Below are 55717 nucleotides of genomic sequence, written 5' to 3'. Positions count from 1 at the left end.
CTTCGGCTCCGCCGGTCTGCTAGTGCACGACGCCGAAAAGGGCGTACTGCTTCAGCACCGGGCCACGTGGAGCGACCACGGCGGCACGTGGGGACTTCCCGGCGGTGCCCTGCATCAAGGTGAAGACGCCGTCAACGGCGCGCTCCGGGAGGCCAAAGAGGAAGCGGCCGTCCCGTCCGCAGCCGTCCGGGTGCTGTTCACCTCGGTCTTCGACGTCGGCTACTGGTCCTATACGACGGTCGCCGCCCAGGTCATCGAGCCCTTTGAACCGGCCATCAGCGACCCGGAGAGCCTTGAGTTGCAGTGGGTCAGCCTTGAGGGCGTGAGTAAGAAGGAGCTTCACCCTGGCTTCGCGGCAGCCTGGCCCGCGTTGCGGCTCAGGCTCCAGGACCTCGCCGACAAAATCGACGGGTAGCCGGTTTCGGCACCCGCACTCCCCCACGGAACAAGCCCGCTCAGAACCGGCCCGGAACCTCGAAAGCGGTAAGAATCCTGGCCAGGTCGTGCTGCAGGGTGGTCCAGCCCTCCAGATCCTCCGGGAGGGCATTGCACTCGATCTGGTGCGCGCTGGCCAACGCCTCGCGGCCGGACGACGTCAGGGACACGGAAAACTGCCGCCGGTCCCGCTGATCCCGGGTCCGCGTGACGTGGCCCGATTCTTCCAGCCGCGCCAGCACCTTGCCCAGCGATTGGCTCTGCACCGCGATCCGGCGCGCCAGCTGCTCCTGGTTAAGTGGCCCGGCAGCGAGCCCCTGCAGGGCGATGACAGCGGCATGCGTCAGGCCCAGTGCGGCAAGCGCCTGGTCCTTGCGCCGCTCGACCACCCTGGCTGCCATAGACAGCATCTGGTCGGTCCGCCACTTCTTGGTATCCGGGCTGTGGCTCATCGGCGGCACCCGGTCCGGCCGCCCGTGCCTGCTGTCTTCGGTTCCCATGTTGCTCGGGGAACGGCGTTCACAATGCTCATGATGCCTCCCTCGCTCCGGTGGACAAACGTGGGTGCGCCGCTATCCGCGCCCGCACCTAAGCACTACAATAAGCATGCTTACTATGCATTTGGCAAGTTTGCTTACTATCGGGTGCCGCGGGGCACGCCAAAGGAGGCCCGGTCCAGGGCCGACGGGTCGTGCGGGAAGGTTTTTCAGGAACGCCGGGGCGCGGGACGGCGGCGGTACAGCCAGATGAGGCCGAGGATCGGCAGCAACAGCGGGATGAAGCCGTAGCCGCGTCCAAACAGGGACCACACCGTCTCGTGCGGGAAGTTGACCGCATCGAAGAGGCTGAGCGCACCGACCACCAAAACACCGATCAGCTCGACCAGCACGGCGGCCACGGATACCTTGAACCAGGTCCGGCCGGCCTTCGCGAGGGAGACGGTTGCCACAATGTAGACGACGGCGGCAAAGGCCGACAACAGGTACGCAAGGGGCGCCTCGGAGAACTTGGTGAGGATCTGGTATCCCGCCCGGGCGGTGGCCGAGAGGGCGAAGACCGCATAGACAGATATCAGCAGCCGGCCGGGACCGGTATTGCGGGTGTCCCGCGGCTCCGGGACGGCAGTGGGAGTCGAGGTGGAATCGGCGGTCGCGGCGGCGTCGCCCGTGCCCTGCTGTGGAGCCGTCATGTCGTTCTTTGCCTCTTCCATGTCAGTACCAGATCTGGTTCATTCGGGCCGCCATCACCAGGGCGGTGACGCCGACGGCGGCCAGCACGAAATTGCTCCAGCGCGTGCGTTCCAGGATGGCCCAGTACACCGCCCCGACCGGAAGCATCAGCGCCGTGACCATGTAGCCCCAGAACTCCCAGGGCTCCCCCGCGATGTGTTCCCCGGACGCGACGCGGACGATCGAGCCGACCAGGTAGACCAGCAGGGACAGTTCGACAGCGGCCACCGACAGGATGGTTGCGTCGTTGGGGGCCTTCTTCAGAATGCCGGCCCCGGCGCACAGGAGGGTGGAGAGCAGCCCTACCGCAAGGATGATGTAGAAATAGGCGTCCACTGCTAGCCCGCCGGCTTCTCGTTGTCCGGCGCGAAGACCAGCACGGGTTTGGCATAGTTGCCGGCGTCGGCCAGCAACGCCACGAGCGAGCCGTCGGGCGCGAAGGCGGCGGCCGGCTTCTCTGGGGTCGCGGCGTCCGGCGTGCCGGCGGCGGCGCCGGCCGCGATCCTGCGGCCGAAGGACAGTTCGGTGGTCTCCTCCTCGCTCAACTCGCGGTTGGGCATCAGCGCCCGGGCGGCCTGCGCCATTTCCAGGATGTCCAGCTCTTCGGCCAGTTGCTCCAGGGTGCGGGCCTGGTCAAGGGTGTAGGGGCCCACCTGGGTCCGGCGGAGGGCGGTGAGGTGGCCTCCGACGCCCAAGGCGTCGCCGAGGTCCCGGGCGAGGGCACGGATGTAGGTGCCGGATGAGCACTCGACGGTCACGTCCAGGTCCAGGGCTTCGCCGTCCTGCGAGCGGCGGAGTTCGTGGATCTCGAAGCGGTGGATCGTCACCGGCCGCGCAGCGAGCTTGACGTCTTCGCCGGAGCGGACGCGGGCGTAGGCACGCTCACCGTTGACCTTGATCGCACTGACGCTGCTTGGCACCTGCTGGATGTCCCCGGTCAGGGCGGCCACACCGGCCCGGACGCTGTCCTCGGTGACCGCGGCGGCACTGCGGGTGGCCGTAACTTCGCCCTCGGCGTCGTCCGTGACGGTCGACTCGCCGAGGCGGATGGTGGCGGTGTAGGTCTTGGAGGTTCCCACGATGTAGGTCAGCAGACGGGTCGCCTTGTTGATGCCGAGCACCAGCACACCCGTCGCCATGGGGTCCAGGGTTCCGGCGTGGCCAACCTTTCGGGTACCGGCGATCCGCCGCATCCGTCCAACCACATCGTGGCTGGTCCAGCCTTGCGGCTTGTCCACTATCACCAGTCCAGAAAGCACGCCTCCCAGTATATCCGCGCCGGGACCTGCCCCCGGCGCGCCGGCTGCCGACTGCGGGCCGCCGGCTGCCGGCTGCGGCGCGCTGGCTGCCGACTGCGGGCCGCGGACTAGGATGGCAAACATGCCAGAGCTTGCCGCCCACGTCCGCGACGTCCCCATCAACCAGATCCGCGAGATCACCGAGGCCGCCTGGCACACCCCCGGCGCGATCGTCCTGAGCATTGGCGAACCCGGCTTCGCCCTGCCCCGCCACATCCTGGAGGCAGGCATGGCGTGCCTCGACCGGGATGAGACCAACTACACGCCCAATGCCGGGATTCCGGCGCTGCGCGAAGCTTTCGCGGCACGGTTCCGGGAGCACAACGCGACGGACGTCGGCGCAGACCGGGTGTACGTCGTCGACGGCGCACAGCAGGGCCTGCACTTCGCGATGAGCCTGCTGCTCTCCCCCGGCGACGAGATCCTGATCCCGAACCCCGGCTACCCGACGTTTGCGATGACCTCCAGCCTGCTGCACGCCGTCCCGGTGAGGTACCCGCTCTACCCGGAGCACGCCTTCCAGCCGCGGATCGAAGACATCGAGGCGCTCATTACGCCTCGCACCAAGGTGCTGATCCTCAACTCGCCGTCCAACCCGCTCGGGGCCGTGCTGGGCGAGGAGCTCACCCGAAGCCTTGTGGAACTCGCCGTCCGGCACGACCTGTGGATCATCTCGGACGAATGTTACGAGGCGTTCACCTACGATGTCCCGCACGTGAGCCCGGCGCGCTTCGACAGCGACGTTCCCGGCGAGGCGCGGGTGTTCACCTCGCTGACCCTCTCCAAAACCTACGGGCTCACCGGGCTCCGGATCGGGGCGCTGATCTGCCCGCCCGGACTCGAGCAGCAGATGAACAACGTGATGGAGGCGATTGTTTCCTGTGTCGCCTCGCCCTCGCAGTACGCGGCCCTGGCAGCCCTGACCGGTCCGCAGGACTACGTCAGCCACGCCCACGCGCACTACCGCGCCAACCGGGACGCAGCTTCGGCCGTCCTCGATGCCAGGGGCATCCCCTTTCTCACCGCGCAGGGGGCCTTCTACCTCTGGGCAGACGTCTCGCACGTCAGCGGCGGCGACGTCCGGGCCTGGGTCCGGCGTTTCCTCGCCGAGGCCGGGGTGTCCTTCGCCCCCGGGACCGCCTTCGGCTCCATCGGCGAGGGCTGGATCCGGATCGCATTGTGCGGCGCCCAGGCCGACCTCGTGGAGGGCCTGGGCAGGCTTCCCGCCCGCGACGCGGCCCCCGGGTCCCTACCGCCCAAACGCGCCAGGCAGTAGCCTGACCACACGCAGGTACGCGGATTCACGGCGCGGACGCGGGTGGCGGCGCAAGGAGGAAACCTCATGTGGTGGCAGGACTTGTTGTGGGGCATCTGGAACGGGCTCACGGCGTGGATCGTGCTGATTGTCCACGTCTTCGGGGCGTGGAGCGAGTTTCCCTTCTACAACACGGCGCGCGCCGGCAACTGGTATGACTTCGGCTTCCTGCTGGGGATGGGCTCCCCGCTGCTCGGGGGTCTGGGCGCCCGACGGCGGCGCTGACCCAGCGATCGGCCGGTCCACGGCAGCGGCGCGCACCTGACTCCGGCGCCGGCTCAGAGCCGGATTTCGTCTTCCGGCGTCGACGGCGGCACCGGCGGCGCGGTGAAGGACATCTTGACGATGAAGTGACCCTCGGCGCAGTTGCGCGCGATGATGGCCCCGGCCTCGCCGGCCAGCTTCACGCCGAATTGCAGCTCCAAGTGCTCGGGGGCCAGCTCCCGCATCACCTCGGCGGCTGCCCTTGCCGCGGGCCGCACCGCGGCAAGGGCATCTTCGAGCCGCCGGCCGGCGTCGAGGATGCCAAGTTCGTTGCGGGCGGGCCGCTCGACGCCGAAGCTGCCCTCGTCGACCTCGACCAGCACCGTTCCCGATCCGACTTCGTAGCGCAGGATTTCGGTCATGGCTTGCTCCCTTCGCGCCGGGCTGCCAGCGCGTCGTCCAGCCAACTGCGCAGGGCGGCAGCCGGCGGCGCTCCGGCCTGACGCGCCACCACTGTGCCGTCGGTGATAACGAGGAGGGTTGGAATGGCCTGTACGTCGAAGCGCCGCGAGAGCCCCGGCGACTTGTCCACGTCCACCTTGACGAGCTTGACCCGTCCCGCCCGCTCCTGCGCCAGTTTGTCCAGTACCGGACTGACCATCCGGCAGGGCCCGCACCAGGCGGCCCAGAAATCGACCAGGGCGGGAACCGGGGATTGCTCCGCGACGCCGGCAAAGTCCGCGTCGCCGGCCTCGACGATCCAGGGAAGATCCCGGCGGCATTTCCCGCAGCGCGGGTGCCCGGCCGCCGCCGCGGGGATGCGGTTGGTCGTGCCGCATTGCGGACACTTGGTCAGGGCGGAGGTCACGGCCGCTCGCCGCCGTTCTGTTCGCCCGCAGTCATGACTCCATGGGACGCCCCGGCCCGGGCTGGGCATAGGGCCCAAAGTCCCCACGGGCGCGAACGGCCCGCAGACAGCACTGGCCGGGCCCGTTTCCGGGCCCGGCCAGTGCCGCAGGTGCTGGGTGCTACTTGTTGCTGTCCTCGTCGACGTCGCGGTCGACACTGAGGTCGGTATCCTCTTCGTCGAAGTCGTCTTCGTCGAGTTCGACGTCCTCGGGGATGTCGCTCTTGTACGGATCGGCGTCGCCGGCGTGCTTGGCGCTGGCCGCGAGGGCTGCCACCTCGGCGTCGCGCTTCTTGGCTTCGCGGAGCAGTTCCTCAAGGTTCGAGGCCACCACGGGGATCTGGTCGGCGACGAATTCCAGCGTCGGCGTCAGCCGGACGGTGATGTTGCGGCCGACTTCCTGGCGCAGCACACCCTTCGCTTTCTCCAGGCCCTTGGCCGCGTCGGCCTGCGCCACCTCATCGCCGAACACCGTGTAGTAGACCGTGGCGTGCTGCAGGTCATTGGTCACACGCGCATCGGTCACGGTCAAGCCTTCCAACCGGGGATCCTTCACCCTCCGGCCCAAGGCTTCGGCGACGACAACCTTAATCCGCTGCGCCAACTTGGCAGCCCGTGCGGGATCAGCCATTTCCACTCCTAAAAAATTTGGATGTACGACGACGCGCTAGCGGTCCACATACACCTGGGGTTTGGTGCCACGCGCCTAAGTCAAGCCTACGACGGACTCCCGTTGGATTTTTTCCGGCGGCCTGGGAGTGGCATCGGGCCTGCCGGAGCTGGGCGGCCGACGTCGTCAGACGTTGGCCGCCCAGCGCAGGGGCGGGGCCGCCGGAAAAAATCCAACGGCCCCGCACCTGTGTAACGCTAGCTCAGACTAGACGCGCGGCTTCTCGCGCATCTCGAAGGTCTCGATGATGTCACCTTCGTTGATGTCGTTGTACGAGCCAAGACCGATACCACATTCGAAGTCCGTGCGGACCTCGGTGGCGTCGTCCTTGAAGCGCTTGAGCGTCTCAACGGTGAGGTTGTCGCCGATGATCTTGCCGTCGCGGCTGATGCGGGCCTTGGCGTTGCGCCGGATAACACCGGAGCGGACGATCGAGCCTGCAATGTTGCCGAACTTGGAGGAACGGAACACTTCGCGGACCTCGGCGGTGCCAAGCTGGACCTCTTCGTACTCCGGCTTGAGCATGCCCTTGAGGGCTGCCTCGATGTCATCGATTGCTGCGTAGATGACGGAGTAGAAGCGCATGTCCACGCCTTCGCGGTCTGCCAGTTCGGCAACACGCTCGGCGGGCTTGACGTTGAAGCCGATGATGACGGCGGAGTCGACCGTAGCCAGGTTGACGTCGTTCTGCGTGATGGCACCGACGCCGCGGTGGATAACGCGGAGCTGGACACCCTCGCCGACGTCGATCTTGAGCAGCGCGTCTTCGAGGGCTTCAACGGCACCGGACACGTCACCCTTGAGGATGAGGTTGAGGGTGTCGATCTTGCCATCGGCGACGGCCTGGTCGAAGTCTTCCAGGCTGATGCGCTTGCGGCGCTTGGCCAGGGCGGCGTTGCGGTCCGCAGCTTCACGCTTCTCGGCGATCTGGCGGGCGGTGCGCTCGTCAGCAGTCACGAAGAAGGTATCGCCGGCGCGCGGGACGTTGGACAGACCCAGGACCTGCACGGGGCGGGACGGGCCTGCCTCGGTCAGGGCGCTGCCGTCGTCGTCGAACATGGCGCGGACGCGGCCATGGGCCGTGCCTGCCACGATCGTGTCGCCGACGTGCAGGGTGCCGGACTGAACCAGGACGGTAGCAACCGCGCCGCGGCCCTTGTCCAGGTTGGCTTCAATCGCGATACCGCGGGCGTCCTTGTTCGGGTTGGCGCGCATGTCCAGGGCTGCGTCTGCGGTGAGCAGGACAGCCTCGAGCAGCTCGTCGATGTTCAGGTTCTGGCGGGCAGAGACCTCCACGAACATGGTGTCGCCACCGTACTCTTCCGGAACCAGCCCGTACTCGGTCAGCTGGCCGCGGACCTTGTCCGGGTTGGCGCCTTCCTTGTCGATCTTGTTCACGGCCACGACGATCGGCACGTTGGCCGCCTGTGCGTGGTTGAGGGCTTCGATGGTCTGCGGCATAACGCCGTCGTCCGCCGCCACCACGAGGATGGCGATGTCGGTGACCTTCGCACCACGGGCACGCATGGCGGTGAACGCCTCGTGGCCCGGGGTATCGATGAAGGTGATCTTGCGATCCGTTCCTTCGTGGTTGTGCGTGACCTGGTAGGCACCGATGTGCTGCGTGATGCCGCCGTGCTCGCCGGCCATAACGTCCGACTTGCGGATGGCATCGAGCAGGCGGGTCTTACCGTGGTCAACGTGACCCATGACGGTGACAACCGGAGGACGGGCCTCAAGTTCCTCGTCGCCTTCGGCTTCCAGCTCGGCGTCGAAGTCGATGTCGAAGCCGGAGAGCAGCTCGCGCTCCTCATCTTCCGGGGACACGACCTGGAGCTTGTAGCCAAGCTCCTCGCCCAGCAGGGCAAAGGTCTCCTCATCCAGCGACTGCGTGGCGGTAGCCATTTCGCCGAGGTGGAAGAGGACGGTCACCAGTGCTGCGGGGTTCGCCTCGATCTTGTCGGCGAAGTCCGTGATGGACGAGCCGCGGCGGAGCCGGACAACGGTGTTGCCGTCGCCGCGGGGTACGCTCACGCCACCCAGCGACGGGGCACTCATCTGCTCAAGTTCCTGGCGCTTGGCACGCTTGGACTTGCGCTGCTTGCCGCGGCCTGCGCCACCCTTACCGAAAGCACCCTGGGTGCCACCGCGACCGCGGCCACCCTTGCCGAAGCCACCGCCGGCCGGAGCGCCGCCGCCGGCGCCGGGAGCACCGGTGCCAGGAGCGCCACCCGGGCGGCCCGGGCCACGGCCGCCGCCGCCGGGACGGCCTGCACCAGCGGGTGCGGGACGTTCGGTGCGGTTGGGCATCATGCCGGGAGTCGGACGGTTTCCGCCGGCTCCGGGACGGGCGCCGGGTGCGCCGGCCGGACGCGGAGCGCCCGGACGTGCACCGGCAGCGCCGGCCGGACGCGGAGCGCCGGGACGGGGACCGCCGGCGCCTGCTGCGGGACGCGGCCCGCCGGGGCGTTCGCCCTCGGTGCGGCTTCCGCCCGGACGCGGCATGCCCTGGGAAGGAGCGAACGGGTTGTTGCCCGGACGCGAGGTGCGTTCGTTGTCGCCGCCGCGGCCGCGGGGCATGCCCTGCGACGTGGCGAACGGGTTGTTGCCGGGGCGGGGTCCGCCCGGACGTGGCGCCGAGCCGCCCTGGCGTGCCGGAGCAGCCGGGGTCTCAGCCTTCGGGGCCGGGCGGGCGCCGGGCTTGGCGCCGGCGGACGGAGCTGCCGTGGCCTCGGCGGCCGGTGCCGCGGCCGGAGCCGCTGCAGGGGCCTCGGCGGCCGGTGCGGGTGCCGGAGCTTCAGTCTTGGGTTCGGCGGCCTTCGGCGCAGCCGGGGCCGGCGCGGGCGCCGGTCGTGTCGCTGCGGGGCTGGCCTTGGGGGCGGACGCGGGCGCTTCGGACTTCGGAGCAGCGGGCGCGTCGGGGTAGGCGTTGCGGAGTTTCCGCACCACCGGGGCCTCAATGGTGGAAGAGGCGGAGCGAACGAATTCGCCCAGTTCCTGCAGTTTGGTTACTGCATCTTTGGAAGTAATACCGAGCTCTTTAGCAAGCTCATGTACGCGGACCTTGGCCACATTTCTCCTGTCTCGGTCCGCACCGAGCCAGGCACGAACCGTCTACTTCTTACTGCGGGCCTCCGCCGCGAGTGCAGCTGAAAGGCCCATTGCAGAGCGCAACAAAGTTGTCATCGTTGCGCACTCATCGCTGGGAACTCATCGGGTTTCCATCAGTTTTCTGACCCGCTTTCAGGTTGGACGGTTGTTGCTGCGGCCACCGGGGTGCCCACTGCTTGCGTGCCCGCCAGGATCCGGCGTTCGACGTCGGCGGTGACGGAGGCCCCGCTAAGGGCGCGTCCGAACGCTCGACGTTTGACCGCCAGTGCCAGGCACTTTTCGCTGGGGTGCAGCCATGCTCCCCTGCCAGCCATCCGGCGTCGTTCGTCCACCACGACAGCGGATGAACCGCTGGCGCCGGCGACGAGCCGGAGAAGCTCCGACCGCGAACCTTTTTGCCGGCATCCGATGCACGTACGTTGCGGTTGATTCTCGAGGGGTTGCACTTGTGCCACGTCCGAGTATCTTCCTGCCTGTACCTGACTGCCTGCCCGAGGGCACGCGGACACCGGCCCTTAGGCGCGGTCATGTCTATTCTAGCCCCTCCGGCGCCCGGACCCCGAACTTGCGAGGATCCGGGTACCGCCGGACGGGGCGCTGGCGTGGCCTATTTGTCGCGGTTCTCCGCGGCGTCGGAAATGATATCGATCCGCCAGCCGGTGAGCTTGGCGGCCAGGCGGGCGTTCTGGCCTTCCTTGCCGATGGCGAGGGACAGCTGGTAGTCCGGCACGACAACGCGGGCGGACCGGGCGGCCTCATCCGTGATGGTGACGGAATTCACGCGCGACGGCGAGAGGGCGCTGGCGATGAACGTCGCCGGATCGTCGCTGTAGTCCACGATGTCGATCTTTTCGTCGTTCAGCTCGGTCATCACGGCGCGGACCCGCGAGCCCATTTCGCCGATGCACGCGCCCTTGGCATTGACGCCGGGGGTGTTTGCCTTGACCGCGATCTTCGTGCGGTGGCCGGCTTCGCGGGCCAGGGCCACGATCTCGACCGAACGGTCCGCGATCTCCGGGACCTCCAGTTCGAAGAGCTTACGGACGAGTCCGGGGTGGGACCGGGAGAGCGTAATGGAGGGGCCCTTGGTGCCGCGGTGCACGTCGATGACGAACGCGCGGAGCCGGTTGCCGTGGAGGTACTTTTCGCCGGGGACCTGCTCGGGCGGGGGCAGCAGCGCCTCCACGGTTCCGAGGTTCACCTGGATCATGTGCGGATTGTTGCCCTGCTGGATGGTGCCGGCAACGAGTTCGCCCTCGCGGCCCTTGAACTGGCCCAGCACGTTGTCGTCCTCGGCGTCGCGCAGGCGCTGAAGGATGATCTGCCGCGCGGTGCTCGCCGCGATCCGCCCGAACCCGGCCGGGGTGTCCTCGAATTCGCCGATGGGGGCGCCGTCGTCGTCGATCTCGGTGGCCCAGATGGTCACGTGGCCGCTCTTGCGGTCCAGCTCGGCGCGGGCCTTCTCGAAGGCCCCCGGCGTCTTGTGGTACGCCACCAGGAGGGCCTGTTCGATGGTCGGAATCAGGAGATCCAGCGGGATTTCGCGCTCACGCTCCAGGAGTCTCAGTGCGCTCATGTCAATATCCATTAGGCCTCCTCGGAAGGTCCATTGTCGTTCTCCAGACCGGCCTCTTCGAGGTGGCTGAACTCTATCTCGACTTTTCCACTGCGGATCCTGTCGAAAGGAAGCTTGACGGGTTCGCCCTGCTTGGGCTTCATCCCCTTTTTGACGGTCAGTTCCGGGACCAAGGTCACGCCGCTGTCGTCCACGGACTGGATGCGGCCCGTGACGTTGTCGCCCTGGATCACGTTGACCGTGACAAGGCGGCCGCGGGCACGGTGCCAGTGCCGCTCTTCGGTGAGAGGACGGCCGACGCCGGGCGAGGACACCTCAAGGTCGTAGGGCCGCGAGTCGGTGCTCGGGTCGTTGTCCAGGATGTCGGAGAGGGTCTTTGAAATCTCGGCGATGACGTCCAGACTGACGCCGCCGGTCTCTTCCTGCGGCAGGTCCACCACCACGTGAACCACCCGGTTGGCACCGGCAACATGGATGGAAACGTCCTCCAGGTACAGCCGGTTGGCCAGGACTGCAGGCTCAAGGAGCGCGTACAGGCGCTCGGCCTCCAGATTGTGAGCGGGTGCGGCTTCAGCCTTCCCCGTCCCGGTCCGGTCTGTTGAAGTCGTGGCTTCTGCGTTGGTCATGATGCCGCCCGCCTCCCGCTAGATGATGTTGTGACTACTAGCCTAGCGATATTCCCGGCGACGTGGTGCATGGAGTTCCGGGCCGGCATCCCAACCATGACAAAATGGTCTGTTGTGAAAGATGACAGCAGGGACAAGCGACGGCGGGCCCGGCTGCCACGGCACCTCCCCCGACTCGCACTCCTCGCCTGCCTCGCCCTGGTGGTGGTCAGCCTGGGCATGGTGTTGATGCCCGGAAAGCCGCCGGAAACACAGGAACCACCGCTGTCCGAGCGCGCCCGCGCCGCCGCCCTGGCCGATGCGCTCCACCTCAAGGCCGCCGGCGAACAGCTTGGCGCTACCGCGGCCGACCCGGCCGTTCCCGCCACTTCGGCCACCGCCCTGCCGGCTGTGACGCGCACTGTGAGTTTGCTGACAACCCAAGCCCGGGCCCTGCTTCCGGGCTCCGCCACGGAGACCGTACCGGCAAACGGGGCACCGGCGACCGCCACGCCGTCGGCCTCTTCGGCGGCGGCCACGGCATCGGCCTCTTCGGCGCCGCCCACCCCGGCGCCGCCCACCGTGGACCGGCTGGCTTCGGACCTGGCACGGAGCGGCCGGCAGCGGCTTGCCGATGCGGCCGCCGTCGACGGCGGGATGGCCAGGCTTCTGGCCGCCGTCGGCACGGGGCAGTTGCTGCAGTCCTCCTCGCTCGCTGCCGCGGCAGGCGTCCCGGACCCGGCGCCCGGGCAGCAGGATCCCCCGGCCGGCGCGCCTACGGGTGCCGCATCGTGCCCTGCCGCGCCCGCGTCGCCGGCTGCCGCCGGCGGCGCGACCGGCACCGGGGCGGGTGCGGGGAAGGCCGATCTGCCCGGGGCCCTCGCAGCACTCATCCGCACCGAGCTGGAAACCGTCTACGAATACCAGGTGGCGTTGACCCGCCTGGACGGGACGGCGGCAAAGTCGGCCGCCGACGACCTCGCCCGGCATGAAGCCCTCGTCGCCGGTGCGGAAGCCCTGAGCCGGCGGCACTGCGCCCCGATCCCGCCACGGGAAGCCGGCTACGCCCTCGACCCGGCGTTCCTGGCCTCCCCGGGACCCGGACTGGCCGCGCTGGAAACCGCAGCGCTGCCCGCCTACGGCGATCTGGTGGCCTTCAGCGACGGTGACACCCGGCAGTGGGCCATCACCGGGCTCCTGGGGGCCGCACGCCGGGCCGCCTTCTGGGGTGCCACCACGGATGCAGTCCCCGGCCTGGCCGCCGATCCGGCGTCGTTCCCCACCCTGCCCGCGGGCTGACACCGCCCGCAGGCAAGGTCCGGCTTACCTTGCTTAGCCTTCCAATAGTGGCCTGCCGCGCCCGCTGGTGATTTGCTGTAGACATGGAAACCCCCGGCGCAGCAGCCCTTCATGACAACGAACCCCACCACAACGACATTGCGCATCGCCTCAACTGGCTCCGCGCGGGCGTTCTGGGCGCCAACGACGGCATCGTCTCGGTCGCCGCGGTCGTCGTCGGCGTCGCCGGTGTGACCACGGATTCGGGGCCGATCCTCATCGCCGGCGCCGCCGCGGTCGTGGGCGGTGCCATCTCGATGGCCCTGGGCGAGTACGTCTCGGTCAGCAGCCAGAAGGACAGCCAGCAGGCGCTGGTCGAGAAGGAACGCCGCGAGCTGGCCGAACAGCCCGAGGAGGAACTGGCAGAGCTGGCCGCCATCTACCAGGGCAAGGGGCTCAGTCCGGAAACCGCCCGCACGGTGGCCACCGAACTGACCGCGCACGATGCCTTGGCCGCGCACCTTTCGGCCGAGCTGCACATCGACGAGACGGACATCGTCAGCCCGTGGCACGCCGCCTTCGCCTCCGCCGTCGCCTTCCTGGTCGGCGCCATCCTGCCCATGCTGGCCATCCTGCTGCCGCCGGAAAACATCCGCGTCCCGCTGACCTTCGTTGCCGTACTCGTGGCCCTCGGGGCGACCGGGGCCATCGGCGCCTGGATCGGCGGAGGCTCGAAGATGAAGGCGGCCATCCGGGTGGTTATTGGTGGAGCGGCCGCGCTGGTGGCGACCTTCCTGATCGGCAGCTGGCTCGGCGCCAGCGGCATCGTCGCCTAAGTAACCGGCGACTACGCTGGAGTCGATGATTACGCCTCCAGCCGTTCCGCTTCCGCCCGGGCTGACGCGCCGCTACGGCGGAAGTGCCGAGGGGCGCGCCTGGCTCGCCGCACTCCCCCAACTGATCGCGCGCTGCCTCGCACAGTGGCAACTCGTCCCTGACCTCGCTCCCGGCAGCTTGCCGTGGCACGGCCACGGCGCTGTTGTGGTCCCGGTCCGCCGGGGTGCGGCGACGGCAGCCCTGAAGCTCGCCTTTCCGCATGAGGAAGCCTTGGCCGAACGGCACGCCCTCGCGTTATGGGGCGGCCGCGGCGCAGCCCTGGTCCTGGCCGACGACGCTGTCGCCGGCGCCCTGCTGCTCGAGCGGCTCGATGCCGAACGGCCGCTTCAGGACGTACCCCTGTCCGACGCCGTGGACGTCTGGGGCGGCCTGGTCCGCGAGTTGAGCCTGCTGCCGGACGGGCGGCCGGAGTGGCGCGAATTCGGCCAGATCGCGGCCCGCGCCGAGCAGTGGAGCGACGAACTGCCGGAGAGCTGGGAACGCCTGGGCCGGCCGTTCCCGCGCTGGCTGTTGGAGGCGGCCCTGGAGGTCTGCCAGACTCGGGGCGCCGTCGGCCGGCGGTCCGGCACGGACGTGCTGGTCCACACCGACCTGCATTTCCTGAACATCCTCGCCCGGCCCGGGACTGCGGCGCGTCCCGGAGGCTTCACGGCAGCGCAGTTCAAGGCGATCGATCCGCAGCCCCTCGTGGGGGAGGCGGAGTTCGCGGTGGCACCGCTGCTGTGGAACCGGCTGGCCGAACTGCCCCGCTCCGGCCCCGGCGAGGCCCTGCTGGAGCGCTGCTTCGACTTCAGCGCCGCAGCGGGTCTCGACGGCGAGACCGCCCGGCAGTGGGCCGTGGCCCGGGAGGTGGACAACGCCCTGTGGTACGCGTCCAGGCGGACCCACGGCGGCGACCTGGCCCGCTCGCTGTGGGTGGCCAGCACCCTCGCCGGCAACACCCTCGACGGCCTCCCGGCGCCGCAGGAGCTGCCCGTACCCGGGGCCTCGGCCAGCCCGCCGGGCTAACCGCGTCGCTGCCCCCGCACGGCCGCCAGCGCGTCCTGCACGGCGCCGACGGCGGCTGCCACGTCGGCGTCGTCCGTACTCCAGTTGCTCACCGAGATCCGCAGGATGTCCCGGCCCTGCCAGCGTGAACCGGACATCCAGACGCGTCCGTCGGCGATGATCCGCTCGGTGACTGCGCGGGTGGTGGCGTCCTCCCCGAAGGCTAGCGAGACCTGCGTGTAGTCGACGTCATTGAGCACCTCGACGCCGTCCAGCGCCGACAAGCGTTCCGCGAGCTGCCGGGCGCGCAGCACGAGCCCGCGCACCTGGCCGGCGACGCCGTCCCGGCCCAGCGATTTCAGCGCGGCCCAGACCGGCACCCCACGGGCCCGGCGGGACAGTTCCGGGACCGTCTCGAAGGGGTCCGCCGCGCCGTCCGCGGCCTGGATCAGGTAGCTGGTGTGCACGCCCATGGCCGACCGCAGCGCCTGCGCGTCCCTGACCACCGCGATGCCGCAGTCGTACGGCACATTGAGGGTCTTATGCGCGTCGGTGCCCCACGAGTCAGCGCCCTGCAGCCCGGCGGTCAGGGCGGCGAGCTCCGGGACCGCGGCGGCCCAGAGCCCGAAGGCACCGTCCACGTGCACCCAGGCGCCGTGGGCCTTGGCAACCGCTATTGCCTCCTCGAAGGGGTCAAAGGCGCCCGAGTGCAGGTTGCCCGCCTGCAGGCAGACCAGCAGCGGGGCACGGGCTGATCCGGCGCCGGCCGTGGCGTCGGCGAGGGCACGGTCCAGTTCCGCCGGGTCCAGGCGGCCCTGACGGTCCGCGGGGACAACCGCGGGCCGGCCCAGCCCCAGGTACCGCAGGCCCAGGTCGATTGTGTCGTGCCGTTCCTGGCCCACGAAGCACCGGATCCGGGGCGCGCCGGCGAGGCCGTCGGCGTCGAGGTCCCAACCGGCGTCGGCCATCAGGCGCCACCGCGCCGCGGCCAGCCCGGTGAAATTCGCCATGGTGGCACCGGTGGCGAAGCCGACGTCGGACTCCGCGGGGAGCCCCAGCAGTTCGAGCAGCCAGTTGCCGGCGGCCTCCTCGATGGCGGCTGTGGCGGGAGTGGCGAAGCGCAGTCCGGCGTTCTGGTCCCAGGCGCTGACCAGCCAGTCCGCGGCCAGCGCGGCCGGCAGGGTGCCCCCAATGACCCAGCCGAAGAACCTCCCGGAGGGCATGGCCATCAGGCCGGGTTCGGCTTTCGCGGCCAGGTAGTCCACCACCTCTGCAGCCGGCATGCCGTTCCGGGGCAGCGGGCCGCCAAAGTCGGCCGCAAGCTCAGCTGCCGACGCGCGCGGGCCGACCCGCCGCGTTTCCTGGCTCTCGAGCCAGTGGCGTGCATGCCGGGACGCGGCCGCCAGGGCCTCGCTGTAGCGTTCTTCGGGAGCTGACATAGCTGCATGCTACGCCGGCCACCGCGGCACGGGGAGTCCCCTGGCGGCCGCGGAGGGGATGCCTGAGACGGGGCGTGTTACCCGACGACGTCCTGCCAGACGTCGGAGCCGAGTTTGATGATCAGGGCGCCGACCACCACGAGGAACACGATCCGAATGAACTTGCTTCCCCTGCTGACGGCGGTGCGGGCGCCGAGGTAGCCGCCGGCCATGTTCGCGGCGCCGAGGACCAGGCCCAGGCCCCAGAGCAGCGAACCGTGGGGTAGGAAGAACATCAGGGCGCCGGCGTTGGTCGCCATGTTGACGATCTTGGCCTTGGCGCTGGCCTCCAGGAACGCGTAGCCCATCGCGGACACCAAGGCGATGATCAGGAAGGAGCCGGTGCCCGGGCCGATCATGCCGTCATAGAAGCCGATCACGGCTCCGATCAGGCAGGCCACGACATAGTGCCGGTGCCCGTCGTGCCGCAGTTTGGTCAGCTCGCCCACGTTCGGCCGGAACGCCGTGAACAGGGCGACGGCGACCAGCGCCGCCACGATGATGGGTTTGAAGACGCTTGCCGGCAGGGTCGCGGCGAGCACGGCCCCGCCGAAACTGCCGGCCAGCGCGATGACCGCCATCGGCACGGCGGTGCGCAGGTCCGGACGGACCCGCCGGTAGTAGGTGAAGGCGCTCGTGGTGGTGCCGAAGATGGAACCCATCTTGTTCGTCGCCAGCGCCTGCACCGGGCTGATTCCGGGGACCAGCAGCATGACCGGCAGCTGGATCAGTCCCCCGCCGCCCACCACCGCGTCCACCCAGCCGGCGGCGAAACCGGCCACCACCACCAGGATCAGCGTGGCGAGCTGTATTGATTCGAGACCGGAGACCATCCTCGGTAAAGCCGGCGGCGCGTCAGTTGTTGCGGACGGCGTTGACCACGTAGGCCACCGCCTTGTCGACGGCCACGTTCTCGGCTTCGCCGCTGCGGCGGTCCTTGATCTCCACGACGCCGTCCACCAGACCGCGCCCGACGGCGAGGATGGTGGGCACACCAACGAGCTCGGCGTCGCCGAACTTCACGCCCGGAGAAACCTTGGGGCGGTCGTCGTAGATGACCTCGAGGCCGGCGGCCTCCAGTTCCAGGGCCAGTTTCTCCGCGGCGGCGAAGATTTCCTCGCCACGGCCCACCGCGACGACGTGGACGTCGGCCGGTGCGACGGCGCGCGGCCAGATGAGGCCCTTCTCGTCGTGGTTCGACTCGGCCAGGGCCGCGACCGTCCGGGTGACACCGACGCCGTAGGAGCCCATGGTGACAACGACCTGCTTGCCGTTCTGGTCCAGGACCTTGAGATCCAGGGCCTCGGCGTATTTGCGGCCGAGCTGGAAGATGTGGCCCATCTCGATCCCGCGGGCGGTCTCCAGCGGGCCCGAACCGTCGGGGGCCTCGTCGCCGGCGCGCACCTCGGTGCACTCGATGACGCCGTCCCAGCCGAAATCGCGGCCGGCGACCAGGCCGAAGACATGCTTGCCGGCCTCGTTGGCGCCGGTGACCCAGGCGGACCCGCTGACGACCCGGGGGTCCACGAGGTAGAGCAGCTTCGCGGCGCCCTCGGAGCCCAGCAGGGGCGCATCCAGGGACAGGCCCGGGCCGAGGTAGCCCTTGACGATGAGCGGCTGCTTCTTGAGGTCTTCCTCGTTCGCGGCCTCGAGCGTGATTTCGCCGGCGATGGGCAGGAAGGAGCCGATGTTCGCTTCGACGCGCTTGAGGTCCACGCCGCGGTCCCCCGGCACGCCGATGACGACGAGCTGGCGCTCACCGGTGGGCAGCGTCACGGCGAGGACCACGTTCTTGAGGGTGTCGGCGGCGGTCCAGGCGCCGCCGTCGGCCTCGCTGCGGGGCACCAGGGCGTTGGCGGCGTCGACGAGCGTGTCGATCGTCGGGGTGTCCGGGGTGTCCCGGACTTCCGCGGCCGGGGCGTCGGAATAATCGATGTCCGCGGGGACCACGGTGGTGACCGCCTCGACGTTCGCCGCGTAGCCGCCGGCGGAGCGCACGAAGGTGTCTTCGCCGATTTCGGTCGGGTGCAGGAATTCCTCGCTCTTGGACCCGCCCATGGCGCCAGCCGTGGCCGTGACCGGGACGACTTCCAGGCCGAGGCGCGCGAAGATCTTCAGGTAGGCGCCGCGGTGCGCGGCGTAGCTGGCGTCCAGGCCGGCGTCGTCGACGTCGAAGGAGTAGGAGTCCTTCATGATGAACTCGCGGCCGCGCAGCAGGCCCGCCCGCGGACGGGCCTCGTCGCGGTACTTGTTCTGGATCTGGTAGAGGCTCAGCGGCAGGTCCTTGTACGAGGAGTACAGGTCCTTGACCAGGAGCGTGAACATCTCCTCATGGGTGGGGGCCAGCAGGTAGTCGTTGCCCTTGCGGTCCTGGAGCCGGAAGATGCCCTCGCCGTATTCGGTCCAGCGGTTGGTCGCCTCGTAGGGCTCCTTGGGCAGCAGCGCCGGGAAGTGGACTTCCTGGGCGCCGATGGCGGTCATTTCCTCGCGGATGATCTGCTCCACCCGGCGCAGGACGCTCAGTCCCAGCGGCAGCCAGGTGTAGATGCCCGGGGCCGCGCGGCGGATGTAGCCGGCCCGGACCAGCAGCCGGTGGCTGGCCACTTCGGCGTCGGCGGGGTCTTCACGAAGGGTGCGCAGGAACAGCTTGGAGAGTCGAAGGACCACTGGAGGGGTATCCGTTTCTGAGGAAGTGCGGGGCATGCTGGGTGTTTACGAAAATTGTCCAGCTACTAATCTACCGTCTAGCCGCGCACGGGATTCCCGTCCTCAAATGGAAGAGCCACGCCATGACGCGGAAGCCCCTGGCCGTTTCCGGCTGGTCATCCCGTGATGGCGTGGCCCCTGCGTCCCCAGTGCCGCTAAGTCCAAGGCTGCCGGTCTAGCTGATCCTGTCCTTTCGGACGGTACCTGCAGCCAATGGTTCGATCCTCCCTGAGACCGCACGCGCCTGCTCGGCGCGGCTAGCTAGAACCTATGTGATCTAAGCCGCCAAAACAAGAGTCTGCAACCAGATTTCTGTCAACATTGCGTGTCAAGAAGGTGTCTAAAACAGCACGGTCGCGAACGTTCCCACCTGGTGGAAGCCCACGCGCTCATAGCTGGCCCGGGCTCGGGTATTGAAGTCGTTGACGTAGAGGCTGGTGACCGGCGCCAGCGTCTGGGCGAGGACCACGACGGCGGCCATGTAGCCGGCGCTCAGGCCGCGTCCGCGGAACGCCGGGTCCATCCAGACGCCCTGCACCTGCGTCACCTCCGGGGTGACCGCACCGAGCTCGGCCTTGAACACCACTTCGCGGTCCTGGCCCAGATGGACCAGCGAGTGGCCGGCCCGGATCAGGCCTTTGACCCGGCGGCTATAGTACTCGCGGCCGCCTAGGTACGGCGAGTAGCCCACTTCCTCCTCGAACATGGCCGCGCAGGCGGGCAGGATCCGGTCGAAGTCAGCGAGGTGGCCGAAGCCAAGAGCGGGGTTTGGCTCCAGCAGGGGCGGCCCGGAGATGGCCAGGAGCGGTTGGTTCCCCCGGATTTCCTGGGCGTCGTGGCCCAACTGCTCCATCGCCGCGTAGATGGCCTGGACCGTCTCCGCCGGCCCGAAAATGGAGGCGTAGCGGCGGCCGGAGCGGTGGGCCGCTGCCGCCACGAGGCCGGCGAACTCCGGATCCAGCTGGACTGGCACCAGGTTGGCGCCGGCCCAGCAAGCCCCGAGCAGCACCCCGCCGTCGAACACGCCGAAGATGCTGGCGCCGCCGGCGGTGGGAGACGCCGTGCCGGCGGTCTCGAGGTGGGACAGGATAAAGACGTTGGCGACGGCGTCCTGCCGGGCGAGGTCCAGCAGGGCACCGGTGTCCGCGCCGGTCAGGATCCGGACGTCTTGTCCGGCAGCCGCGCCGGCGCCGTCCCTACGAGACGCTAACCACGGGGCTACCCTGGACAGCATCTTCGCCATCAGACTCCCCCATCTCTTCTGCGAGACGCATGGCCTCTTCGATCAGTGTCTCAACGATCTGGTCCTCGGGGACGGTCTTGATGACCTCGCCCTTGACGAAGATCTGGCCCTTGCCGTTGCCGGACGCCACGCCGAGGTCCGCTTCACGGGCTTCCCCGGGACCGTTGACCACGCAGCCCATGACGGCGACGCGCAGCGGGACCTCCATGCCCTCGAGGCCTGCCGTGACCTGCTCGGCGAGCGTGTAGACGTCCACCTGGGCGCGGCCGCAGGACGGGCAGGAGACAATTTCGAGCTTGCGCGGACGCAGGTTCAGTGACTGCAGGATCTGGTTGCCCACCTTGATTTCCTCCACCGGCGGGGCCGAGAGGGAAACCCGAATGGTGTCGCCGATACCGCGCGAGAGCAGCGCGCCGAAAGCGGTGGCGGACTTGATGGTGCCTTGGAACGCCGGACCGGCCTCGGTCACGCCGAGGTGCAGGGGCCAGTCGCCCTTCTCCGCGAGCATCTCGTAGGCCGCGACCATGATGACGGGGTCGTTGTGCTTGACCGAGATCTTGAAGTCATGGAAGCCGTGCTCTTCGAACAGCGAGGCCTCCCAGACCGCGGACTCCACGAGGGCCTCCGGGGTGGCCTTGCCGTACTTCTTCAGGATGCCCGGCTCCAGCGAACCGGCGTTTACGCCGATCCGGATCGAGGTGCCGTGGTCCTTGGCCGCCCGGGCGATTTCCTTGACCTGGTCATCGAACTTGCGGATGTTGCCGGGGTTGACGCGGACGGCCGCGCAGCCGGCCTCGATGGCGGCGAAGACGTACTTCGGCTGGAAGTGGATGTCCGCGATCACCGGGATCTGCGACTTCCGGGCGATGATCGGCAGCGCCTCGGCGTCGTCCGCGGACGGGCAGGCGACACGGACAATGTCGCAGCCGGACGCGGTCAGTTCGGCGATCTGCTGCAGGGTGGCGTTGATGTCCGTGGTCGGAGTCGTGGTCATCGACTGCACGCTGATCGGCGAGTCGGAGCCGACGCCGACCGAACCCACCTTGATCTGGCGGGTCTTTCGGCGTGGGGCAAGAACGGGGGGCGGTGCCGATGGCATTCCCAGGCTGACCGAGGTCACGTGGACTCCTCTGTGGATCGAATTCTAGGTCGAAGATCGATGGCGGGTGGGCGGAGCGGGCTAGGCCGCGTGCTCGGCCAGCAGGCCGGTCAGCGGGGCCCAAACCATCGTGCGGGTGCCGGAGATGGCGCCTGCACCGGCGAAAGGGTCCTGCTTGAGGATTTCGTTGAGGGCTTGTTCGTCGGCCGCCTTGAAGATCAGCAGCGCGCCGGCGCCGTCCGAGTACGGGCCGCTGGCCAGGATCGTGCCTTCCTCGGCAAGTCCCGCGGTCCATTCGCGGTGGGCGGGCCGGGTGGCGTCGCGGGTTTCGGCGGATTCGGCGTCGTAAACGTACTCAACAGCAAAAACAGTCATACGGATACCCTATCGCCTGTCCGGGGCGTCAGCCGAGGAGCAGCACCTTGGCCAGGGCGGCGACCCCGGCCGCCCAGAGCAGCGAGGTGAGGGTGCCGATGATGAACCGTTCGGCCGCCACCGGTGTTTCCTTGAGCTCGGCGAAGCGCCCCAGGCCCTTGATCGCGACCACATAGGCGATGGCGACAGGCTGGCCCGTCAGGACGGCCACGCAGACCGCGAGGCGCTCGAGGACGCCGATGATGGCGCCGCCGCGGAGGATCCGGGGGCTGCTGACGGAGGCGTCCGCGGCGCCGGCTGTCCCGGCCGTGGTTGTGACAGCCGATCCGGAGGTGACAGCGGGGTCAACGGTGACATCGGCCGCAGGGTCAGTGGCCGGGTCCGCGGCGCTGGCGGCGTCGGCGGCGTCGGCCCGGTCGTCGATGGTCCGGGCGAGCCGGAAGACGAGGGCGGTCACCGGCCAGCCGGCAAAACCTGCGGTGAGCAGGGCCAGGGTGATCCAGAGGGCGTTCACCGGTCTCCTTCTGTGCTGTCCCGGGTGCGGGGATCCGACTGCTCCCCGGCGTCGGGGGTGCCGGTGATGAGTCCGTGGGCGAAGGACAGCAGCATTTCCGCCGCCGGCCTCGCGGCCCATTCTTCCTGCCAGCCGGAGCGCAGCAGCGCACGGCTCACCGATTGCTCGGTGATTCCGAGTTTTTGGGCGGCGATTTTCTGCGTGCCGTGCGTGCCGGCATGGCCGTGCTGGACGGAACGCAGCGCATCCACCACCTTCCACTGGGCGGCGGTCCGGTCCTGGACGAGCCGGCCGATCAGGCGCAGCACGGCCTCGGCGTTGGCGCAGGCGCGGGCGCCGGCTGACCCCGCGGGCGAGGGCGCAGCCTCTCTCCTGCGCAGCGCGCCGGAGACGACGGCGACCGGCACATGCGCGGAGCCGGACTTGGCACTCTCGACGGCCGCCCGCGCCGCCACGAAGGCAGGACCGGAGCCCTCCCGGGGGCTGGCCGGCAGCGGCAGGTCCACGGCACCCACCCCGATTCCCACATACCACCGGCCGCTCCGCAGCACGTGCAGGGCAATCCCGACGACTTCCTCGGGCCGCTCCACGACCCCCTGGACCTCATCGCCCACCGAACGCTCAAAGCGCCCGGCCGTGGAGAGACCTTTCAACTCGGCGAGCAGGCCCGGGACGCGGTCGATGTCGGTGCTGCTGCCGCGCTGGTCGATGGTCATCACGTACATAGCCCCAGCCTAGGGGGCTGATCCCGGAGGATCAATCGTTTTCAACTGATTACTGAAAATAAGCCTGAAAAGACTGATACTTCAAAATCACTCCGCTGGGGTTGCCCGGGCCGCAGGCCGAGGCGACGCTCCCGCCCGGCCACTCCGTTCCCGAGGCCCTTGCGCCCGCGGTCCGCGGGAAACCGGGGCGGCCGCAGACTTCGCGGGAACCCGCGGCGCCCGGCTTAGCCGAAGAGGTTGACCGGCTTGACGATGTCCGCGTAGATCAGCAGCGCGGACATGCCCATCAGCAGCACGGCCACGACGTAGGTGACCGGCAGCAGCTTGGCGATGTCGAACGCGCCCGGGTCCGGCCGGCCGAGCAGCTTGGCGATCCGTCGCCGCGCCCCCTCATACAGCGCCCCCGCGACGTGGCCGCCGTCGAGCGGCAGCAACGGGACGAGGTTGAACACGGCCAGGGCGAAGTTCAGCCCGGCGAGCAGCCCCACCAAGGCGGCCAGCCGGCTCTGCAGCGGCACCTGTTCCATGGCAGCGACCTCGCCGGCCACCCGGCCCACGCCGACGACGCTGATGGGACCGTTGGGGTCGCGGGGCTCCTCGCTGAAGGCTGCCTGGGCCACGCCGGCCACGCGGGCCGGGAGGTTCACGACGACGCCGGCGATCTGCTTGATGTTCTCGCCGGCCAGCGGCAGGACGGCCGTCGCCGGTTGCTGCACGAGGGCCGTCTGCGCCCCGATCCCGAGGAAGCCGACGTCCTGGTAGCGGGGCTTGCCGGCGGCATCCTTGGCCTGCCGGCCGTCCTCGCCGACCACCGGCCGGGCGGACAGGACCGGAGTGACCGTCGCGGTGACGGGGGTGCCGTCGCGCTCCACGGTGATGGTGACCTGCTTGCCCGCCGAGGAGCGGATCCAGCCGGTGAGCTCGTCCCAGCTGGTGACGGCCTTGCCGTCGAACGAGGTGATCCGGTCGCCCGGCTTAAGGCCGGCGGCGGCCGCGGGGGTGAGTTTGCAGTCGGCAGAGTTCGGGTCGACAGTCTGGCCGGCCATGACCTGGCATTTGGAGACGTCGGCGATCGTGGTGGTGGAGCTCGCCACGCCGAAGCCCATCAACAGCACGGCGGTCAGCACCACGCCGATCAACAGGTTCATCGCGGGCCCGCCCAGCATGATGATGATCTTCTTCCAGACCGGCAGCCGGTAGAAGACCCGGTTCGCGTCCTCGGGGCCGACTTCCTCATGCGCCAGGGAGCGGGCGTCGGTGGCGAGGGACTGGAACATTCCGGTGCTGGAGGGCCGGACGCTGCCGTCGGTCTTGTTCGGCGGGTACATCCCGATCATGGAGACGAAGCCGCCCAGCGGGATCGCCTTCAAGCCGTATTCGGTTTCGCCCCGGCGCCGGGACCAGACGGTGGGTCCAAAGCCGATCATGTACTTCGTGACGCGCACCTTGAAGAGCTTGGCCGGGACCAGGTGCCCGACCTCGTGCAGGGCGATGGACACGGCGATGCCGATCGCCACGAAGACGACACCGAGGATAAAGAGGACAACGGGGCTCATACTGGGCTTTGCTTCTTCCTGGGCACGGGTGGGCTACTTCTTAGGCACTTCCAACGGCCAAACGTTCAAGGGTCCGCGCCCGTGCCCATTGTTCAGCATCCAGCACGGATTCGACCGTCAGCCCGGAGGATCCTGAGTGCCCGCTGAGGACGGCTTCGATCGTATCGACAATCTCGGTGAAGCGGATCCGGCCGGCGTGGAAGGCCATCACCGCCTCCTCGTTCGCGGCGTTGAACACGGCGGGGAAGGTGCTTCCCTGCCGGGCGGCCTCCTTGGCCAGACCGACGGCGGGGAACGCCCGGGTATCCAGCGGCTCGAAGGTCCAGCTGGTGGCCTTCGTCCAGTCGCAGGGCTGCGCCGCGCCGGCCACCCGGTCCGGCCAGCCGAGGCCGAGGGCGATCGGCAGGCGCATGTCCGGCGGGGAGGCCTGCGCAATGGTGGAGCCGTCCACGAACTGGACCATGGAGTGCACCACCGACTGCGGGTGCACGACGACGTCGATCCGCTCCAGCGGGATGTCGAAGAGCAGGTGGGCTTCGATGAGCTCCAGTCCCTTGTTGACCAGGCTCGCGGAGTTGGTCGTGACCATCAGGCCCATGTCCCAGGTGGGGTGCGCCAGGGCTTCCCGGGGCGTGACGTCGCGCAGCTGCTCCCGCGTCATGCCACGGAACGGGCCGCCTGACGCCGTCAGCACCAGCCGGTCCACCTCGGCGGCCGTGCCGGAGCGCAGGCACTGGGCGATCGCGGAGTGCTCGGAGTCGACCGGGACGATCTGCCCCTCGCGGGCAGCGGCCTTGACCAGGGACCCGCCCACGATCAGGGACTCCTTGTTCGCCAACGCCAGCGTCGCGCCGGATTTCAGCGCTGCGAGGGTGGGGGCGAGTCCGATCGAGCCGGTGATGCCGTTGAGCACAACGTCGGCCGGGACTTCGGCGATCCGGGTGGAGGCGTCCGGGCCGGTGACGATCTCCGGCCGGTAGCCGGCGACGCCGGCCGCACGGGCGGCGTCGTCGATCAGCTGTTGGAGGGCCGCGGCGTCCCCGCTGGCGATGCCGACGGCGCGGGCCCGGGTGTGCACGGCCTGCCGGGCCAGGAGTTCGAGGTTGCCGCCGCCAGCGCTGAGGGCCACGATCTCGAAGAGGTGCGGGGCGCCGTCGACGACGTCGATGGCCTGGGTGCCGATGGAACCGGTGGATCCGAGGAGGACGATTGTGCGCGGCTGCATGGTTCCAGTATCCCGCACCGCGGCGGCCCCGCGTTTCCGTGCGGTCCAGCCAGGCACGGCGGCAGGCCGCGGCAGTGTTTCGTTGAGAACACTGCCGCGGCCTGCCGGTGTGGTGGCTAGACGGACACCTCTTCCTTCTCGGTCACCGTTTCCAGGGCGGCCTGGCGGCGGCGCAGCCACCAGGAGCCGAGGAAGATCAGGCCCATGGTCGCGTAGACCACGACGGCGAACGGGGTGGAGATCAGGGCCGCGGGGTCATTCTGGGAGAGCTGCAGCGAGCGCCGCAGCTGCACCTCGAACATCGGCCCGAGGATCATCGCCACCACCATGGGCGCCACGGGGTAGCCGTAGCGGCGCATGAAGTAGCCCAGGATGCCGACCACCAGCAGCACGCCGACGTCGCTCGGCGAGAAGTTCACCGAGAACGCGCCGAGCGCCGCGAAGACCAGGATGCCGGCGTACAGGTAGGGCCGCGGGATCTGCAGGATCTTCACCCAGAGGCCCACGAGCGGCAGGTTGAGCACCAGCAGCATCAGGTTGCCCACGTACAGCGAGGCGATCAGGGTCCAAACCAGGGCGCTCTGGTTTTCGAACAGGAGCGGTCCGGGCTGGATCTGGTAGCGCTGGAAGGCCGTGAGCATCATGGCGGCGGTGGCCGTCGTCGGGATGCCGAGGGTCAGCAGCGGCACCAGGACACCGGCGGCGGCAGCGTTGTTGGCGGCCTCCGGACCGGCGACGCCCTCGATCGCGCCCTTGCCGAACTGCGCCTTGTGGGCACCCTTCGCAAGCTTCCGCTCCGCGGCGTAGGACAGGAACGTGGAGACGTCCGCGCCGCCGGCGGGCACCGTGCCGATCGGGAATCCGATAAAGGTCCCGCGCAGCCACGGCTTCCAGGACCGCTTCCAGTCCTCCTTGGACAGCCAGGCGTTCTTGCCCTTGCTGACCGGGATGACCTCGACCGGGCCGTGCCGGAGCTTGGAGGCGACGTACAGCGCCTCGCCGAGGGCGAAGAGGCCCACCGCCACGAGGACCATGTCGATGCCGTCCACCAGGTTGGGGTTGTCGAAGGTGAAACGCTGCTGGGCCGTGCTGTCATCGATGCCGATCAGGCCGATGAACAACCCCAGCGCCAGGGATGCCAGTCCGCGTAGCACCGAGGCCCCCAGCAGCGCGCCCACCGTCAGGAAGGCCACCACCATCAGTGCCACGTAATCGACCGGTCCGAGCCCGACGGCGAGGTCCGCCACCACCGGGGCAAGGAAGGACAGCAACACGGTGGCGATGGTGCCGGCGATGAACGAGCCGATCGCCGCCGTCGCGAGCGCCGCCGCTCCCCTGCCGGCCTTAGCCATCTTGTTGCCCTCGAGCGCGGTGACGATCGAGGAGGACTCCCCGGGGGTGTTGAGCAGGATGGACGTGGTGGAGCCGCCGTACATGCCGCCGTAGTAGATGCCGGCGAAGACGATCAGGGCCGCCGCCGGATCCAGGGCGTAGGTGATCGGCATCAGCAGGGCCACCGTCATGGCGGGGCCGATGCCCGGCAGCACGCCGACGGCAGTGCCGACGAAGACGCCGCCCAGGGCGTACAGCAGGTAGACCGGCTGCAGCGCCGTGGTGAAGCCTTCGAGCAGGAGCATGAAGTTATCCATGGAAGAACGGCACCCCCTCGAGCAGCGGGCCCGGCGGAAGCGAGACGCCCAGCAGCCCGCCGAAGACGTACTGCAGCACCAGGGCCATGGCGACGGAGACCAGGACGGCCTTCCACAGCGGCTTGGCCTCCAGGGTCCAGGCGGCGCCGCTGAACAGCACCGCCGCTGCCACCGGCCAGCCCGCGGGTTCAATCAGGAAGATGTGCAGGATCACGAAACCGACGAGCTTGGCCAGGGCGATCCAGTCCGTTTTGGCGTCGACATCAAGGTCCTCGCCTTCCTCGGCCTGGCCGACCTTGCCCCGAAGGACCTGCACGACGATGCCGGTGCCGACGAGGACCAGCATGCCGCAGACGATGTAGGGGAAGGCGCGTGGGCCGATGCCGGTCTCTGACGGCGGGATCGGGATGGATCCCGCCGTCAGGAGCCCTGCCGCGCCCACGCTGACGAACAACAGGGCGAAAAGGATCTCCCCTGTCGGCCGCCTGGTGGGCGTAAGAGCGTGCGAAGACATTGTTACTTGACCAGGCCGATCTGCGTCAGGGTGGTCTTGACCTTGGTGATGTCCTCGGTGAGGAAGGTCTTGAAGCCGTCGCCGGCGAGGAAGGCGTCGTCCCAGTTGTTCTTCTTCAGGGTGGACTTCCACGCCTCGGACTCGTGCAGCTTGGTAACGAGCTCGGTCAGCTTGGTGCGCTGGGCGTCGTCGATCGAGCCCGGCGCCACAACGCCGCGCCAGTTGGTGAGCACGACGTCGATGCCCTGGTCCTTGAGCGGCTTGATGCCGGGCAGGACGGGAGCCTCCGTTTTGCCGGAAACGGCGAGCGCCCGGACCTTGCCGGCCTTGACCTGCTCGGCGTACTCCCCGACGCCGGAAATGCCGGCCTGGACCTTGTTGCCGAGGAGCGCCGCGAGGGATTCGCCGCCACCGGAGTAACCGATGTAGTTCAGCTTGTCCGACTCGACGCCCTGGGACTTCAGGATCTGCCCGGCCAGGATGTGGTCCGCGCCGCCGGCGGAGCCGCCGGTGATGGCCACACCCTTGCCGTTGGCCTTGATGTCGTCCACGAGGTCCTTCACGGACTGGTACTTCGACGCCGCCGGCACCACGAGGACCAGCGGCTCTTCGGTCAGGCGGGCGATCGGGGTGGTGTCTTCAAGGCGGGTCTTCGCGCCGTTGGTCTCCACGGCGCCGACCATCACGTAGCCCATCACCATGAGGGTGTTGGCGTCCTTTTCGGTGGCGAGCTTGGCCAGGCCGTTGGTCCCGCCGCCGCCGCCGATGTTGGTGACCTGGGCGGAGGACACGAGCTTGTTGGACTGCAGGTCCGCCTGGATGGCCCGGCCGGTCTGGTCCCAGCCGCCGCCCGGGTTCGCGGGGACGATGATGCTGAGCTTCTTGATCGGGTCCGCGGTGGCGCTTGCCCCGGCCGCGGCGCCGGTGCTGCCTCCGGCGCAGGCGGACACGGCGAGCACGAGGCCGACTGCCCCGGCCGTCAGTGCGGCCCGACGGGTGAAGTTGAGGTGGGACGTCATTATCTCTCCTTGTACGAATGTGATGCACATCATTGGAATCACTTCCCCGACCGTAGGGGCGGGTCCGGGCCGGGAACAGTATTCGGACGTAGAGGTAGTAGTGGTCATATTGGTCACGGCAGAACGGCGTCATCCGGCACGGGGCGCAGGCCGCCGGATGGGAGACTCGTGACATGGTTCACAGGATTCCGCTGCGTTTCCAGCTGGTCGCCCTCCAGCTCGGAATCGTCCTGGCCGTGCTCACCGCCGTCGGCGCCGTGACGATCCGGATGCAGGAGGCGCAGCTGCGCGACGCCTACAAGGGACGGCTGATCGGCGTCGCCGAAAGCGTGGCCCGGCTGCCCTCCGTGATCGATGCCTTCGGCACGAGCTCCCCCGCGCAGACCATCGCGCCGATCGCCGAAGTCATCCGCCAGGCCTCCAACGTGACCTATGTGGTCGTGACAGACCGCAACGGGGTGCGCCAGTCCCACCCGAACCCGGAGGAGATTGGCAAACCCGTCTCCACGGACCCCTCCGTGCCGCTGTCCGGGGACATCTATGTGGGCACCCAGACCGGGACCCTGGGCGAGTCCTGGCGGGTCAAGGTCCCCATCTTTGACCGCGCCGGCACGGTGATCGGCACCGCCTCGGTGGGCCTGCTGGAGAGCACCCTGGCCGCGGACCTTTACGAGGACCTCCCCCAATTGTTCGGCTGGCTCCTCGGCGCCGCGCTGCTGAGTTCCCTCGGCGCCATGTACGTCTCGAAGCTGGTCTGGCGCCGGATCTACAAACTCGAGCCCGAGGACATCGCCGCCCTGTTGGAGACCCGCGACGCCATGCTGCACGGCCTGGGCGAGGGCCTGTTGGCGGTCGACGCCGAGGGCAGGGTGGCGCTGGTGAACGACGAGGCCCGCCGGCTGCTCGGCGTCGGCGAGGAGATCATCGGCTCGCTGGCGACCGCGTCACTGGAGCCCGGCATCCACCGCCTGCTCGCGGCCGGTTCCAGCACCGAGGAGCTGGTCCTGTCCGGTGAGCGGATACTGCTGGGCAAGGTCAACACGGCGACCGTCGACGGCCGCGAGGTCGGAAAGGTCCTGATCCTGCGCGATCGGACGGAACTGCACACCATGCTGCGGGACCGGGACGGCGCCCTGGACGTGACCCAGGCCCTCCGTGCCCAGGCGCACGAGTTCGCCAACAAGCTGCACGTCATCTCGGGGCTGCTGGAACTGGGCGAGCAGTCCAAAGCGGTGGAATACCTGGGCCGCAGCCACAGCGACGCGGCCTTCGTGAACCGGCCGCTCGCCCCGGGAATCACCGACGACGGCGTCCGGGCCCTGCTGATCGCGAAGTCCACCGTCTGCGCGGAGCGCGGCATCGACATTGTGGTCGATCCCGGGTCGGTCTGCTCCCCCGACGGCACCGATGATGTCGTCACTGTCCTGGGCAACCTGATCGACAACGCCGTGGACGCCACCGGCTACGACAGCACAATCGCCGTCGTCCTGGCCGAGACGCCCGCGGGGCAACGGATGCTGACCGTGGACGACGACGGCCCGGGCGTCCCGGAGGCCGAGCGGGAGGCGGTGTTCGAGGCCGGCGTGACGAGCAAAGAGCCGGACGGGATCAACACCCGGGGGTTCGGCCTGGCCCTGGTCCAGCGCGTGGCCCGGCGCCGGGAAGGCACGGCCGCGGTGTCCGGTTCGGAGCTGGGGGGCGCCTGTTTTACGGTAACTCTTAGGACCCCGGGGCCCGGCGCGCCCGGCCCCGGGACAGCCGGCCCCGGGACAGCTAGCGCCGGGACAACCGTGCCCACGACAGACGAGGCGGTACTGGAGCAACTATGAGCGGCATACGCACCCTCATCATTGACGACGACGTGGCTGTGGCGGGGATCCATCATGGTTTCCTGCTGGCGCGCGGCGGCTTCGAGGTCGTCGGCACAGCCCATACCGGGCAGCAGGGCCTGGACCTCGCGGCGGAACTGCTGCCGGAACTTGTCCTGCTGGACATCCACCTGCCGGATATGTCCGGCCTGGACGTGCTGCAGGGACTGCGCAACCGGCCGCAGCAACCGGTGGACGTGCTGGTCATTACCGCTTCGCGGGAGCTTGAGACGGTGCGCTCCGCGATGGCCGGCGGCGTCCTGCACTACCTGGTCAAGCCCTTCACGTCGCAGGCCCTCAACGAGCGGTTGGACGAATACGTAGAGTTGCGCGACGAACTGGCGGCCGGGTCTGCGGCCGGCCCTTTGGACCAGGAACGGATCGACCGGCTGGTGGCACCCTCGCGCCGGGCTGTCCCGCCGGAATCCGCGGCCGAACCGGCGGAGGCGACGGCGGGAGGTCCGGCGGCGGGAGGTCCGGCGGCCCGGCTGCCCAAGGGACTCTCGCGGCCCACCCTGGACGCCGTCATCGACGCTCTGCAGTCCAGCCAGGGGGACGTTTCCGCGGCCGGCCTGGCCCTGCAGCTGGGCCTGTCCCGGGTCAGTGCCCGCCGCTATCTGGAGTACCTGGTGGTCACCGGCTGCGCCCGGCTGACCCCGCGGTACGGTGCAGCCGGACGGCCGGAGAACCGGTACCTCTGGCTCCGGTGAGCATGCCCATCCCCCACCAGCCGCGACGAGCATGCCCATCCTTCGGCGTGGATCGGGGCAGGTCTCGGCCGCAACCTACGCCCATTTGACGGAGTTGGCCGGTATGGCCCCTCGCATTCCGGCCATCTCTGGCGAATCGATGAGAATACAGGCGGGGCGGGCCACGCCAGCAGCCACGCAGGTGACACCCGCCAACGCCCATTTGACTTAGTTGGCCGCTATGGACCCTCGCATTCCGGCCATCTCTGGCGAATCGATGAGAATACAGGCGTGGCCGGGAGGGCACCGTGGCTTTCTGCGGGCCCGGCCATGCCAGCAGCCACGCAGGTCACACCCGCCAACGCCCATATGACTTAGTTGGCCGCTATGGACCCTCGCATTCCGGCCATCTCTGGCGAATCGGCGAGCTCACGGCAGCCAAAGCCCGCCCAGCACCAAGCCAGCGTTCGGCGGACTCCCGGCCTGGGCCCGGGGCTTCCCCTGTCGGCGCCTGGAAGCTACCGCCCGGCGCGGCGGAGCGTGGACTCGGCGTGCTTGAGGATGGGCCCGTCGATCATCTTGCCCTGGTACTGGAACACGCCCGTGCCGGCGGCAGCGGCGGCGTCGAGCAGTTCCGTTGCCGCGGCGACGTCGGACTCGGACGGGGCGTAGGCCGCCCGGACCACGGCCACCTGGTTCGGGTGGATGCACGCCTTGGAGCCGAAGCCGGACGCGACCGCGTCCCGGGACTCTATGGCGAGTCCCTCTAGGTCCGGGATGTTGACGTAGACCGAGTCAACCGCTTCCTTGCCGAAGGCCCGGGCGGCCAGCAGCACCGTGGAGCGGGCGTGCAGCGCCACGGCCCGGTAGCCGCCGTCGTCGTGGCGGCTGGAGGTGCCCCCGAGCGAGGCGAGGAGGTCCTCGGCGCCCCACATCAGGCCCACCACGTTGGGTTCGGCGGCGATCGCGGCGGCGTTGACGATGCCGGCAGCCGTCTCGCACAGGGCGATGACGCTGTAGCCCTCGAGCTCCTTGAGCTGGGCGGCGCTTTCGGCCTTGGCGAGCATCACATGCCGGTAGGGCGTGTGCTTGAGGCAGTGCAGGTCCTTTTCGAACTCCTCGGTGCCGGCCGGGTTGATCCGGATGATCGTGCGGCTGGGGTCCAGTTCGGGGACGTCCCCGGCGGAGCCGAGCTGGGCGAGGATGGCGCCGCGGGCGCGCTGCTTATCCGCCGGCGCGACGGCGTCCTCGAGGTCCACGATCACCGCATCGGAGCGCTCGGCCGCCTTCTGGTAGCGCTCGGGGCGGTCGGCGGGGCAGAACAGCAGGGCGGGGCCCATCAGGAAAGTCATGACCCTATTGTCCCCTTTTGCGCCGCTTCCGGTGCGGCGGGGGCGTGCGCCTCGCGCGTCCACATCAGGCAGCTGCGCGTCGCGAGGGCCACGACGGTGCCGTCCTGGTTCCGTCCGGTGTGCTGCATGGTCACGATCCCCTGGCCGGGCCGGGAGGAGGACAAACGCTTGCCGGTCACCTCGGTCTCCGTGTAGAGCGTGTCCCCGTGGTACAGCGGGTGCGGGAAGGACACATCGGTCAGTCCGAGCTGGGCGATGATCGTGCCCTGCGTGAGCTGCGGGACGGACTGGCCCACCAGGGTGGCGAGGGTGAACATCGAGTTCATCAGCCGCTGCCCGAAGGGCTGCCCGGCGCTCCACGCGGCGTCCAGGTGCAGCGCCTGGGTGTTCATGGTCATGGTGGTGAACAGCACGTTGTCAGTCTCCGTCACGGTCCGGCCGGGCCGGTGCGCGTAGAGGACCCCCTCTTCGAGTTCGTCGAAGTACAGGCCGCGCTGTTCGATCACCCGGCGGCCGCTTCCGGACCCGGGCGTTGCATTCGTTGTCATACGGTCAGTTCCTGGTCTTCCTCGAAAAGTTCGGCACCGGTGGCCGCTGCCACGTCCTCGGCGGTGACGTCGGGGGCCAGCTCCCGCAGCACCAGCCGGGACTTGTCCCCTTCGGTCACGACGTCGATCACAGCGAGGTCGGTGATGATCCGGTCAACGCAGCCCTTGCCCGTTAGGGGCAGGGTGCACCGTTCCACGATCTTCGGGTTGCCGTTGCGGTCCACGTGCTCCATCATCACGATGACCTTCTTGGCGCCGAAGACCAGATCCATCGCCCCGCCCATGCCCTTGACCATCTTGCCGGGGATCATCCAGTTGGCGAGGTCGCCGTTCTGCGCCACCTCCATGGCGCCGAGGACCGCGACGTCGACGTGGCCGCCGCGGATCATGCCGAAGGAGGCGGCGGAGTCGAAGAACGCCGCGCCCTTGTTGACGGTGACGGTCTCCTTGCCGGCGTTGATCAGGTCCGGATCAACCTGGTCCTCCCCCGGGTACGGCCCGACGCCCAGGATGCCGTTCTCCGAGTGCAGGACCACCTCGACCCCGGCCGGGATGTAGTTGGGAATCAGGGTCGGCATGCCGATGCCGAGGTTGACGTACTGGCCGTTCTGCAGCTCCTTCGCCACCCGGGCGGCCAGTTCGTTGCGCGTCCAGCCCTTGCGCTGCTCACCGCCGGCGTGTTCGACGGCGGAGCGCCGGTATTCGTGGCGGACCGCCTCGGGCCGGGGCGGCGCGCCCTGCGCGTTGTTCGTCTCCACGGCTAGGCTCCTGACTGCTCTGTAGTGCTGGAGGTGGTGCTGGAGGTGGTGCTGGAGGTGGTGCGTTTTTCGATGCGCTTCTCGGCGTGCGGCGCGAGCACCACGCGCTGGACAAAGATGCCGGGGACGTGGACGTGCTCCGGGTCCAGTTCGCCGGGCTCCACGAGTTCTTCGACCTCGGCGATGGTGATCTTCCCGGCCATGGCGCAGAGCGGGTTGAAGTTCATCGCGGTGGCGTGGAAGACCAGGTTCCCGTGCCGGTCGCCCTTCCAGGCGTGCACCAGGCCGAAGTCAGGGGTCAGGGCCTCCTCCAGCACGTAGTCGGTGCCGTGGAAGCTGCGGACCTCCTTGGCCGCGGAGGCGACCGCGACGTTCCCGTCGGCGTCGTACTTCTGCGGCAGGCCGCCGTCGGACACCTGGGTGCCGACGCCCGCGGGGGTGTAGAAGGCCGGGATCCCGGCCCCGCCGGCACGCAGTTTCTCCGCGAGCGTGCCCTGCGGGGTGAGGACCACCTCCAGTTCGCCGGCGAGGTACTGCCGCGCGAATTCCTTGTTCTCCCCCACGTACGAGCTGATGGTGCGGCGGATCCTGCCGTCCTTGAGCAGGATCCCGAGCCCCCAATCGTCCACGCCGCAGTTGTTGCTCACGGTTTCCAGGTCCGTCGCACCGTTCTCGTGCAGGGCATCGATCAGCGCCACGGGGATGCCGCATAAGCCGAAACCGCCGACGGCGAGCGAGGCGCCGTCGCGGATGTCCGCGACGGCCTCGGCGGCGCTGGCAACAACTTTGTTGATCATCGGGATCCTTCCGGCCGGCTACAGTCCCAGTTCGCGGGCGATCAGCATCAGCTGGACCTCCGTGGTGCCCTCGCCGACTTCAAGGATCTTGGAGTCGCGGTAGTGGCGCGCCACGGTGAACTCGTTGATGAAGCCATAGCCGCCGAACACCTGGGTGGCGTCCCGCGCGTTGTCCATGGCTGCCTCGCCTGCGACCATCTTAGCGATGGCGGCCTGGGTCTTGAACGGCTTGCCGGCGAGCATCCGGGCGGCCGCGTCGTAGTACGCCAGCCGGGCGGTGTGGGCGCGTGCTTCCATCCGGGCGATCTTGAACGCGATGGCCTGGTATTTCCCGATGTTTTGGCCGAAGGCGCTGCGTTCCTTGGCGTATTTCACGGCCTGGTCCACGCAGCCCTGGGCGGCGCCGACCGCGAGTGCGGCGATTGCGATCCGGCCCTCGTCGAGGATGGAGAGGAAGTTCGCGTAGCCGCGGCCCCGGGTGCCGAGCAGGTTTTCCTCGGGGACGCGGACGTTGTCCAGCGTCAGCGGGTGGGTGTCGGAGGCGTTCCAGCCGACCTTGTTGTACGCCTTCTCCGCCGTGAATCCGGGGGTGCCGGCGGGCACCAGAATCGTGGAGATTTCCTTCTTGACGCTGCCGTCCGCCCGTTCCTCCTGGCCGGTCACCGCGGTGACGGTGACGAGCTTGGTGATGTCGGTGCCGGAGTTGGTGATGAACTCCTTGTTCCCGTTGATGACCCATTCCCCGCCCTCGAGGCGCGCGGTGGTCTTGGTGCCGCCCGCGTCGGAGCCGGCCTCGGGCTCGGTCAGGCCGAAGCCGGCGAGCGCCTTGCCGGAGGCCAGCAGCGGCAGCCATTCCTGTTTCTGGGCGTCGTTGCCGAAGCGGTGGATCGGCATAGCGCCGAGGGAGACGCCTGCCTCGAGGGTGATGGCGACCGACTGGTCCACCCGGCCGAGCTGTTCGAGGGCCAGGGCCAGGGCAAAGTAGTCCCCGCCCATGCCGCCGAATTCCTCCGGGAACGGCAGGCCGAACAGGCCCATGTCCGCCATCTGGGAGACGACCTCGTAGGGGAAGCTGTGCTCTTCGTCGTGCTTGGCGGAGACCGGGGCCACCACCTCGTCGGCGAATTCGCGCACGGTGTTGCTGAGGTCCTGGTAGTCCTCGCTGAGTTCAAAATCTGGCATGGGGGTGACTCCTTGGTCGGTATGTCTATGAAGCTGTGGCTGAGGTCTGGTGCTGAAAGTGTGGGGTGCTAGTCCGCGGCGCCCATGGCGATCACGGATTCCTCGACAGTGTCTTCGGCTTTCGAGGGTTCGTGCGGGTGGATCGTCGCGAGGACCTGGTCAGCCTTGACGAGGTCGCCGGAGGTGACAGTGATGTGCACGGTTCCGTCGAGGGGCGCCACCAGCTGGTGCTCCATCTTCATGGCCTCCACGGCGAGCAGGACCTGACCGGCTTCGACGGCGTCGCCGTTGCTGACCGAGACGGAGACTACGGTGCCCGGCATCGGCGAACGCACCGCCGGGTCCGCGGCGCCTTCCTCGCGTTCGACGGCGGCCAGCACCCGGGCGAGCCGGGTTTCGCGGGTGAGCACCTCGAGCCGGCAGGACCAGCCCTCGTTGCCGAGGAAGAGTTCCGTCGGCGCCCCGGGGGACGGCTCGTCCCAGTCAGGAATGACCGGCCCGGTGTAAACCGGCGCGAAGGTGTAGGCCGTGGTGCCGCCGTCGAGGTCCAGTTCCCCCTCGCAACGGCTGGTGGGCCGCCAGAGCGCTGTCCGCTGCGGACCGCCGTCGACGGACACCCGGAGGAGGCCTGCCGCCGGATCGTCGGCAACGGCCACCGTCGCGACGCCGCCGTCCGGCGTGCCCAGGCTGATCCGCCGCGGCACCCGGACACCCAGCCGCCAGCCGTCCCGGCGCTGCCAGGGCCCGGCTGCGGGCGCGGACTGGTGCTGTTGCTCCGTCTGCGCCAGCGCGAACAGGGCGGCGGCAACGAGTTCGGCCTCGCCGACGCGGCGGAAGCTGAAGTCCGGCAGCTTGCGCTCGATCAGCCCGGTATCGAGCCGTCCGGCGCGGACGTCGGCGTCGTTGATCAGCAGGCGCAGATACTCGACGTTCGTGTCGATGCCCAGCGCCGTGTACTCGGCGAGCGCCCCGTTCAGGGTGTCCAGGGCCGCGCTGCGGTCCTGCCCCCAGGCGATCACCTTAGAGATCATCGGGTCGTAGCTCGATGAGATCTCCAGCCCCTGGACCAGCGCCGAGTCCACCCGGACACGGCCACCGGCGGTTTCGACGTCGCTGCGGGCTGCGGCGCCGGGCCGCTGCGCGGGGCGAGGGATCTCATCCAGCAGCAGCACCGTCCCGGTGGACGGCAGGAAGTTCTTCTCCGGCACCTCGGCGTAAACGCGGGCCTCCACCGAGTGGCCGGTCAGCACGACGTCGTCCTGCCCGATGGTGAGTTCCTCGCCGGCGGCGACGCGGACCTGCCACTCGACCAGGTCGATACCGGTGACCATCTCGGTGACCGGGTGCTCGACCTGCAGCCGGGTGTTCATCTCCATAAAGAAGAACTCATCCGGGGCGTTGTCGGAGACCAGGAACTCCACGGTGCCGGCGCCGGAGTAGTTGACGCTGCGGGCGGCGTTGCAGGCCGCCTCGCCGAGCCGGGCACGGATCCCGGCGCCGTCGGGCAGGGATTCGAGCAGCGGCGACGGTGCTTCCTCGATGACCTTCTGGTGGCGGCGCTGCAGCGAGCACTCACGCTCCCCCAGATGGATGACGTTGCCGTGGTTGTCCGCGAGGACCTGCACCTCGATGTGCCGCGGGGTGGTGACGAGCCGTTCCAGGAACAGCGTGTCGTCGCCGAAGGCGCTGGCGGCGACCCGGCGGGCCGTGGCCAGGGTGGCCTCCAGGTCCTCGGCACGTTCGACAATGTGCATGCCCTTCCCGCCGCCGCCGGCGGAGGGCTTGATCAGGAGCGGGTAGCCGACGCCGGCCGCGGCCTCGATGAGCTGCGCGTCGCTCATGCCGGGTTCGGCGATGCCCGGCACCACGGGGACGCCGTAGCCGGTGACGTGGTTCTTGGAGCGGATCTTGTCTCCCATGACGTTGAGGGATTCGACGCCGGGGCCGATGAACGTGATGCCGGCCCGCTCCAGGGCGCGGGCGAAGTCGACGTTCTCGCTCAGGAAGCCGTAGCCGGGGTGCACGGCCTCCGCGCCGCTGTCGCGGCAGGCCTGGATGATGGCCTCGATCTTGAGGTAGCTCTCGGTGGCGGCCGCGGGGCCGATCCGGACGGCGACGTCGGCCTCCCGCACGTGGCGGGCGCCGGCGTCGGCGTCGGAATAGACGGCCACCGAACGGATGCCCAGGGCGCGCAGGGTTCGGATCACGCGGCAGGCGATCTCGCCGCGGTTGGCGACCAGGACGGTGCCGAAAAGCGGCTTCGTAGGTGAAGAAGTAACAGTCACAGCGTGGCTCACATCCGGAACAGGCCGAAGGAGGTCTCCGGCAGCGGGGTTCGGGAGACGACATCGAGCGCCAGTCCCAGGACGGTGCGGGTGTCCGCGGGGTCGATCACGCCGTCATCCCACAGGCGCGCGGTGGAATAGTACGGGCTGCCCTGGTCCTCGTACTGGGCCTTGATCGGGGCCTTGAAGGCTTCTTCGTCCGCGGCGGACCATTCCTCGCCGCGGGCCTCGTACTGGTCCCGTTTGACGGTGGCGAGCACGCTGGAGGCCTGGTTGCCGCCCATTACGGAGATCCGGGAGGCGGGCCACATCCAGAGGAAGCGCGGCGAGTAGGCGCGGCCGCACATCGAGTAGTTGCCGGCGCCGAAGGAGCCGCCGATCACGACGGTGAGCTTGGGCACCCGGGCGGTGGCGACGGCCGTGACCATCTTGGCGCCGTTTTTGGCGATCCCGCCCTGCTCGTAGTCCTTGCCGACCATAAAGCCGGAGAGGTTCTGCAGGAAGATCAGCGGGATGCCGCGCTGGTCGCAGAGTTCGATGAAGTGCGCGCCCTTGAGCGAGGACTCGCTGAACAGCACGCCGTTGTTCGCCACGATGCCCACCGGGTGGCCGTGCAGCTTGGCGAAGCCGGTGACCAGGGTGGTGCCGTAGTTCTTCTTGAACTCGTGGAAGCGGCTGCCGTCCACCAGCCGGGCGATGACTTCGCGCACGTCGTACTGGGCGTTGACATCCGTCGGGACGGCGCCGTAGAGCTCGTCCGGGTCGGCCACGGGTTCGACGGCGGTGTCCACGTCCCAGACAGGCGCCGCCGGCTTCGGCAGGGTGGAGACGATGTCGCGGACGATCTGGAGGGCATGCTCGTCGTTCTCGGCCAGGTGGTCGGTGACCCCGGAGATTTTCGAGTGCACGTCTCCGCCGCCGAGTTCCTCGGCCGTGACGATCTCGCCGATGGCGGCCTTCACCAGCGGCGGTCCTCCCAGGAAGATGGTGCCCTGGTTGCGCACGATCACGGTTTCGTCGCTCATGGCGGGCACGTAGGCGCCGCCGGCGGTGCAGGACCCCATGACCGAGGCGATCTGCGGGATCTTCGCCGCGGACATCCTGGCCTGGTTGAAGAAGATCCGGCCGAAGTGCTCCTTGTCCGGGAAGACCTCGTCCTGCTTCGGCAGGAAGGCACCGCCGGAGTCCACGAGGTAGATGCACGGCAGCCGGTTCTCCAGCGCGATTTCCTGCGCGCGAAGGTGCTTCTTCACCGTCATCGGGTAATAGGTGCCGCCCTTGACTGTCGCGTCGTTGGAGATGACCAGGACCTGGCGGCCGTGGACCAGGCCGATCCCGGCGATCACGCCGGCGCCCGGGGAGTCGCCGTTGTACATGCCGTCGGCGGCCAGCGGGGCGATCTCCAGGAAGGGGCTGCCGTCATCGAGCAGCCGGTCGATGCGTTCGCGCGGCAGGAGCTTGCCGCGGGCCACATGGCGTTCCCGGGACTTTTCCGGGCCGCCCAGCGCGGCGGCGGCGAGGCGCTCTTTCAGCTCCCGGGCCAGGCCGAGCTGTGCCTCACGGTTCGCGGCATAGCCTGCGCTGCCGGCGTCCACCTGGCTGGCGATTGTCTCCATTGACTGCTTCCGTCCTCGGCCGTGGTGCCGGTGCCCCCACTGGGGGCGCCCGGCAATTTCGGTTAGTACCGCATAACTGAGATTTAGGTTAGTCTCTATTAACTGTGATGTCCAACACAGCACCGTTAAAACGGGACATTCGAGAAGAGGGACACGCCGGTGACCGAGTCCAGCCAGACCACCCAGCGAAGCCAGGCCAAGGAGAACCGCCGCAAGGCGCTGCTCACCGCGGCCGCCGCCCTCTTCGCCGCCGACGGCTTCAACCGGGTTTCGCTGGAGGACCTCGGCGCCGCGGCCGGAGTCAGCGGCCCGGCCGTCTACCGCCACTTCGCCGGCAAGCAGGCCGTCCTCGGCGCGCTGTTGCTCAGCGTCAGCCAGGACCTGCTGGAGGGCGGCCGGAGCGTGGTGGAGGGGTCGGCCGGCCCCGCCGCGGCCCTCGCCGGCCTGGTTGAATTCCACGTCGACTTCGCCCTCAGCAACCCGGACGTCATCCGGGTCCAGGACCAGGACTTCAGCAGCCTCGACGACGACGACGAGGCCGAGGTCCGCACCCTGCAGCGCAACTACGTGGAGCTCTGGGTGGACGTTCTGGCCGGCCTGCATCCGGACACCGACCCGGCCGAGCTGCGGATGCGCGCCCATGCCACCTTCGGGCTGATCAACTCCACGCCGCACTCGGTGCGGAACCATGGCCGCCGGATGGCGCTCAAGCGGGCCCGGCCGCTGCTGGAAAGCATGGCGCTGGCCGCCCTGATGGCGCCGACAACCCCCCGCCCGCTGGGCTGACGCGGGCGACGGCTTGCCCCGGCTTACCGGCGCGTTCCGGGGGCACGGCGCGTTCCGGGGGCGGATGGCATGCGAACCATGAGTTGCGGTCGCCGGGTGTAGAGCCGGCGAATTGCCGCCGCCCCGCAAGGGCTGGGCTTACGGGACCTGCCGCTCGGCCATGAAGCGCGGCGGAAAATACGCCATTACCGCGGCAACTCAAAAGGAGCAAGTGCGCGGCGCCTAGCCACGCCCAGGCCGCTCCTCGCCGCCCCAGCGGGCCAGCGCGATGATTGCCTCGCGCAAGGCGAGCCCTCTATCGGTCAGCGCGTAGGCCCTGGTGTTGTGCCGGAGGGGCAGGCGGGACAGTACGCCGGCGGCCTCAAGCTCGCGCAGACGGGTCGCGAGCATGTTGGTCGGCACTCCGAGGTCGCGCTGCAGATCGCCGTAGCGCTGTGGCCCGTCGAGCAGCCGCTCCACGATGAGCAGGGCCCACCGCGGTCCGACGATGTCGAGGGCCGCGGCGAGGTTGCTCACGCGGCCGGATCGGGGTCCGGCTTCATCCAAAACGGCGAGTAGTGATAGCCGTCGGGATCGTCGAATTGGCGCTGGTACATGAAGGGGTAGTCGTCGGTGTCACCGATCCGCCCGCCGGCGGCGCCGGCGCGTTCGATGAGCGCGTCGACCGCTTCGCGGCTGCCGAGGTCGAATGAGACCGTGACCTTCGAGGGAGTGTCGGGTCCGCCGACCAGCTCCTCGGCCCCGCCAACGCTTGCGTACATCTCGCGGCTCCCGAGCATGACGTACTGACCGGGCGCGATCGCGAAGCAGGACACGTTGTGATCGGACATCTCGGCGTTGAGGGTCCAGCCGAGGGCGGTATAGAACACGGTCGCGCGCTCGACGCTCTCAACCGGGCAGGTGATGAAAAGGCTCATGCGGCCCATACTTGCAAAATGCAAGTATGACGTCAAGCATCACCGGTGCTTCCCGACCTGCGGGCGCGCAGGCGCCCATTGATGGATAGGGCCGCGTAATAGGGACCAGGCCGCGCGTTAGGCCCTGGTTCAGACACGGATCCCCTTAGGGACCAGCGAAAGGGCGCGGCTCGACAAGCGGTGCCGAACCTTTCGTCGGGGCATCGAAGCTCAGCTGCGCATGGGACACCCGGACCGCGCCGAAACACAAAGCTGCCGGCCTCCCCGTCGCGGGGAAGCCGGCAGCTGCGAGCCCTCGGTGGCTAGACCATCGCGAGCGCCATGCCGGGATCGGCAAGGATGGCGCCCAGGTCCTGCAGGAACCGGGAGCCCTGCTCGCCGTCCACCAGCCGGTGGTCGAAGGACAGGCTCAGCGTCATGACCTGGCGCAGTGCCACCTCATCCTGGTACTCCCACGGCATTTTCCGAACCGCGCCGAGGGCCAGGATGGCGGCCTCGCCGGGGTTGAGGATGGGCGTGCCGGCGTCGATGCCAAAGACGCCTATGTTCGTGATGGAAACCGTCCCGCCGGAGAGGTCCGCCGGGGCGGTCTTGCCGGCCCGCGCGGTCTCGGTCAGCTCGGTCAGCGCCGTGGAAAGCTCCAGCAGGGACATCCGGTCCGCGTCCTTGATGTTCGGCACGGTCAATCCCCGCGGTGTTGCGGCCGCGATGCCGAGGTTGACGTAGTTGAACTGGACGATCTCCTGGTTGGCTTCGTCCCACCGGGCGTTGAGCGTCGGGTGGTTGCGGAGCGCGATCAGCACGGCCTTGGATACCAGGGTCAGCGGCGTCAGCTTGTAGCCTGCGAAGGCCCGGCTGGCCTTGAGCCGGCCCAGCAGTTCCATGGTGGGCGTGACGTCAAGGGTAAGGAACTCCGTGACGTGCGGAGCGGTGAAGGCGCTGGACACCATGGCCGCAGCGGTGAACTTCCGCACGCCCTTGATCGGGGTCCGGGTTTCCCGCTCGCCCTGGCCACGGGCCGCGGCGGCGGCCTGGCCGGCCAGTTCCTGCGGTGCCACCGGAAGGTCGCCGCCACCGACGAAGTTCCGCACGTCGTCGCGGGTGATGAGGCCGTGCTCCCCCGTGCCAGTGACGGCCGCGAGGTCGACGCCGAGGTCCTTGGCGAGCTTGCGCACCGGCGGCGTGGAGCGTGGACGCTCGGCTCCCGCGCCGTCGGCGGATGCCGGCGCCTGGGGCTCGGCCGCAGGCACTGTTGCCGCGGCGGGAGCCGGGGCAACTTCCGCGACCGGGGCAGCCTCGGCGGCGGGTGCGGCCACGGAGGCAGAGACGGGTGCTGCCGCGGCGGCGAAGCTGCGGGCACGGCGGGCCGGCCGGCCCGAGCCTTCCAGCACGGCGCCGTAGCCAACCAGATTCGGCTCCCGCTTGGCGGGGGCTTCCCCGGAGCCGGGGGCGCCGTCGTCGCCCTCCACCTCGAACGAAACGATCGGCTTGCCGACCTCCACCACGGTGCCCGGCTGTTCATGCAGGGCCGTCACAACACCGGCGAACGGCGAGGGCAGTTCGACGACGGCCTTGGCGGTTTCCACCTCGGCGATGATCTGGTTGAGCGTGACGGTGTCCCCGACGCCGACCTTCCACGCGACAATTTCTGATTCCGTCAGGCCTTCGCCGAGGTCCGGAAGCCGGAATTCCTTGATCATGGTGGCGGTCATCCTTCCAGCCCGCTAAGGGAGTTGGGGCGGCCCAGGGCCCGGTCGACGCCGTCGAGGATCCTGTCCAGGCCCGGCAGGTGGTGCATTTCAAGCTTTGAATACGGGTACGGGACGTCGAAGCCGGTCACCCGGACGGGCGCGGCCTCGAGGTGGTAGAAGCAGCGCTCAGTGATGCTGGCGGCCACCTCGGCGCCGAGGCCGCCGGACTGGCTGGCCTCGTGCGTGATGACGAGCCGCCCGGTCTTCCGGACCGAGGCTTCCAGGGTGGCGAAGTCCAGCGGGGCCAGCGAGCGAAGGTCGATCACCTCGATGGAGACGCCCTCATCGGCGGCCGCGAGGGCGGCGTCGCGGGCGGTCTTGACGAGGGGGCCGTAGGCAACGAGCGTGACGTCGGTGCCCTCGGTGACGACGCGGGCCTTTTCCATGGACAGGGCGGCGGAGAGGTCGAGCGACTCGTCCACCTCGCCCTTGTCGTGGTAGCGGCGCTTGGGTTCGAAGTAGAGCACCGGATCGTCGGAGGCGATGGCCTGCTGGATCATGGTGTGGGCGTCCTGCGGGTTGGAGACGCTTATGACGCGCAGGCCGGAGGTATGCGTGAAGTAGGCCTCGGGTGATTCGGAGTGGTGCTCCGGTGAGCCGATGCCGCCGCCGAAGGGCACGCGGATGGTGATGGGCATCTTCACGGCGCCCTGGGTGCGGTAGTGCATCTTGGCGACCTGGCTGACGATCTGGTCGAAGGCCGGGTAGATGAAGCCGTCGAACTGGATTTCCACCACAGGGCGGTAGCCGCGGTAGGCGAGCCCGACGGCGGTGCCGAGGATGCCGGATTCGGCCAGCGGGGTGTCCACCACGCGGTGCTTGCCGAAGTCCTTTTGCAGGCCGTCGGTGACGCGGAAGACGCCGCCGAGGGCGCCGATGTCCTCGCCCATGAGGATCACCTTGGGATCGTTTTCGAGGGACTTGCGCAGGCCCGAATTAATGGCTCGGGCAAAGGTCATCTGCGTCATCAGCGTGCACCTTCTTCGGAAGCGGCTTCTGCGGGATCGCCGAAGGAAGCCAGGTAACGGGCGTAGTGGTCCTGCTGGCGGTCCAGCGTGGAGTTGGGCGTGCTGTAGACGTGCTTGAAGATGTCCAGCGGCTGCGGCTCCGGCATGTTGATGGTGCCGGCGCGCAGTGCCTTGGCCACCGCGTCGGCCTTGGCGGCGACGGCGGCAACGAGTTCGTCGGTGAGCAGCCCCTTGCGCTCGAGCAGCGCCTTGAGCCGTTCGATCGGGTCCTTGGCGGCCCAGTCCTCGAGCTCGTTGGCGTCCCGGTAGCGGGTGGGGTCGTCCGCCGTCGTGTGCGGTCCCATCCGGTAGGTGACGGCCTCGATGAAGGTGGGTCCGCCGCCGCGGCGGGCGCGGTCGATGGCGATCCGGGTGGCGGCCATCACGGCCAGCACGTCGTTGCCGTCCACGCGCATGCTCGGAATGCCGAAGCCGGAGGCGCGGTCCGCGATCTGGATGTGGGACTGCAGCATCACCGGCTCGGAGATGGCCCAGTGGTTGTTCTGGCAGATGAACACGACGGGCGCCTGGAAGCTCGCCGCGAAGACCATGGCCTCGTTGACGTCGCCTTCGCTGGTGGCGCCGTCACCGAAGTAGGCCACGGCCACCGAATCGGCGCCGTCGTTCTGGATTCCCATCGCGTACCCGGTCGCGTGCAGCGACTGGGCGCCGATGATGATCTGCTGCGTCGCCACGTTCACGGTGTAGGGATCCCACCCGGCCAGGGCATTGCCGCGCCAGGCCTTGACGATGTCCGCCGGTTGTACCCCGCGGACGTAGGCGACGCCGTTGTCCCGGTAACTGGGGAAGACGAAGTCGTCGTCCCGGAGGGCCCGGGCCGAGCCTATCTGGGAGGCTTCCTGGCCCAGCAACGGGGGCCAGAGGGCCAGCTCACCCTGGCGCTGCAGGGCGGTGGCCTCGGCGTCGATGCGGCGGATCGCCACCATGTCCTCGTAGAGCGCGGCAAGCTGTTCGTCGCTGACGTCCTGGACCCAGGAGTCGAACTCCGGATTGCTTACGCGTTCACCTCCCGGGGTGATGAGCTGGACGAGATCGCCGCCCGAGCGCCTGTTTGATTCTGCACTGTTCCCGGGGCCGCCGGCGGCAATGCCGCCCTTGCCCGCGTCGTCGGTAAACACAGTTTGTCCGCAACCTTCTGACGTCGTCTGACCCTGCCCGCGGGACTCGTGATCCCTACGCGCGACGGCCACCCGGGCGCCGTTGCCCCGGATAATTGTGACCCTACTCACAACAGCCATTGGGTACAACCACCCTCGAAAAAATTGAGCATTCTGCCCCGCGTGGCACGTTTGGACCGTGCTAATCTTGCGCATTATGCAACCCTTGGATGGCACCGACACCCGCCTGCTTTCGGCCATGGCCCGGGACCCCCGGCGGACCGTCGTGGCGCTGGCCCAGAAGCTGGGCCTGTCGCGGAACACGGTGCAGGCCCGGATGGCCCAGCTGGAGAAGAAACACGTTTTCCTCTCCTTTGAGCGGCGGATCAATCCGGCCTCGCTGGGCTACCCCTTGATGGCGTTCATCTCCGTGCACGTCCAGCAGCAGAAGCTGGGCCAGCTGGCCGTGGATCTGGCCGGCATCCCGGAGATCCTGGAGGGGTACGGCCTCACCGGTTCGGCCGACCTGCTGCTGCGGGTGGTGGCGCTCGACGCCGAGGACCTGTTCCGGATCAACGGCAAGATCCTCTCCTGCGACGGCGTGGACCGGACCGACACCGCCCTGGCCATGAGCGAGCTCATTCCGTTCCGGATCCAGCCGCTGCTGGAGCGCGGCCCGGCCGAGTCCTGAGCCACCGCCGGAACCGATCGGCATCCGGCACATCCGGAACCGCCCGGCACACCGGCATTACGCGAGGAACCCCCGTGCGGCCGCACGGGGGTTCCTCGTTGCCAGCGCCGGCGGAACCGGCAGGGCGCTAGTGGTTCGTAGCCTTTTCGGCGCCCACCCCGGTCAGGGAGCGGACTTCCATCTCGGCCTGCTTCGTGGTGTCTTCGAGCTTCTTGTCCAGGATCGTGCCCAGCCAGCCCAGGAAGAACGCGAGCGGGATGGAGACGATGCCGGGGTTGCTCAGCGGGAAGACCGCGAAGTTGGCCCCCGGGATCATCGAGGTCTTGGCGCCGGAAACCACCGGGGAGAGCGCGATCAGGATGATGGCGGAGCCGAGGCCGCCGTACATGCTCCAGATAGCGCCCTGGGTGGTGAACCTCCGCCAGAACAGCGAGTACACGATCGTCGGCAGGTTGGCCGACGCCGCCACCGCGAAGGCCAGCGCCACCAGGAAGGCGACGTTCTGGCCGTTGGCGAAGATGCCGCCGACGATCGCCAGGATACCGATGACCACCACGGTCCTGCGGGCCACCTTGACCTCGGTATCGGCGTCGGCTTTACCCTTGGCGATGACGTTGGCGTAGATGTCGTGCGCAAAGGATGCCGCCGCCGTGATGGTGAGGCCGGCGACCACGGCGAGGATGGTCGCGAACGCCACCGCGGAAATGAAGCCGAGCAGCAGCGGGCCGCCGAGGTGGAAGGCCAGCAGCGGCGCGGCCGAGTTGACCCCACCCGGGGCGCCCTTGATGGTGTCGGCGCCGACCAGCGCCGCCGCACCGTACCCCAGGACCAGGGTGAACAGGTAGAAGATCCCGATCAGCCAGATGGACCACACCACGGACTTGCGGGCTTCCTTGGCGGTCGGAACCGTGTAGAAGCGCATCAGCACGTGCGGCAGGGCGGCGGTGCCCAGCACCAGCGCCAGGCCCAGGGACATGAAATCCAGCTTGGACGTGTCCGACTTGCCGTACTGCAGGCCCGGGTTGAGGACGGCCGGGTTCTTGGCCGTTTCCGCGGCGCCGCCGAGCAGGTCGGAGAGGTTGAAGCCGTAGATCGCGAGGACCCAGAAGGTCATCACGGCCGCGCCGGCGATCAGCAGCATGGCCTTGATGATCTGGACCCAGGTGGTGCCCTTCATGCCGCCGATCAGGACGTACATGATCATCAGGGCGCCGACGACGATGATCACCAGCGCCTGGCCGCCCCAGTCGCTGATGCCCAGCAGCAGCGAGATCAGGCTGCCGGCGCCGGCCATCTGGGCCAGGAGGTAGAAGAAGCAGACCGCCAGGGTGGAGATGGCGGCGGCGATGCGCACCGGGCGCTGCTTGAGCCGGAAGGACAGCACGTCGGCCATGGTGAACTTGCCCGTGTTGCGCAGCAGTTCGGCCACCAGCAGCAGCGCGACGAGCCAGGCGACGAGGAAGCCGATGGAGTACATAAAGCCGTCGTAGCCGTTGATGGCGATGGCTCCGGTGATGCCGAGGAAGGATGCGGCGGAAAGGTAGTCGCCGGCGATCGCGGTGCCGTTCTGCGAACCGGTGAACGAGCGGCCGGCGGCATAGTAATCGGCCGCCGTCTTGTTGTTGCGGCTGGCGCGGAACACGATCACCATGGTGACCGCGACGAAGAGGGCGAAGATGCCCATGTTCAGCAAGGTGGTGTCTTTGAGGGCGGCGACGTTGACCGCGGGGACCATTAGTGTCATTTTGCCGTTCCGCTCACTGGGTTGCCGTGCTTGTCGAACTCGTGGCCTTCGATCTCATGGCGGATCTCGGAGGCGATCGGGTCCAGTTTCCGGTTCGAGTAGCTGACGTACCAGCCGGTGATGGCGAACGTGGACACGAACTGCAGCAGGCCCAGGATCAGGCCGACGTTGATGTTGCCCCAGACCTTGGTGGACATAAAGCCCACCGCGTAGTCGGCCAGCAGGACGTAGGCGAAGTACCACAGCAGGAATGCGATGGCCATCGGGAAGACAAAGCTGCGGTGACGTTTGCGCAGTTCCTGGAACCGCTCCGTCGACTGGACTTCCTTGAAGTCCACGGGCGCCGCTGCGTCCGTATGTTGGGCGTCGTGACCCATCGTTCCTCCTCATTGAGACTGGCGAGCCACCGCCGGGTACCCCGGGCTCCGGAAAAGAGCCCTCCGGTGCTGCGTGACTGCAATCACTGTGCATCGTGACGCGCATTACATTCCAGCACCGCCGGGCTTCCCGTCGCTCAACGGCTGCGATGCTGCGCTCAACGGCGCGCTACGCTGGCAGCATGCCGGACTCTCCCCTGTTTACCGCCGCGGCGATCGCCGTGATCGCCCTGGCGATCGCCGTCGTCGTGGCCGTCGGACTCAAGGTCCTGCGCTCTTTCCGCGAACTGGGCACCGACGTCGAACGCGCCACCTACAAGACGCTGCACGCCGCCTCCCGGGCCGGGCAGTATCTGCGCACCGGCCTCAACCCGGCGGGCGCGGCGAAAGCGAGCCGGCAGTTGCGCAGCCTGCTTGGCTGCGACGCCCTGGCGATCACCGATACCGCGGGCGTGCTGGCCTGGGACGGTGCCGACGAGGCGCTCAAACCCGCCCTGATGGGACTGGCCGCCAAGGTGCTCGAGGGCGGCCACACCGCCGTGATTCCGGCCGGGGAACTGCAGCTGCTCACCGCAGGCGGGGCATCCCGGCCGCTGGCGGAGGGCGTGGAGCGCGCTGTCGTGATCGCCCCGATCAAGGCCGGCACCCGGGTGGTGGGCGTGGTGGCCGCCTTCGCCCCGGCCGCGGGCGCTGGGCTGGTCCGCGCCACCGGCGAAGTGGCCGACTGGGTGGCTACGCAGGTGGAGCTGGCCGAGCTGGACGCCTCCCGGACCCTGCTGATGGAGGCCGAGGTCCGTGCGCTCCGGGCCCAGATCAGCCCGCACTTCATCTACAACTCGCTGAACGCGATCGCCTCCTTCATCAACACCGATCCGGTGCGAGCCCGGGAACTGGTGGTGGAATTCGCCGACTTCACCCGCTATTCCTTCCGCCGCCACGGCGACTTCACCACCCTCGCGGAGGAACTGCGGTGCATCGACCGGTACCTGCTGCTGGAGCGGGCGCGCTTCGGCGAGCGGGTCCAGGTGAGCCTGCGGATCGCGCCCGAGGTGCTCAGCACCGTCATCCCCTTCCTGAGCCTGCAGCCGCTGGTCGAGAACGCGGTCCGGCATGGCCTGGAGGCCAAGGAGGGTCCGGGACACATCACCATCACGGCGAACGATTCGGGCGCCTTTGCCGAGGTGACCATCGAGGACGACGGCGTCGGAATGGATCCGGAGAAGCTGCGGGCCGTCCTCGCCGGGCATGGAGAGGGCGACCATGTGGGGCTGCGGAACGTCGACGCCCGGCTGCGTCAGGTCTACGGCGAGGACAACGGCCTGGTCATCGAGACGGCGCCGGGCGAAGGCACGCTGATCACCATGCGGGTGCCCAAGTCCCAGCCGCGGCATGACGCCTGAGCCAGGCACAACGCCCCGCCCCGCCGGCGCCGGTGGCGCTCGCCGCGGCGGTACCCTAGGACCATGATTAACGTCCTCGTCGCCGATGACGAGCTGCCCGCCGTCGAGGAGCTGGCTTTCCTGCTGGGCCGGGACGACCGGATCGGCGCCATCCACCGCGCCTCCTCCGGCGCCGAGGCGCTGCGCGCCTTGGAGGCGGAGGACGTCGATGCCGTCTTCCTGGACATCCACATGCCGGCCCTCTCCGGTCTCGACATCGCTCGGGTGATCTCCCGCAGCAGCCGGCCGCCCGCCGTCGTCTTTGTGACCGCGGACGAGGACTGCGCCCTGGAGGCGTTCGAACTGGCCGCCGTGGACTATCTGCTCAAGCCGGTTCGCGCCGAGCGGCTGGCCAGGTCGATCGGCCGGATCAGCGAGCTGATCCGCGACGGCGCCCCGCCGCCGGAGATGATCACCGTGGACCTCGGCGGTACCACCAAGATGATCCGGCGCGACGACGTCACCTATGTCCAGGCGCAGGGCGACTACGCCCGGCTGCACACCGCCGATGCGAGCTACCTGATCCGCGTGCCGCTGGCGGACCTCGAACAGCAGTGGGCCGATGCCGGCTTCCTGCGCATCCACCGTTCCTACCTGATCGCCCTGAGCCACCTCAGCCACATGAAGCTCGCCGCGGCGCGTCCGAGCGTGACCGTGGCCGGGGCCGAGCTGCCGATCAGCCGCCGGCACCTGCCGTCCGTCCGGGAGAAGCTCGAGGCGACCCGGATCCGGCCGCAGGCATGACCCGGGTCCGGGTCACCGCGCCTCGCAGCTTTGAGGCAGCCGGCAGCGCCGCCGCCGGCCGCTCGGCCATCGACGCGCGTGAGGCCGCCGAGGAGTCCGACGCCGGACAGGTGTTCGTCCGCTCGCTGATCCGTTCCCAGCTGCGGCTCGGCATCGTGGTGGCGGCGGGGTTCCTGCTGATCCTGTTGTCCTTCGCCCTGATGCTGGGTCTGGTGCCGGGCCTGGCTGAGCTGCGGATCGCCGGGCTGCCCTTCGACTGGGTCCTGCTGGGCGCCGGCATCTACCCGGTGATCGGGCTCAGCGCCTGGCTCTACGTCCGCACCGCGGCGCGGAATGAATCCCGTTACCGCGATCTCGCCGGGGACAAGTGAGGCGCCGGTGAACCCGGTCGTCGGCATTGCAGCCTTCGCGGCCGTTTCCTTGGCCACCGCCGTGATCGGCTTCTACGGCCTGCGGATCTCACGCACCACCGGGGACTTCTACGTCGCTTCCCGCACGGTGCGGCCCTGGTGGAACGCCTCGGCGATCGGCGGCGAGTACCTCTCCGCGGCCAGTTTCCTCGGCGTCGCCGGCCTGATCCTGCTCTCCGGCACCGACGCGCTGTGGTACCCGGTGGGCTACACCGCCGGGTACCTGATGCTCCTGCTGTTCGTGGCCGCGCCGCTTCGGCGCTCCGGCGCCTACACGATTCCCGACTTCACCGAGGCCCGGCTGGATTCCCGGGCCGTCCGGAGGGTGACCAGCTTCGTGGTGGTGGTCGTCGGGTGGCTCTACATCGTCCCGCAGTTGCACGGGGCGGCGCTGGCCATCCGGATCACTACGGGGCTGCCGGCCTGGGTGGGGCAAGTGGCCGTGGTCGCCGTCGTCTGCGTGACCGTGGTGTCCGGCGGGATGCGCTCCATTACCTTCGTCCAGGCGTTCCAGTACTGGCTGAAGCTGACCGCGCTGGCGGTGCCGGTGCTGTTTATCCTGTTCGTCCTGGCCGGGAACGGCTCGCAGGCGGTCGCCGAATCGAACGTGAACCCGACGGCACTGGCCCCCGCGGGCCCGTACCAGAACATCTCGCTGCTGGTGGCGCTGCTGTTCGGGACCCTCGGCCTGCCGCACGTGCTGGTGCGCTTCTACACCAACCCTGACGGGCAGTCGGCGCGCCGGACCACTCTGATCGTGCTGGGCCTGCTCTCGGTCTTCTACCTGTTCCCGACGGCGTACGGGCTGATGGGCCGGATGTTCGCCCCGGGCCTGGCGCAGAGCGGGCAGGCGGATGCCCTGGTCCTGCTGCTGCCGGGGCGGCTGGTCGGCGGCGCGGCCGGGGACCTGCTCTCCGCGCTGGTGGTGGCCGGGGCGTTCGCGGCCTTCCTCTCGACCACCTCGGGCCTGGTGGTCTCGCTGGCGGGCGTCATCAGCCAGGACATCCTGGGCGGCAGCGTGCGCGGGTTCCGGCTCGCCGCGCTGCTCTCGGCGGTGGTGCCGTTGGGGATTGCGGCCATGACGGATTCCACGGCGCTGGCCGGCAGCGTGGGCCTGGTCTTTGCGTTCACGGCCTCGACCATCTGTCCGGTGCTGTTGCTGGGCATCTGGTGGCGGGGACTGACCGACACCGGCGCGATCGCCGGGATGCTGACCGGGGCCGTGTTGTGCGGCGGGGCCATGCTGGCCGGCGCCGTGCTGGGCCCCGCTGGAACACCACCATGGCTCGCGCAACCGGCCGCCTGGACGGTTCCTGCGGCCTTCGCGGTGATGGTTCTGGTGTCCCGGGCAACCCGTGGCCGGGTTCCGCGGACCATCACGCGGCTGATGACCCGGCTGCACACTCCGGAACGGCCGCTGGCGACCGAGCGGTAAAGCGTTGGACGGTGAGGCGTTGGAGGTACCGCGTCAGTCGATGGCGGCCATGAGTTCGACGACGCGGTCCAGGAAGGCGTCGACTTGGCTTTCCTCGTAGCCTTCGCGCCCGACGGCGGGCCGGAAGGTGGCGCGGCGGACGTTGTCCACGCTGAGCGGCTGGTCCTCTTCGAGGTAGCCGATCAGCTCGTGGCAAAGGTCGTCGACGTCGGTCGTGTTGTAGCTGCGCACCTTGCCCTTGGCGGGGCGCCGGAAGCGCTGCCCGTCCGGGCGGTGCAGGCGGCCGCGGAGCAGGCCGGCGAGGCGGCCGATGTCGCGCAGCCAGGCGTCTTCGCCGCGCTCAGCGATGAGTTCGTCGCGTTCCCGGCGGGCCAGGGCGTCCTCCAGGCGGTCCAAGGCCGCGTCCACGCCGGACGCCGCGTAGCCGCCCTTGACCGGGTCGAAGGACACCGCCCGGACGTCAGCGCTCTTGATCGCCCGTGACGCGGCGTGCGGTGTTTCAAACGATACCCGTGCGCGCTGCAGGAACTGGTCCACCTGCTTGGCGTTGTAGCCGTACTGGTTCCGCTGCACGCGGTCAAAGGAGGCAGGGATCTGCCGGTGAATGTCCACTGTAACTATGTTTCCTTCGAGGCCGTTCGGCTCTGGTAGCGCCAACTTCGGGGTGTTTGCCCGGCACTATTCTAGGTGCCGGGCGGGGGCGGGTGCTCCCCTAGCCGCCGGCGGCGGCGAAGATCATAAACGCCACCGGAGAGGCGAAGACAATCGAGTCGAGTCTGTCCATCACTCCCCCGTGGCCGGGCAGGCTGTTGCCCATGTCCTTGATGCCGAGCTCGCGCTTGACCATGGACTCGGCCAGGTCGCCGGCCGTGGCCGCGGCCACCAGTCCCACGGCTAGGGCCGCCCCGAACCACCACGGCTCGCCGAGGAAGAAGATGCTGGCCAGGACGCCGACCATCACGGCGCCGGCAACGGACCCGCCAAAGCCCTCCCAGGACTTCTTCGGACTGATCTTCGGCGCCATCGGGTGCTTGCCCAGCGAGGCGCCCACGAGGTAGCCGAAGGTGTCGTTGGAGACCACCAGTAGGAGCAGGGTGCCGATCTGCCAGGCCCCTACGGGTATGACCCCGCCGGGCCACGGCCCGATCGGAGCCGCCCCGCCGGTGGCATGCAGCGGCAGCACGGCGAAGCTGATCAGGAACGGCACCCACGCCAGCGTGAACACGCCGGCGAAGATGCTGCGCGCGGAACCGGCCGCCCCCTCCAGGGAGCGCCACAAGAGGACCGCGACGCTGCTGAGCAGCAGCGCGAAGAGGAGGCTTTCGGTGCCACCGAAGTAGGCCGCGAGCGGCATCGCCACGGTGCCCGTCATGGCCGGGATGATCGGCAGGCGCGTGCCGGAGGCTTCCAGCGCCCGGAACACCTCCCAGACGCCGAAGATGGCGAAGGTCGTGACGATCAACACAAAGGCCAGGGGCAGGAACAGCAGGCCGCCGAGCACGGCGAAGAGCATGGCAAGGCCCACCGCCGTCGCGGCAGGAAGGTTCCTGCCGGCTTTGGGCGTCGGGTTCTTCCGCTCTCTCCCCCGCGCCCGGACGCGCGGTCCGGACGCCTGCTGTTCGTCCCCCATTAGACCTCGAGCAGCTCGGCTTCCTTGCGCTTGAGCAGCTCGTCGATGCCGTCGACGTGGGCCTTCGTCAGGGCGTCGAGTTCCTTCTCGCCGCGGGTGCCCTCGTCCTCGCCTGCTTCGCCGTCCTTGACCAGCTTGTCCAGGGTCTCCTTGGCCTTGCGGCGGATGTTGCGGATGGACACTTTGGCGTCCTCGCCCTTGGACTTGACGATCTTGACGTATTCCTTGCGGCGTTCCTTGGTCAGCTCCGGGATGGTGATCCGGATGACGTTGCCGTCGTTGGAGGGGTTGGCGCCGACCTCGGAGTCGCTGAGCGCGCGTTCGATGTCCCGCAGGGCGGTCTTGTCGAACGGCGTGATGAGGATGGTGCGCGCATCCGGGACGGCGAAGGAGGCCAGCTGCTGCAGCGGCGTCGGTGAACCGTAGTAGTCCACCAGGACTTTGTTGTAGAGGCCCGGCGTCGCGCGGCCCGTGCGGATCGAGGCGAAGTCTTCCTTGGCTACCTCAACCGCCTTGTCCATCTTGTCCCCGGCTTCGAGCAAGGTTTCTTCGATCACGTTCTCTCCTCAGAAATTGGTGCGCGCCCCAGTGCCCGGGGAGCTGAACTGTCCTAAAAACATCCTAGCCGCAGCTAGGGGGTGACGACGGTGCCCAGGTCCTCGCCCCGGATGGCCCGGGTGACGTTGCCTTCACCCTCCATGCCGAACACCACCATGGTCAGGTTGTTGTCCTTGCACATCGTCATTGCGGTCTGGTCCATGACCCGGATGTCGCGCCGCAGGGCCTCGTCGTAGCTGAGGCGGTGCAGCTTCTCCGCGGCGGGGTCCTTCTTCGGGTCGGCCGTGTAGACGCCGTCGACCCCGCTCTTGGCCATCAGGACGACGTCGGCGTGCACCTCCATGGCACGCTGCGCCGCGACGGTGTCGGTGGAGAAGTACGGCAGTCCGGCGCCGGCGCCGAAGATCACGACGCGGCCCTTTTCCATGTGGCGGATGGCGCGGCGCGGAATGTACGCCTCGGCCACCTGGCCCATGGTGATGGCGCTCTGCACGCGGGTCTCCACGCCGGCCTGTTCCAGGAAGTCCTGGAGGGCGAGGCAGTTCATCACGGTGCCGAGCATCCCCATGTAGTCGGCGCGGGAGCGGTCCATGCCGCTCTGCGACAGTTCGGCGCCGCGGAAGAAGTTCCCGCCGCCGACGACAATGGCCACCTCGACGTCCGGGACGGCCGCCGCGATCTGCTTTGCTACCCCGCGGACGGTGTCCGGGTCAACGCCCAGTTTGCCGCCGCCGAAGACCTCGCCGGAAAGCTTCAAGAGTACGCGGCGCCTGGTCTTCTTTGGCTGGGCAGAATTGTTGACGGTATCCATGGTGCCTTCCCGTTGGTGAGCTCTGAAAAAGGGTATCGTGCCGTGGACCAAAGGCAGCATTCGGCCTGGGTGGCCCGCGTTTTGCGGGTGCATGCAAAAGGGGCGGCCACCGCAGTGACCACCCCCTCAGCGGAACTTAGTTAGGAACCAACGCGGAAACGCGTGAATGCGGTTGCCTTGACGCCGGCCTCTTCGAGGACCTGCGCGACGGACTTCTTGGCATCCTTGGCGAACGCCTGGTCAACGAGGACCTCGCCCTTGTAGAAGCCGGTAACGCGGCCTTCCACAATCTTGGTCATCGCTGCTTCGGGCTTGCCCTCGGCCTTGGCGGTTTCCTCGGCAATGCGGCGCTCGGACTCGACCAGCTCGGACGGAACGTCCTCGCGGGTCAGGTAGTTCGGGGACATCGCGGCGATGTGCACGGCGACGTCGTGGGCGGCGGTTGAAGCAGCTTCACCTTCGCCGTCGACAGCGAACAGCACGCCGACCTGGGCCGGGAGGTCCTTGGAGGTCTTGTGCAGGTACGCGTCGACCGTGGGGGCCTCGATGCGGGCGATGCGGCGGACGACAACCTTCTCGCCCAGCACTG

57 protein-coding genes (2 of these 57 only partly in view) are annotated in these 55717 nt (G+C 68.8%); 14 read left to right on the top strand and 43 right to left on the bottom strand.

What is annotated here, in order from left to right; translation table 11 throughout:
• On the top strand, positions 1 to 415 hold the 3' portion of the coding sequence (locus FFF93_RS05700; protein ID WP_138769779.1) for an NUDIX domain-containing protein. Its footprint begins 194 nt before the window's first position; 415 of the gene's 609 nt are visible here — the last part of the coding sequence; the start codon falls outside the window, past its left edge; its stop codon occupies positions 413 to 415.
• 40 nt (positions 416 to 455) lie between these two features.
• On the opposite strand, the gene FFF93_RS05695 is transcribed toward FFF93_RS05700, so the two are convergent.
• The 4 genes from FFF93_RS05695 to truB all read right to left on the bottom strand — a co-directional run bounded on the left by FFF93_RS05695 (position 456) and on the right by truB (position 2923).
• Positions 456 to 887: a MarR family winged helix-turn-helix transcriptional regulator gene (locus FFF93_RS05695; RefSeq protein ID WP_222424650.1), complete on the bottom strand. Its 432-nt coding sequence runs from the start codon at positions 885 to 887 to the stop codon at positions 456 to 458.
• A gap of 254 nt (positions 888 to 1141) precedes the next feature.
• Positions 1142 to 1645, bottom strand: a complete 504-nt coding sequence (locus FFF93_RS05690) for a hypothetical protein (RefSeq protein WP_138769781.1) — start codon at positions 1643 to 1645, stop codon at positions 1142 to 1144.
• A gap of 1 nt (position 1646) precedes the next feature.
• Positions 1647 to 2000 carry a hypothetical protein gene (locus FFF93_RS05685; RefSeq protein ID WP_138769782.1) on the bottom strand — a complete coding sequence of 118 codons (354 nt, stop codon included), beginning with the start codon at positions 1998 to 2000 and terminating at the stop codon, positions 1647 to 1649.
• A 2-nt stretch (positions 2001 to 2002) separates the two neighbouring features.
• Positions 2003 to 2923 carry a tRNA pseudouridine(55) synthase TruB gene (truB, locus tag FFF93_RS05680; protein WP_138769783.1) on the bottom strand — a complete coding sequence of 307 codons (921 nt, stop codon included), beginning with the start codon at positions 2921 to 2923 and terminating at the stop codon, positions 2003 to 2005.
• Positions 2924 to 3044: 121 nt separating this feature from the next.
• On the opposite strand from truB, the gene FFF93_RS05675 reads away from it, so the two are divergent.
• Together FFF93_RS05675 and FFF93_RS05670 are read left to right on the top strand one after the other, a co-directional pair.
• Positions 3045 to 4238 carry a pyridoxal phosphate-dependent aminotransferase gene (locus FFF93_RS05675; protein ID WP_186372241.1) on the top strand — a complete coding sequence of 398 codons (1194 nt, stop codon included), beginning with the start codon at positions 3045 to 3047 and terminating at the stop codon, positions 4236 to 4238.
• A 66-nt stretch (positions 4239 to 4304) separates the two neighbouring features.
• Complete coding sequence (locus tag FFF93_RS05670) at positions 4305 to 4502, top strand: hypothetical protein (RefSeq protein ID WP_138769785.1); 198 nt, start codon at positions 4305 to 4307, stop codon at positions 4500 to 4502.
• A gap of 53 nt (positions 4503 to 4555) precedes the next feature.
• Here FFF93_RS05670 and FFF93_RS05665 read toward each other — a convergent pair whose 3' ends face one another.
• The 7 genes from FFF93_RS05665 to rimP all read right to left on the bottom strand — a co-directional run bounded on the left by FFF93_RS05665 (position 4556) and on the right by rimP (position 11371).
• Positions 4556 to 4903 carry a CU044_2847 family protein gene (locus FFF93_RS05665; protein ID WP_138769786.1) on the bottom strand — a complete coding sequence of 116 codons (348 nt, stop codon included), beginning with the start codon at positions 4901 to 4903 and terminating at the stop codon, positions 4556 to 4558.
• A complete protein-coding gene (trxA, locus tag FFF93_RS05660; RefSeq protein WP_138769787.1) occupies positions 4900 to 5349 on the bottom strand; it encodes a thioredoxin in 450 nt (149 codons plus the stop codon). The genes FFF93_RS05665 and trxA overlap by 4 nt, the downstream gene beginning before the upstream one ends.
• A gap of 160 nt (positions 5350 to 5509) precedes the next feature.
• Complete coding sequence (gene rbfA, locus FFF93_RS05655) at positions 5510 to 6019, bottom strand: 30S ribosome-binding factor RbfA (protein ID WP_138769788.1); 510 nt, start codon at positions 6017 to 6019, stop codon at positions 5510 to 5512.
• Positions 6020 to 6265: 246 nt separating this feature from the next.
• Positions 6266 to 9130, bottom strand: a complete 2865-nt coding sequence (infB, locus tag FFF93_RS05650; RefSeq protein ID WP_138769789.1) for a translation initiation factor IF-2 — start codon at positions 9128 to 9130, stop codon at positions 6266 to 6268.
• A 152-nt stretch (positions 9131 to 9282) separates the two neighbouring features.
• Positions 9283 to 9615, bottom strand: coding sequence for a YlxR family protein (locus FFF93_RS05645; RefSeq protein WP_315851475.1), 333 nt, complete (start codon positions 9613 to 9615; stop codon positions 9283 to 9285).
• 161 nt (positions 9616 to 9776) lie between these two features.
• Entirely contained in the window at positions 9777 to 10757 is a 981-nt protein-coding gene (gene nusA / locus FFF93_RS05640; protein WP_138769791.1) for a transcription termination factor NusA, read from the bottom strand.
• Entirely contained in the window at positions 10757 to 11371 is a 615-nt protein-coding gene (gene rimP, locus FFF93_RS05635) for a ribosome maturation factor RimP (RefSeq protein ID WP_138769792.1), read from the bottom strand. The genes nusA and rimP overlap by 1 nt, the downstream gene beginning before the upstream one ends.
• 114 nt (positions 11372 to 11485) lie before the next feature.
• Between rimP and FFF93_RS05630 the strand changes: the two genes are divergently transcribed.
• The 3 genes from FFF93_RS05630 (at position 11486) to FFF93_RS05620 (ending at position 14533) form a co-directional block, all read left to right on the top strand.
• Positions 11486 to 12649 (top strand): DUF4439 domain-containing protein, encoded by a 1164-nt coding sequence (locus FFF93_RS05630; protein WP_138769793.1) that lies wholly within the window; start codon positions 11486 to 11488, stop codon positions 12647 to 12649.
• 83 nt (positions 12650 to 12732) lie between these two features.
• Positions 12733 to 13464: a VIT family protein gene (locus FFF93_RS05625; RefSeq protein WP_138769794.1), complete on the top strand. Its 732-nt coding sequence runs from the start codon at positions 12733 to 12735 to the stop codon at positions 13462 to 13464.
• 25 nt (positions 13465 to 13489) lie between these two features.
• On the top strand, positions 13490 to 14533 hold the full coding sequence (locus FFF93_RS05620; RefSeq protein ID WP_138769795.1) for an aminoglycoside phosphotransferase family protein: 1044 nt from the start codon (positions 13490 to 13492) through the stop codon (positions 14531 to 14533).
• Here FFF93_RS05620 and FFF93_RS05615 read toward each other — a convergent pair.
• The 13 genes from FFF93_RS05615 to FFF93_RS05555 form a co-directional block, all read right to left on the bottom strand.
• Complete coding sequence (locus FFF93_RS05615; protein WP_138769796.1) at positions 14530 to 15951, bottom strand: pyridoxal-dependent decarboxylase; 1422 nt, start codon at positions 15949 to 15951, stop codon at positions 14530 to 14532. The two genes, FFF93_RS05620 and FFF93_RS05615, sit on opposite strands and share 4 nt — an antisense overlap.
• A 77-nt stretch (positions 15952 to 16028) precedes the next feature.
• Positions 16029 to 16823, bottom strand: coding sequence for a TSUP family transporter (locus FFF93_RS05610; protein ID WP_138769797.1), 795 nt, complete (start codon positions 16821 to 16823; stop codon positions 16029 to 16031).
• 22 nt (positions 16824 to 16845) lie between these two features.
• Positions 16846 to 18657, bottom strand: coding sequence for a proline--tRNA ligase (locus FFF93_RS05605; protein ID WP_138769798.1), 1812 nt, complete (start codon positions 18655 to 18657; stop codon positions 16846 to 16848).
• 379 nt (positions 18658 to 19036) lie between these two features.
• Entirely contained in the window at positions 19037 to 19930 is an 894-nt protein-coding gene (locus FFF93_RS05600; RefSeq protein WP_138770518.1) for a GNAT family N-acetyltransferase, read from the bottom strand.
• Positions 19893 to 21059, bottom strand: a complete 1167-nt coding sequence (gene ispG, locus FFF93_RS05595; RefSeq protein ID WP_138769799.1) for a flavodoxin-dependent (E)-4-hydroxy-3-methylbut-2-enyl-diphosphate synthase — start codon at positions 21057 to 21059, stop codon at positions 19893 to 19895. Before ispG ends, FFF93_RS05600 begins: the two co-directional genes overlap by 38 nt.
• A gap of 60 nt (positions 21060 to 21119) precedes the next feature.
• The gene (locus tag FFF93_RS05590; protein ID WP_138769800.1) at positions 21120 to 21413 is read right to left on the bottom strand and encodes a YciI family protein; all 294 of its coding nucleotides are present in this window, start codon (positions 21411 to 21413) and stop codon (positions 21120 to 21122) included.
• Between the two features lie 28 nt (positions 21414 to 21441).
• On the bottom strand, positions 21442 to 21927 hold the full coding sequence (locus FFF93_RS05585) for a hypothetical protein (protein WP_138769801.1): 486 nt from the start codon (positions 21925 to 21927) through the stop codon (positions 21442 to 21444).
• On the bottom strand, positions 21924 to 22652 hold the full coding sequence (locus tag FFF93_RS05580) for a MarR family transcriptional regulator (protein WP_261375315.1): 729 nt from the start codon (positions 22650 to 22652) through the stop codon (positions 21924 to 21926). The genes FFF93_RS05585 and FFF93_RS05580 overlap by 4 nt, the downstream gene beginning before the upstream one ends.
• A gap of 224 nt (positions 22653 to 22876) precedes the next feature.
• On the bottom strand, positions 22877 to 24208 hold the full coding sequence (locus FFF93_RS05575; protein WP_138769802.1) for an RIP metalloprotease: 1332 nt from the start codon (positions 24206 to 24208) through the stop codon (positions 22877 to 22879).
• A 40-nt stretch (positions 24209 to 24248) separates the two neighbouring features.
• Positions 24249 to 25433, bottom strand: a complete 1185-nt coding sequence (gene dxr / locus FFF93_RS05570) for a 1-deoxy-D-xylulose-5-phosphate reductoisomerase (RefSeq protein ID WP_138769803.1) — start codon at positions 25431 to 25433, stop codon at positions 24249 to 24251.
• Positions 25434 to 25549: 116 nt separating this feature from the next.
• Complete coding sequence (locus tag FFF93_RS05565; RefSeq protein ID WP_138769804.1) at positions 25550 to 27082, bottom strand: tripartite tricarboxylate transporter permease; 1533 nt, start codon at positions 27080 to 27082, stop codon at positions 25550 to 25552.
• A complete protein-coding gene (locus tag FFF93_RS05560) occupies positions 27075 to 27596 on the bottom strand; it encodes a tripartite tricarboxylate transporter TctB family protein (protein WP_138769805.1) in 522 nt (173 codons plus the stop codon). Before FFF93_RS05560 ends, FFF93_RS05565 begins: the two co-directional genes overlap by 8 nt.
• Before the next feature lie 2 nt (positions 27597 to 27598).
• Positions 27599 to 28615: a tripartite tricarboxylate transporter substrate binding protein gene (locus FFF93_RS05555; RefSeq protein ID WP_138769806.1), complete on the bottom strand. Its 1017-nt coding sequence runs from the start codon at positions 28613 to 28615 to the stop codon at positions 27599 to 27601.
• A 173-nt stretch (positions 28616 to 28788) separates the two neighbouring features.
• Here FFF93_RS05555 and FFF93_RS05550 point away from each other — a divergent pair, with 173 nt between their 5' ends.
• Positions 28789 to 30444, top strand: coding sequence for a sensor histidine kinase (locus FFF93_RS05550; protein ID WP_138769807.1), 1656 nt, complete (start codon positions 28789 to 28791; stop codon positions 30442 to 30444).
• The gene (locus FFF93_RS05545) at positions 30441 to 31193 is read left to right on the top strand and encodes a response regulator (protein ID WP_138769808.1); all 753 of its coding nucleotides are present in this window, start codon (positions 30441 to 30443) and stop codon (positions 31191 to 31193) included. The genes FFF93_RS05550 and FFF93_RS05545 overlap by 4 nt, the downstream gene beginning before the upstream one ends.
• Before the next feature lie 497 nt (positions 31194 to 31690).
• On the opposite strand, the gene FFF93_RS05540 is transcribed toward FFF93_RS05545, so the two are convergent.
• The 7 genes from FFF93_RS05540 to FFF93_RS05510 all read right to left on the bottom strand — a co-directional run bounded on the left by FFF93_RS05540 (position 31691) and on the right by FFF93_RS05510 (position 39710).
• Entirely contained in the window at positions 31691 to 32524 is an 834-nt protein-coding gene (locus tag FFF93_RS05540; RefSeq protein WP_138769809.1) for a CoA ester lyase, read from the bottom strand.
• Entirely contained in the window at positions 32521 to 33072 is a 552-nt protein-coding gene (locus FFF93_RS05535) for a MaoC family dehydratase (protein WP_138769810.1), read from the bottom strand. Before FFF93_RS05535 ends, FFF93_RS05540 begins: the two co-directional genes overlap by 4 nt.
• Positions 33069 to 33830: a CoA transferase subunit B gene (locus FFF93_RS05530; protein WP_138769811.1), complete on the bottom strand. Its 762-nt coding sequence runs from the start codon at positions 33828 to 33830 to the stop codon at positions 33069 to 33071. Before FFF93_RS05530 ends, FFF93_RS05535 begins: the two co-directional genes overlap by 4 nt.
• A 2-nt stretch (positions 33831 to 33832) precedes the next feature.
• Positions 33833 to 34627: a CoA transferase subunit A gene (locus FFF93_RS05525; protein ID WP_138769812.1), complete on the bottom strand. Its 795-nt coding sequence runs from the start codon at positions 34625 to 34627 to the stop codon at positions 33833 to 33835.
• An 18-nt stretch (positions 34628 to 34645) separates the two neighbouring features.
• The gene (locus FFF93_RS05520; RefSeq protein ID WP_138769813.1) at positions 34646 to 35809 is read right to left on the bottom strand and encodes an acyl-CoA dehydrogenase family protein; all 1164 of its coding nucleotides are present in this window, start codon (positions 35807 to 35809) and stop codon (positions 34646 to 34648) included.
• Positions 35810 to 35877: 68 nt separating this feature from the next.
• Complete coding sequence (locus FFF93_RS05515; RefSeq protein WP_261375314.1) at positions 35878 to 38094, bottom strand: biotin carboxylase N-terminal domain-containing protein; 2217 nt, start codon at positions 38092 to 38094, stop codon at positions 35878 to 35880.
• A gap of 8 nt (positions 38095 to 38102) precedes the next feature.
• Positions 38103 to 39710 carry a carboxyl transferase domain-containing protein gene (locus FFF93_RS05510; RefSeq protein ID WP_138769815.1) on the bottom strand — a complete coding sequence of 536 codons (1608 nt, stop codon included), beginning with the start codon at positions 39708 to 39710 and terminating at the stop codon, positions 38103 to 38105.
• A 159-nt stretch (positions 39711 to 39869) separates the two neighbouring features.
• Here FFF93_RS05510 and FFF93_RS05505 point away from each other — a divergent pair, with 159 nt between their 5' ends.
• Complete coding sequence (locus FFF93_RS05505) at positions 39870 to 40496, top strand: TetR/AcrR family transcriptional regulator (RefSeq protein WP_138769816.1); 627 nt, start codon at positions 39870 to 39872, stop codon at positions 40494 to 40496.
• 222 nt (positions 40497 to 40718) lie between these two features.
• On the opposite strand, the gene FFF93_RS05500 is transcribed toward FFF93_RS05505, so the two are convergent.
• From FFF93_RS05500 to pdhA, 5 genes are all read right to left on the bottom strand, one after another.
• Positions 40719 to 41012 (bottom strand): helix-turn-helix domain-containing protein, encoded by a 294-nt coding sequence (locus FFF93_RS05500; RefSeq protein ID WP_138769817.1) that lies wholly within the window; start codon positions 41010 to 41012, stop codon positions 40719 to 40721.
• Positions 41009 to 41413 (bottom strand): VOC family protein, encoded by a 405-nt coding sequence (locus FFF93_RS05495; protein ID WP_138769818.1) that lies wholly within the window; start codon positions 41411 to 41413, stop codon positions 41009 to 41011. The genes FFF93_RS05500 and FFF93_RS05495 overlap by 4 nt, the downstream gene beginning before the upstream one ends.
• Before the next feature lie 302 nt (positions 41414 to 41715).
• The gene (locus FFF93_RS05490) at positions 41716 to 43125 is read right to left on the bottom strand and encodes a dihydrolipoamide acetyltransferase family protein (RefSeq protein WP_138769819.1); all 1410 of its coding nucleotides are present in this window, start codon (positions 43123 to 43125) and stop codon (positions 41716 to 41718) included.
• Entirely contained in the window at positions 43122 to 44132 is a 1011-nt protein-coding gene (locus FFF93_RS05485) for an alpha-ketoacid dehydrogenase subunit beta (RefSeq protein ID WP_138769820.1), read from the bottom strand. Before FFF93_RS05485 ends, FFF93_RS05490 begins: the two co-directional genes overlap by 4 nt.
• Positions 44132 to 45310, bottom strand: a complete 1179-nt coding sequence (gene pdhA / locus FFF93_RS05480; RefSeq protein ID WP_138769821.1) for a pyruvate dehydrogenase (acetyl-transferring) E1 component subunit alpha — start codon at positions 45308 to 45310, stop codon at positions 44132 to 44134. Before pdhA ends, FFF93_RS05485 begins: the two co-directional genes overlap by 1 nt.
• A gap of 196 nt (positions 45311 to 45506) precedes the next feature.
• Here pdhA and FFF93_RS05475 point away from each other — a divergent pair, with 196 nt between their 5' ends.
• Complete coding sequence (locus FFF93_RS05475; RefSeq protein ID WP_138769822.1) at positions 45507 to 45980, top strand: Lrp/AsnC family transcriptional regulator; 474 nt, start codon at positions 45507 to 45509, stop codon at positions 45978 to 45980.
• A gap of 127 nt (positions 45981 to 46107) precedes the next feature.
• Here the strand turns inward: FFF93_RS05475 and FFF93_RS05470 are convergent, their stop codons facing one another.
• Both FFF93_RS05470 and FFF93_RS05465 read right to left on the bottom strand, forming a co-directional pair.
• A complete protein-coding gene (locus FFF93_RS05470; RefSeq protein WP_138769823.1) occupies positions 46108 to 47724 on the bottom strand; it encodes a cation acetate symporter in 1617 nt (538 codons plus the stop codon).
• Positions 47721 to 48101 carry a DUF485 domain-containing protein gene (locus tag FFF93_RS05465; protein ID WP_138769824.1) on the bottom strand — a complete coding sequence of 127 codons (381 nt, stop codon included), beginning with the start codon at positions 48099 to 48101 and terminating at the stop codon, positions 47721 to 47723. The genes FFF93_RS05470 and FFF93_RS05465 overlap by 4 nt, the downstream gene beginning before the upstream one ends.
• Before the next feature lie 182 nt (positions 48102 to 48283).
• Here FFF93_RS05465 and FFF93_RS05460 point away from each other — a divergent pair, with 182 nt between their 5' ends.
• From FFF93_RS05460 to FFF93_RS05445, 4 genes are all read left to right on the top strand, one after another.
• Positions 48284 to 49501: a sensor histidine kinase gene (locus FFF93_RS05460; protein ID WP_138769825.1), complete on the top strand. Its 1218-nt coding sequence runs from the start codon at positions 48284 to 48286 to the stop codon at positions 49499 to 49501.
• A gap of 63 nt (positions 49502 to 49564) precedes the next feature.
• On the top strand, positions 49565 to 50284 hold the full coding sequence (locus FFF93_RS05455) for a LytTR family DNA-binding domain-containing protein (protein ID WP_138769826.1): 720 nt from the start codon (positions 49565 to 49567) through the stop codon (positions 50282 to 50284).
• Positions 50281 to 50655 carry a hypothetical protein gene (locus FFF93_RS05450; protein ID WP_138769827.1) on the top strand — a complete coding sequence of 125 codons (375 nt, stop codon included), beginning with the start codon at positions 50281 to 50283 and terminating at the stop codon, positions 50653 to 50655. The genes FFF93_RS05455 and FFF93_RS05450 overlap by 4 nt, the downstream gene beginning before the upstream one ends.
• Before the next feature lie 7 nt (positions 50656 to 50662).
• Positions 50663 to 52129: a cation acetate symporter gene (locus FFF93_RS05445; protein ID WP_138770519.1), complete on the top strand. Its 1467-nt coding sequence runs from the start codon at positions 50663 to 50665 to the stop codon at positions 52127 to 52129.
• A 33-nt stretch (positions 52130 to 52162) separates the two neighbouring features.
• Here the strand turns inward: FFF93_RS05445 and FFF93_RS05440 are convergent, their stop codons facing one another.
• The 5 genes from FFF93_RS05440 to tsf all read right to left on the bottom strand — a co-directional run.
• Positions 52163 to 52741, bottom strand: a complete 579-nt coding sequence (locus FFF93_RS05440; RefSeq protein ID WP_138769828.1) for a DivIVA domain-containing protein — start codon at positions 52739 to 52741, stop codon at positions 52163 to 52165.
• A gap of 100 nt (positions 52742 to 52841) precedes the next feature.
• A complete protein-coding gene (locus tag FFF93_RS05435) occupies positions 52842 to 53759 on the bottom strand; it encodes a phosphatidate cytidylyltransferase (protein ID WP_138769829.1) in 918 nt (305 codons plus the stop codon).
• The gene (frr, locus tag FFF93_RS05430) at positions 53759 to 54316 is read right to left on the bottom strand and encodes a ribosome recycling factor (protein WP_138769830.1); all 558 of its coding nucleotides are present in this window, start codon (positions 54314 to 54316) and stop codon (positions 53759 to 53761) included. The genes FFF93_RS05435 and frr overlap by 1 nt, the downstream gene beginning before the upstream one ends.
• A gap of 74 nt (positions 54317 to 54390) precedes the next feature.
• Positions 54391 to 55128, bottom strand: a complete 738-nt coding sequence (pyrH, locus tag FFF93_RS05425; protein WP_138769831.1) for a UMP kinase — start codon at positions 55126 to 55128, stop codon at positions 54391 to 54393.
• A 140-nt stretch (positions 55129 to 55268) separates the two neighbouring features.
• On the bottom strand, positions 55269 to 55717 hold the 3' portion of the coding sequence (gene tsf / locus FFF93_RS05420; protein ID WP_138769832.1) for a translation elongation factor Ts. It continues 388 nt past the right edge of the window; the window shows 449 of its 837 coding nt (coding positions 389-837); the start codon falls outside the window, past its right edge; the stop codon is at positions 55269 to 55271.

The sequence above is a fragment of the Arthrobacter sp. KBS0702 genome (genome assembly GCF_005937985.2).
In the GTDB taxonomy this organism is placed as follows: domain Bacteria; phylum Actinomycetota; class Actinomycetes; order Actinomycetales; family Micrococcaceae; genus Arthrobacter.
The sequence above is the reverse complement of the archived record's forward strand: the minus strand, read 5'-3'. Positions and strand labels throughout refer to the sequence as shown.

Coding starts and splice junctions, on each gene's coding strand:
- FFF93_RS05695 (WP_222424650.1), bottom strand. CDS start 887: ATGAGCCACAGCCCGGATACCAAGAAGTGGCGGACCGACCAGATGCTG.
- FFF93_RS05690 (WP_138769781.1), bottom strand. CDS start 1,645: ATGGAAGAGGCAAAGAACGACATGACGGCTCCACAGCAGGGCACGGGC.
- FFF93_RS05675 (WP_186372241.1), top strand. CDS start 3,045: ATGCCAGAGCTTGCCGCCCACGTCCGCGACGTCCCCATCAACCAGATC.
- FFF93_RS05670 (WP_138769785.1), top strand. CDS start 4,305: ATGTGGTGGCAGGACTTGTTGTGGGGCATCTGGAACGGGCTCACGGCG.
- FFF93_RS05665 (WP_138769786.1), bottom strand. CDS start 4,903: ATGACCGAAATCCTGCGCTACGAAGTCGGATCGGGAACGGTGCTGGTC.
- rbfA (WP_138769788.1), bottom strand. CDS start 6,019: ATGGCTGATCCCGCACGGGCTGCCAAGTTGGCGCAGCGGATTAAGGTT.
- nusA (WP_138769791.1), bottom strand. CDS start 10,757: ATGGATATTGACATGAGCGCACTGAGACTCCTGGAGCGTGAGCGCGAA.
- rimP (WP_138769792.1), bottom strand. CDS start 11,371: ATGACCAACGCAGAAGCCACGACTTCAACAGACCGGACCGGGACGGGG.
- FFF93_RS05625 (WP_138769794.1), top strand. CDS start 12,733: ATGGAAACCCCCGGCGCAGCAGCCCTTCATGACAACGAACCCCACCAC.
- FFF93_RS05620 (WP_138769795.1), top strand. CDS start 13,490: ATGATTACGCCTCCAGCCGTTCCGCTTCCGCCCGGGCTGACGCGCCGC.
- FFF93_RS05615 (WP_138769796.1), bottom strand. CDS start 15,951: ATGTCAGCTCCCGAAGAACGCTACAGCGAGGCCCTGGCGGCCGCGTCC.
- FFF93_RS05610 (WP_138769797.1), bottom strand. CDS start 16,823: ATGGTCTCCGGTCTCGAATCAATACAGCTCGCCACGCTGATCCTGGTG.
- FFF93_RS05600 (WP_138770518.1), bottom strand. CDS start 19,930: ATGCTGTCCAGGGTAGCCCCGTGGTTAGCGTCTCGTAGGGACGGCGCC.
- FFF93_RS05590 (WP_138769800.1), bottom strand. CDS start 21,413: ATGACTGTTTTTGCTGTTGAGTACGTTTACGACGCCGAATCCGCCGAA.
- FFF93_RS05580 (WP_261375315.1), bottom strand. CDS start 22,652: ATGTACGTGATGACCATCGACCAGCGCGGCAGCAGCACCGACATCGAC.
- FFF93_RS05575 (WP_138769802.1), bottom strand. CDS start 24,208: ATGAGCCCCGTTGTCCTCTTTATCCTCGGTGTCGTCTTCGTGGCGATC.
- dxr (WP_138769803.1), bottom strand. CDS start 25,433: ATGCAGCCGCGCACAATCGTCCTCCTCGGATCCACCGGTTCCATCGGC.
- FFF93_RS05565 (WP_138769804.1), bottom strand. CDS start 27,082: ATGGATAACTTCATGCTCCTGCTCGAAGGCTTCACCACGGCGCTGCAG.
- FFF93_RS05560 (WP_138769805.1), bottom strand. CDS start 27,596: ATGTCTTCGCACGCTCTTACGCCCACCAGGCGGCCGACAGGGGAGATC.
- FFF93_RS05555 (WP_138769806.1), bottom strand. CDS start 28,615: ATGACGTCCCACCTCAACTTCACCCGTCGGGCCGCACTGACGGCCGGG.
- FFF93_RS05550 (WP_138769807.1), top strand. CDS start 28,789: ATGGTTCACAGGATTCCGCTGCGTTTCCAGCTGGTCGCCCTCCAGCTC.
- FFF93_RS05545 (WP_138769808.1), top strand. CDS start 30,441: ATGAGCGGCATACGCACCCTCATCATTGACGACGACGTGGCTGTGGCG.
- FFF93_RS05540 (WP_138769809.1), bottom strand. CDS start 32,524: ATGACTTTCCTGATGGGCCCCGCCCTGCTGTTCTGCCCCGCCGACCGC.
- FFF93_RS05535 (WP_138769810.1), bottom strand. CDS start 33,072: ATGACAACGAATGCAACGCCCGGGTCCGGAAGCGGCCGCCGGGTGATC.
- FFF93_RS05525 (WP_138769812.1), bottom strand. CDS start 34,627: ATGATCAACAAAGTTGTTGCCAGCGCCGCCGAGGCCGTCGCGGACATC.
- FFF93_RS05520 (WP_138769813.1), bottom strand. CDS start 35,809: ATGCCAGATTTTGAACTCAGCGAGGACTACCAGGACCTCAGCAACACC.
- FFF93_RS05510 (WP_138769815.1), bottom strand. CDS start 39,710: ATGGAGACAATCGCCAGCCAGGTGGACGCCGGCAGCGCAGGCTATGCC.
- FFF93_RS05495 (WP_138769818.1), bottom strand. CDS start 41,413: ATGAGCCTTTTCATCACCTGCCCGGTTGAGAGCGTCGAGCGCGCGACC.
- FFF93_RS05490 (WP_138769819.1), bottom strand. CDS start 43,125: ATGACCGCCACCATGATCAAGGAATTCCGGCTTCCGGACCTCGGCGAA.
- FFF93_RS05485 (WP_138769820.1), bottom strand. CDS start 44,132: ATGACGCAGATGACCTTTGCCCGAGCCATTAATTCGGGCCTGCGCAAG.
- FFF93_RS05475 (WP_138769822.1), top strand. CDS start 45,507: ATGCAACCCTTGGATGGCACCGACACCCGCCTGCTTTCGGCCATGGCC.
- FFF93_RS05470 (WP_138769823.1), bottom strand. CDS start 47,724: ATGACACTAATGGTCCCCGCGGTCAACGTCGCCGCCCTCAAAGACACC.
- FFF93_RS05465 (WP_138769824.1), bottom strand. CDS start 48,101: ATGGGTCACGACGCCCAACATACGGACGCAGCGGCGCCCGTGGACTTC.
- FFF93_RS05460 (WP_138769825.1), top strand. CDS start 48,284: ATGCCGGACTCTCCCCTGTTTACCGCCGCGGCGATCGCCGTGATCGCC.
- FFF93_RS05455 (WP_138769826.1), top strand. CDS start 49,565: ATGATTAACGTCCTCGTCGCCGATGACGAGCTGCCCGCCGTCGAGGAG.
- FFF93_RS05450 (WP_138769827.1), top strand. CDS start 50,281: ATGACCCGGGTCCGGGTCACCGCGCCTCGCAGCTTTGAGGCAGCCGGC.
- FFF93_RS05435 (WP_138769829.1), bottom strand. CDS start 53,759: ATGGGGGACGAACAGCAGGCGTCCGGACCGCGCGTCCGGGCGCGGGGG.
- pyrH (WP_138769831.1), bottom strand. CDS start 55,128: ATGGATACCGTCAACAATTCTGCCCAGCCAAAGAAGACCAGGCGCCGC.